We start from the raw sequence: 56,280 nt of genomic DNA on the forward strand, positions 1-56,280 counted from the left end.
CTGCAGGCAGTACTTCGAATGTTGTCCGGTAAAGGGTTTCGCCGGCATAGGACGCTTCGATCTGCCAAAAGCCGGGCAAGAGTTCATAGTCAAAGTCGAACTGATAAAACGTCAGGGAAGGGTCAGTGCCGCGAATGGTTGACGCGAACGTCTGCACAGTTTGGCCTGTCGCGCCCATAGGCGGGTGGGTGACCGTCATCTGCACGCCGTTGATGCCATCAATATCAAGCGCCTGCGACTTGATCCCGAACCCGATCCCAAGCACCGCAGGCACCCGCCGCGTCGCTGCGACAAACGCAGGCTCTTCTTCAATAACATGGGTCGTGCCCGCGATCGTACCGGGGGCTTCCCGCACGCCAAGCGTATCTGGTGCGCAAATGACCCCGACTTCCATACTGGCAATCGCCGGCGCCTTTACATCGGGCTGCGGGGCTTGGGCAAAAGCCACAACGGGCATACAAATAAGCAAAGCGAGAACATGTTTCATAGCGTGTTCGTAACCCAATTCGGGTAAATGCGCCAAGCTTTGTTCAACTTAAACGTCTAGGTTGGCTGCGATCTGCCCTTTGATTTGGGCGAAATCGGCTAAAGATTGGGCCCATTGGTCAAGATGCCCTCCCGCGATCAAGGTCTGCGTGGCGGCATCGCCAATCATGCGGGACACGGCGTCGGGGTCGCTCATGTGGGTTAGGACTTCGGTGATCATATCCAAAAGGGCGCGGTTTGCCGGGACGCCATACGTCTTGCAAAGCAGTTTAAGACGACGGCTTTGGGCATCCAAATCGGCTTGCGTGGCGGCATCCATCGCGGTGTCCTCTCGACCAAGCGGGACGATCCACCACGCCAGATAGGCCAGATCCCTGTTCCGTGGCGCAGGCCCTGCTAGATCAAAATCGAAGACGCCAATCACCGCACCGTTCGTGTCGAACGTCATGTTGTAGGGGGCAAAATCGTTGTGGCAGATGACCTCATGCTGCAACGGGTCAGGGTGGCTGTAAGCCCAAGGCACCGTCGCATCCGTCAAGGACAGGGTGGCGTTATGAATGCGGCGTAGCAGGCGGGCTGCTGATAAAAGTGCTGTGTCTTCGGTCCATAAGTTTGTTGGAAAATCGGTATCGCCCGACACAAAGCGCAGCATCTGGCGGTTGTTGTCGTCGATCCCCAAAAACTGCGGAACGCCGTTCACACCCGCCGCCGCGAGTTTTGTCAGCAGCGCCTGTGTCGCGGGCGTATTTGCCGTGACGGGTTTGCGGATCGTGTCGCCAACGCGCGTGACGCCAGCGGCGACGTTGCCACCGGTCAGGGGAATTTCATCATCCATGGCGGGCAGGTGTTCCAAAGGAGTGCGAACAAAGAAAAAGGGTCAGGCGCATCGCCCGACCCTAATTGATCGTCTTCAAGGTGCAAGCAGGGCTTACCCGATTGAAGCTGCCTTTACGTCCGCGTCGATGAACGGCACGTACTTTTCAAAGTTGTCGCTGAACATGCCGACCAGCTTTGCGGCCTGTGCATCGTACGCGTCCTTGTCAGCCCACGTGGCGCGTGGGTCGAGCAATGTGGCGTCCACACCGTCGCATGTCATCGGGACTTCGAAGCCAAAGTTCTCGTCTTTGCGGAACTCGTTTTCGACCAGTGATCCGTCGAGCGCTGCGGACAGCAATGCGCGGGTCGCTTTGATCGGCATCCGTGATCCGGTACCATAAGCACCGCCGGTCCAACCTGTGTTCACCAGCCAGCATGTCGCACCATGTGTCGCGATCTTTTGCTGTAGCAACTTGCCGTAGGCCTCTGGGCGGCGTGGCATGAAAGGTGCACCAAAACAGGTCGAAAATGTTGGCTCTGGTTCGGTCACGCCGCGTTCTGTGCCCGCAACCTTTGAGGTGAAGCCGGACAAGAAGTGATACATCGCTTGCGCAGGTGTGAGGCGGCTGATTGGGGGCAGTACGCCGAACGCATCACATGTCAGCATGATGATGTTCTTCGGATGGCCACCCAAGGCGCTTTCGGACGCGTTGCCGATGTAGTTCAACGGGTAAGCGCAGCGCATGTTCGCGGTCAGGCTATCGTCGTTGAAGTCCAGTTCTTTGGTTTCTTCGTCGAACACCATGTTTTCGATAACCGTGTGTGGCATCGAACATGTGGCGTAGATTTCAGGTTCGGCCTCTGGGTCCAGACCGATGGTCTTCGCGTAGCAGCCGCCTTCAAAGTTGAAGGTGCCGCGATCTGACCAACCATGTTCGTCGTCGCCGATCAGAACGCGGGATGGGTCAGCGGACAGCGTTGTCTTGCCAGTACCGGACAGGCCGAAGAACACCGCCGTATCAACCGGATTGTTTGGCGCGTGGTTGGCAGAGCAGTGCATCGGCATGATGCCTTTTTCTGGCAACAGGTAGTTCAACAATGTGAAGACCGACTTCTTGTTCTCGCCAGCGTATTCGGTGCCGCCGATCAGGATGACCTTCTTTTCGAAGTTCAGCGCAATGACCGTTTCAGACCGGCAGCCGTGCTTTGCTGGGTCTGCTTTGAACGACGGGCAGTTGATGATGGTGAAGTCCGGTGTGAATGTCTCAAGCTCGGACGCCTCAGGGCGACGCAGCAGGTGACGAATGAACAGAGAATGCCATGTCAGCTCTGTGATCACGCGGACATCAAGGCGGTGCGCAGGGTCAGCGCCGCCGAACAAATCCTGCACGTCAACGCGGCCGCCTTGCATGTGGGACAGCATATCCGCGTAGAGAATGTCGAATTTGTCCATGTCCATCGGCGGGTTGTTTTCCCACCAGATCGTGTCTTCGACAGATGGCGTGCGGACAACGAATTTGTCCTTCGGGGACCGACCCGTGTGCTTGCCAGTGGTAACAAGGAATGTGCCACCTTTGCCTTCAACACCTTCACCAGCCGCGATTGCAGCGGCCTGTAATTCGGGTTCAGAGCGGTTATAATACACATAACCCAGCCCTTTGATGCCTTGATCCTCAAGCTTCATCTGCGGGTTGACCGTTCCTTGGTCCATGGGTTCGCTCCTTTTGGCGTTTGGGGTCTGTTTGACCTAAAACTGTCATATCAGTGGATTATGATCCGCCTAGCCCCCTTGCGCTAACGTTAGCGCTACCAATTTTATGTTAGCGCAAGCACGAAAAAGTTAGCGCTACCATCAATGGGCTGGCGTGCACGTTAAGGTGGCCGTAACGTTAATAGAGGCAAATAAGGCACGAATTTGGCACTGATTCGCTGAACGGCTTGATTCGCTACACCAAAAAGGTGAATGATTCCGCTCAGTAGTGGGCAGAAACCAACAAACAGAGCAATAAGGGGCAAATCCCAATGTCAAAAATCGCCTTGGTCGATGATGATCGCAACATCCTGACCTCCGTTTCCATGACGCTTGAAGCTGAAGGCTTCGAGGTGGAAACATATAACGACGGCCAATCCGCGCTGGAAGCGTTTAACAAACGTATGCCAGATATGGCTGTTCTCGATATTAAAATGCCGCGGATGGACGGGATGGACCTGCTCCAGCGTCTGCGCCAGAAAACATCAATGCCGGTCATTTTCCTGACCTCCAAAGATGATGAAATTGATGAAGTCCTTGGTCTGCGCATGGGCGCGGACGATTATGTCAAAAAGCCATTTTCGCAGCGTTTGTTGGTTGAGCGTATTCGCGCTTTGCTGCGTCGGCAGGATGCAATCTCAGGCGAAGAGATTGAAGAGACAGAAGACACCAAGGTTATGGTGCGGGGCGAATTGTCGATGGACCCACTGCGTCACGCGGTGACGTGGAAAGGTCAGGACGTATCTCTGACTGTCACGGAATTTCTGTTGCTGCAGGCATTGGCACAACGTCCGGGTTTCGTGAAATCACGTGATCAGTTGATGGACGTGGCTTACGATGATCAGGTGTATGTGGACGACCGGACGATCGACAGCCACATCAAACGCCTGCGCAAGAAGATGCGCAATACAGACGACACATTCTCGGCGATTGAGACGCTGTATGGTATCGGATACCGTTACAACGAAGAGTAAAGTTGTAAGTTATGACTGTGACCACCCAAGAGATTGATGTCAGAGACCTCGAGTCCGTGCGCAAAGCCGCGCGGGCCCCTGATCTTGTGATTGGTGATGATTGGGTGGCGCCTCAAGCGCTCGGCGAAAACGAACAGGGCGAACGGCGTCGGTCGCGCGGCCTGCTGTCGTTGCTGCGCAGTTCGCCGATTGCCCGAAAAATCATTACGATCAATCTGATCGCTGTCATGCTTTTGATCGCGGGCGTTCTGTATCTCAGTTCGTCACGCGACAGTCTTGTATTCCAACGCGTAAACAGCCTCGTCAAAGAGGCAGAGCTGGTCGCTGATGTTCTAGAAGCGAATTTACCCGAAACCGAAGCGGTCGATCTTGCGACGTCCGCAGGTATCGACGTGATTGCTGGTCTGGCCAAAATCACGTTGCGTGATCGTATTCAGGTGATGATCTTTGATCCCAATGCGAAATTTATTGGTGCGGCAGAAGGCACCGGCAAAATTTCAGACGTTTCAGGTCTAGATGAAATCGCTGGGAACACGCTGATTTTGGACATTTTATCCGGTGTATGGGATCGCATGTCCGGCGTTTTCGGCGGGTCTGAACCGCAAACCAGCAGCAATATTGAACTGGTCCAATTCACCAGCGCCCAAGTTGCAAGTGCGATGGAAACGGGAACCCAGTTTCACGCCTTTGGTGACGAAGGGAACACAACGTTCATCGTGACAACGCCGCTGAAACAGAACGGCCAAACCATCGGTGTCGCGGCACTGGCATCTGCAGCAGGCGAAATTGATCAGTTGGTTGCGCAGGAACGTGAACAGGTCCTGCGTTTGTTTATCGTAGGTATCGTCATTTCGATCGGTTTGAGCCTTGTTTTGGCGTCGACGATCGCGAACCCGCTCGCGGATCTGGCGGCAGCCGCCGAACTTGGACGCGATAAAAACGCGCGCAAAATGTCACCGACGAAAATTCGTATTCCTGATTTGACAGCGCGTCCCGATGAGATCGGCCGTCTGTCCGGTGCGTTGCGTGGCATGGTGCAGGCGCTGTACGAACGTATTGAAGGGAATGAACAATTCGCCGCTGACGTCGCGCATGAAATCAAAAACCCGCTCGCATCTTTACGGTCCGCAGTTGGGACCATGCGAGTCGCGAAACGCGATGATCAGCGCGAAAAGCTGTTGGAAGTGATCGAACATGACGTGCGGCGTCTGGATCGCCTTGTCAGTGACATTTCGAACGCGTCACGTCTTGATAGTGAATTGGTCAAGGAAGAAGAAGAAACCTTTGACCTGCTGAAAATGCTGAGCAATTTGAACGAATTCTTGGGCAAAGAAGCAGAAGACAAAGGGATCGATTACATCGACGATCTGCCTGATCAAGCCATCATGGTGCAGGGGCTGGAAGGCCGTCTCGCTCAGGTGTTTGTCAACCTGATCACCAACGCGATTTCGTTCTGTGAAGACGGCGATGCGATCCGTGTGTGGGCCAGACGCCGTGAAAATCGAATTCTGGTGGTTGTCGAAGATACCGGTCCGGGTATCCCGAATGAAGCGATCCATAAGGTGTTCCAGAGGTTCTATTCGGAACGTCCTGAAGGTCAGTTCGGGAACAACTCTGGTCTTGGGCTCGCGATTTCCAAACAAATCGTCGAAGCGCATGGTGGCGTGATCTGGGCTGAAAATATCCGCCCGACAGAGGCTGATCTGACGTCGGAACCGCTTGGTGCGCGCTTTGTTGTAGGTCTGCCGGTTTAGGGTAAAGTTGGCGTATGACCCTTACGCTTCATGCCACTGCTGTTGCCTTTGACGAAAAGGCGCTTGTGATCACCGGTCCATCGGGGTCCGGCAAATCCAGCCTTGCTTTGCAACTGATGGCATATGGTGCGGCGCTTATTGCGGATGACCGCGTGACGTTGATCACCGACCAACAGAATTTGGTTGCCACATGTCCTGCGACCATCGCTGGATTGATCGAAGCCCGACAAATTGGTGTTCTCAACGCTGAACCGGCCCCCCCGTCACCTGTTGTTCTTGCCGTCGATCTAGGGCAAACCGAAACAGAGCGGGTCCCGGAACACCGAACCGTGACATGGCTTGATCACAAAATCCCCTTGCTTTGGGGCGCAAAAAACCCACATTTTCCTGCATCACTGCTGCAAATGCTGAAAGCAGGCCGGAGCCTTCGATGACCACCACCGATGCACCTACCGCCCAATCACCTATTCCGGTCGTAATCGTCACCGGCCCGTCCGGTGCTGGCCGATCCACGGCCGTGCGGGCGTTAGAGGACCTCGGTTTCGAGGTGATTGATAACCTGCCGCTATCGCTGTTGCCTCGACTACTGGACGGTCCACAAGGTGGACGCCCGCTGGCACTAGGCGTTGACGTGCGAAACCGTGATTTCGGACCGAGGGTCCTGAAAGACATCATCGAAGACCTGCGCAGTCGTGATGACGTGAACGGGCAGGTTTTGTACCTTGATGCGTCGCAGGACGTTTTGGTGCGCCGGTATTCTGAAACCCGCCGCAGGCACCCATTGTCACCCGACGGGACGCCGCTGAACGGGATCGAAGAAGAAATCGAAAAACTGAAAGGGATCCGTGATCTGGCGGATATCCTGATCGAAACAACGGATCTGTCCCCGCACGATTTGAAGGCGGACATCGAACGGCAGTTTGCGGTGAACGGCGGGCCTTTCCTTGGTGTGACCTTGCATTCGTTTTCGTACAAACGGGGACTGCCACGCGGGTTGGATATCGTGATGGACTGCCGGTTCTTACGCAATCCGCACTGGGATCCAGCACTGCGGGCGAAAGATGGGCGCGATGCGGATGTGGACGCCTATGTCGCCGAAGACAAAAGATTCGATGACTTCTTTGCAAAGATGCAAGATTTGGTTGCTATGCTGCTCCCAGCCTACAAGGAAGAAGGTAAATCGCACCTTTCCATCGGCTTTGGGTGTACCGGCGGGCAACACCGTTCGGTCGCCGTTACGGAAAAGCTAGCCGCGGCACTTGAAATGGGTGGCTGGCCTGTATCTATACGTCACAGGGAATTGGAGCGGCGCGAAGGTGCGGCGCAAACTTTAACGTCAAGGCAGATTGCGTGATCGGAATTGTCATCGTAGCACATGGACGTCTGGCCGAAGAATATCGGTCTGCGATGGAACATGTCGTTGGCCATCAGGACGGTGTTCGCACGATTGCAATTGGCGCCGAAGATGACCGCAGCACGAAACAAACAGAGATTTGCGACGCTGCCGATGCTGTCGATTCCGGCAGCGGCGTTGTCGTTGTGGTGGATATGTTCGGCGGATCGCCGTCCAACCTGTCGATCAAAGCCTGCAATCCAGAGAATCGGCGCATCATGTATGGTGCAAATCTGCCGATGTTGATCAAATTGGCCAAGTCGCGCCATCGCCCAGTAGCCGATGCTGTTGACGCGTCCCTGACTGCCGCGCACAAGTATATCAATAGTATGAGCGTTGGGGCTTCCTAAATATGCCAACCCAGTCAATGGAAATTCTGAATATCAAAGGCTTACATGCGCGTGCATCTGCCAAGTTTGCCGAAGTGTGCGAAGCGCACGACGCCCAAGCGACCGTTAGAAAAGACGGCATGGACACTGGCGGCGATAGCATAATGGGCCTTTTAATGTTGGCAGCATCCATCGGAACCTTTATTGAGGTCGAGACCAGCGGATCGGATGCAGATGCCTTGATGGCAGCACTGCAGGATCTTGTTGCAGATAAGTTTGGCGAAGGCGATTAGTCTAGCCGAGGGTGATTGAAGGAACCCGCTTTGACCGAAACCACCCAAAAATTGGCGCAAGGCTCCGGCACGTCTTCTATCGTGAAGCCGCACTATGACCGGAGCGCGCTTAGCTATGCTGGGTCTTTTGACAGTCCGTGGCAGCGTGGTGTTATCCGGTCTATCGAAATGATGACGGGTAAGATCAAGATCGGTCGCCTCGTCCGCAAGTTTGAACAGCAGGGCGCCCCGCGCGGTCAGGAAGTGTTCACACGCGTTCTGGAAACGATGGGTATTGATCTGCAAACGCCTGCGGAAGAACTGGCCAATATTCCAAAGACCGGTCCTGTGATCCTTGTCGCGAACCATCCCCATGGTTTGGTCGATGGCATCGTATTTGCTGAACTGGTTGGCCGTGTCCGTCCGGATTACCGTATTTTGACGCGGTCGTTGCTGACAGGTCTGGACGAAGAAGCCACGAATTACCTCATTCCCGTACCATTTCCCCACCAACCTGACGCGCAGGAACAGATGGTCGAGATGCGCAAGAAGGCGATGAAATACCTGTCTGAAGACGGACTGATCGCTTTGTTTCCATCAGGCGTCGTCGCATCGTCTGACACGATGTTCGGTCCCGCAATCGAAGCTCCATGGAACGCCTTTACTGCAAAAATGATCCGCAAATCCGGCGCGACGGTTGTGCCTATGCACTTCTTGGGCAGCAATTCGCGAGCATATCAGATCGCAAACCAGGTGTCGGCGACATTGCGTCAGGGTCTGTTGATCCACGAAATTGCCCGCGCGGTGAACAAGCCGATGGCGCCAGTCGTGGGCAAGCCGTTCTCACGCGAAGAAATCGATGCGCGTATCGGCGATACGCGCAGCTTTATGGCGTGGTTGCGTCAAGAGACTTTGTCTCTAAGCCGTTGATTTAATTAACGCGTCGGAACTGGGGTTTCGCCGTTATAGTCATAAAAGCCGCGTTTTGTTTTGCGACCTAACCAGCCTGCTTCAACGTATTTCGTCAAAAGCGGGCAGGGGCGGTATTTGGTATCCGCAAGCCCATCGTGCAGGACGTTCATGATGGCAAGGCACGTATCCAAACCAATAAAATCAGCCAATTCCAGTGGCCCCATCGGGTGGTTTGCGCCCAATTTCAGGGACGTGTCGATGGATTTCACTGACCCGACACCTTCGTAAAGCGTGTAAATCGCTTCGTTGATCATCGGCATCAGAATGCGGTTCACGATGAAGGCGGGGAAATCTTCGGACGCCGTGGATGTTTTGCCAAGGCGTGCGACGACACCTTCGCAGGCTTTAAATGTCGCCTCATCAGTGGCGATTCCGCGGATCAATTCGACCAACTGCATCACTGGAACAGGGTTCATAAAGTGGAAACCCATGAACTTTTCGGGCCGATCTGTGCGGGCTGCAAGGCGGGTAATCGAAATAGATGACGTATTCGACGTCAGAATCGTATCCGGTTTCAGATGCGGGACGAGGTCTTCGAAAATCGCGGATTTGATCGTTTCGCGTTCTGTCGCGGCCTCGATAATCAGATCGGTTTGGCCCAGATCGGTCAGCGTTGTTGTCGTATCAATCAAACGCAGTGCTTCGGCCTTTGCATCGGCGGTGATCGCGTCGCGGCTGACCTGACGATCCATATTCTTATCAATACGTTGCACGGCAGCGGTCAACGCATCAGCGTTGATATCGTTCATGATAACTTCGTAGCCGGCAAGGGCAAAAACATGGGCAATCCCATTGCCCATTTGGCCTGCACCAATAATTCCAACGCGTTGAATCGTCATAGGATCGCCTCTCGCATGATTGTGGCCACCTTATGCTGCACTTGCACGCGGCTTCAAGCGGGGGCGGTACGTAAAAGGAATATCAATTTCTATCTTTAGCAATTTCCCAATGTTTTTCGGCGAATCTGTTCTTCTATCGAAGCTATGAAGTGTGGGAACCATGAAACATGACATCATCGAAGGCGGGGGCCTATCCTATGCGCCATGTCGCTATGGGATGTCGCGGATATTTTTCCGGGGCCCAAAACGTGATTTAGATTCGCCCTATTTGGCGTTTTTGGGCGGCACCGAAACCTTTGGGAAATTCATCGACCGACCGTTTCCGGCGTTGGTTGAAAAAGAACTGCGACGTACCTGTGTGAACTTTGGCTGCGTGAACGGCGGCGTGGATGCCTTTGTGAACGATCCAACGATTATGGCGGCCTGCCACGATGCCGACGTGACCGTCGTGCAAGTGATGGGGGCCAATTACCTGTCGAACCGGTTCTATTCCGTGCATCCACGGCGCAATGACCGCTTTTTGCGCGCCTCAACGGTGCTGCAAGCGATCTACAACGAGGTCGATTTTTCCGAATTCACCTTTACGCGCCACATGCTGGGCGCATTGTATGATCGGTCACCAGATCGGTTTGATATCGTGGTGTCGGAATTAAGAGCGGCTTGGTCTGCGCGTATGCGGAATATGTTGGGGCAGATCGGTAAGCGGACGATCCTTCTGTGGTTTTCGCGCGAAGAACTGACAGATCAGCCGTGGCAAGAACGTGATAAACCGCTGTCCGCTGATCCGCTGTTTATCACGAAGAGCATGGTCGATGGGCTAAGCGATCTTGTAATGAATACAGTTATCGCACGGCCGTCTGACATTGCATTGTCGCAAGGCACCACGGGTATGTATTTCCCAACGATGCAGGCAAAAGCTGCGGCCGATATGCTGAGCGTAAATTCACATATCGAAGCAAGCGCAAAATTGATCCCGAAAATCAAAGAAGGGCTCACTGTCTCAGGTAAGATTTGAAACGAAAAAGGCCCGCTGAAAACAGCGGGCCTTTCCAAATTCTTGCGATAGGGCTTAGCCCAGTTTCGCAGTCAATTCAGGAACAGCGTCGAACAAGTCGGCAACCAGACCGTAGTCTGCAACTTGGAAGATCGGTGCTTCTTCGTCTTTGTTGATCGCGACGATGATCTTGGAATCTTTCATACCAGCAAGGTGCTGGATGGCCCCTGAGATACCGACAGCAACGTACAGATCAGGTGCAACCACCTTACCTGTTTGACCAACCTGCCAGTCGTTCGGCGCGTAGCCGCTATCAACAGCAGCACGAGACGCACCCACAGCCGCGTTCAGCGTGTCAGCAAGTGTTTCGATCAGTTTGAAGTCTTCTTCAGACCCAACACCACGACCACCAGACACAACAACACCCGCAGATGTCAGTTCTGGACGATCAGATGCTGCAACTTTGTCTTCAACCCACTCGGACAGGCCGGAATTGCCAGCCGCGTCGATTTTTTCGACTGAGGCTGATCCACCATCGGCCGCCGCATCAAAACCAGCAGTCCGGATCGTCATGACCTTTTTCGCATCCGCAGACTTTACAGTCTGGATCGCGTTACCGGCGTAGATTGGACGTTCAAACGTGTCAGCATCAACAACGGCTGTCACTTCGGAAATCACCATCGCATCCAAAAGCGCTGCAACGCGCGGCAGGATGTTTTTGGACGCCGCGGTGGACGGGGCTGCGATGTGGTCATAGTCGCCAGCCAGCGACACGATCAGATCAGCAACAGGTTCCGCCAGATCGTGGCCATATGCGTCGTCCGAACAGCACAGAACCTTGGATACGCCAGCCAGTTTTGCAGCTTCGTCAGCAGCACCTTCGCAGCCGGAAGACGCGCAAAGAACTGTGACGTCGCCAAGCGACGTCACAGCGGACAATGCTTTTGCAGTCGCGTCGGCGTTCAATGTGCCGCCATTAACTTCAGCAATCAGAAGTACAGCCATCTTACACAGCCCCCGCTTCTTTAAGTTTCTCGACGAGTTCGTCCACAGACCCAACCATGATACCTGCTTTACGCGCTTCTGGTTCGGTTGTGCCGACAACAGTCAGACGTGGTGCCACGTCGACGCCATAGTCCGCAGGTGTCTTTTCATCCAAAGGCTTTTTCTTGGCCTTCATGATGTTTGGCAGGGACGCGTAACGTGGTTCGTTCAGGCGCAGGTCAACTGTGACGATTGTTGGCATCTTCACTTTGATCGTTTGCAGACCGCCGTCAACTTCGCGTGTCACAGTTGCTGTGTCGCCGTCGACGTCAACTTCAGACGCGAATGTCGCCTGTGACCAACCCAGCAGAGCAGACAGCATCTGACCCGTCGCGTTCATGTCGTTGTCGATCGCTTGTTTACCAGCCAGAACCAGACCTGGTTCTTCTTCTTTCACGACTGCAGCAAGCAGTTTGGCAACGGCCAATGGTTCGATATCCGTGTGAACATCGTCAGCCGCGTTGATCAAAATCGCACGGTCAGCACCCATTGCGAGTGCTGTGCGAAGCGTCTCTTGGGACTGCTTCACACCGATAGAAACGGCCACGACTTCAGTCGCTTTGCCAGCTTCACGCAGGCGGATCGCTTCTTCGACGGCAATTTCGTCGAACGGGTTCATGGACATTTTGACGTTGGCGAGATCGACACCTGAACCGTCCGCTTTGACGCGAACCTTCACATTGTAATCAATCACGCGTTTGACGGGTACGAGGACCTTCATCAGCGGTTATCTCCCATTAGAATCAAGCGCAATAAAATTGCTCTATGGGGTGTTACCGCGAAGCGAAACGCGAAAACAGTGCAAAATCGACGCGGCAAAGCTTCGTGACGCCATGTCTTAAAATGCGCTTCAGCATTTCTGACGGTTCAGCGTTTCGTCCCTCCTGTTGCTAAAGATCCGTGTTCACCGCCCTCAGCGGTTCGCGCCGGGAACCCACAACACGTCGTCCGCGCCGTTGTTATTCGCGATCCGGCCTGCTTGGAAAAACCAGTCAGACAAACGGTTTAGGTACTTTACGGCGGCTGGGTTCACCGATTCCATGGTCGCCAATTCAACAGTCAAACGTTCGGCGCGGCGCGATACGGTCCGGCACAGGTGCAGATGTGCCGCAAGCGCCGATCCACCCGGCAAGATAAAGCTTTTCAGAGGTTGCACAGATTTTGTCATGACGTCGATTTCGGCCTCAAGCCGTTCGACCTGCGCACTTGTGATGCGTAGCGGCGCGTATTCCGCGTCGGCATCCTTTTCCATATCCGGTCGGCAAAGATCGGCCCCAAGATCGAACAGGTCGTTCTGGATCATCGCCAGTTGACCGTCGATGTCACCAGTAGCGTGCAGGCGGGCCAAGCCGACTGTCGCATTGGTTTCGTCAACCGTGCCGTAGGACGTCACGCGCATCGAATGTTTCGCGACACGACTGCCGTTACCCAGTGCTGTTTCGCCAGCGTCACCAGTTTTCGTGTAGATTTTGTTAAGTGTGACCATGGTTTAGCCCCCCTGTCTGCGCAGATAAACGTAAAGTAGGATCAGAAGGATCGCGACGAATTGTGCCCCGATGCGCCAACGCATGATCTTGTTCGCGTATTTACGATTAAAATCGCCACCCTTGCCGAAGCTGCCAACGCCCACCAACAAAATGGCAAGTACGATCAGCACGGCGATGACGACGATGATAAAGAGCGGGTCGTTCAGCATGGTCGGTCCTTTTTGTATTCACTCAGGACTTAGCAGGGCGGGGCCAGAAGGAAAGGGGCCCGATTGCCGCGTCATCCCTTTTGGATCACCCAATCAAGTGCGCGTGTTGGCAGAATCCGCCGCAACGCCCCCATCAGATAGGTCGGGAATGTCACGTAGTAGCGCGGCTTGGGCCGTTTGCTTTCCAGCGCATGGATCAGCTTTTTGGTCGTGGCGGACGGCGGCAATTCGAATTTGTCGGGTCCACTGTCTTTATACAGGCGTTCGAGTAGTTCGACGTATTGCTCCGCACGGGCAGAATTTTCGTGGTCGATCCATTGTTCAAAATGGGGAATCGCGTTTTCGCGGATTTTCGATGTGATGGGGCCGGGTTCGATCAAGATTACTTTGATCGGGGTATCGGACATTTCGATCCGCAAGACGTCGGTCAGCCCTTCCAGCGCAAATTTTGTCGACACGTAGGCGCCGCGCCACTTCATCCCGACAAGCCCTAGTACAGAGGAACAATTCACAATCCGACCGTGTCCTTGGTTTCGCATGACCGGAATGACCGCTTGGGTTAGGTCGTGAACGCCAAATACATTGGTTTCATAGATTTCACGCAATGCGCCGCGCGGCAGGTCTTCAACGGCCCCCGGACAGGCAAAAGCCCCGTTGTTATATAGCGCATCAAGCGTTCCGCCCGTCGCCTCAAGCACTTCGGCAAGACCGTTATAGATCGAATTTGCGTCAGCGTAATCAATCAACGGGGCTTCGAACCCTTCGCTGATCAGTCGGTCGCAGTCATGTTGTTGGCGGCAAGACGCGAAAACGCGCCAACCGCGGGCGCGTAATCCATGTGCTGCGTCATAGCCAAGACCGCTAGAGCAGCCTGTGATCAGAATGGTTTTTTGTGTCATGACACTTTGTGCTGTCATGTGAGGCAGGGCGCAAGGCCCGACCCATTAGCCGTCGGTCAAAAGCCGCTCGGCCATCCAGCCGATTTGGCCTGTGTTCACAACTTCGATGCGCGCCCAACCGTCGGCGTTCACTTCAAGCACTTCGGTTTGTGTACCGCCATCAAGTGTGTCGAGCACGTTAAAGTTCGTGCCAGGACCCTGACGCATGTTCACACGTGATCCAGCGACAGCGCGAATATCAATAGGGTCCGCTTCAACGGCAGGTGCTGTTTCCTCAACTACGGCTTCGGTGACCGTCTCTGATACAGCGGGTGTCACCGCGACTGCGGGTTCTGCCACAAGTGTTGTGGTTTCCAGTGAAACGGTCGTTACAGCCGGGTTCAATGCGATCAGGGACGCTGCATTGTTACGTGAAACGGCAACATCGGTTGTTTGTCCCACACGAGTGTCTGACGCGATTGGGGCTTTTGCGACGACAACGCGTTCTTGCGGTACAAAGTCTGAACCGCCCGACATTTCATAGAATGCGAGGCCAAGTGCCAGAAAAGAAACAATGATAAACTTGCCCATAGGGTCCCCCGAAGAATCGTTACGCGTCCATACCCCCTCAACATACACAAGTCGGTGTCGTTTTCGCAGGGGGAAAACTTTCGATTGAGAGACCTAACCGTGCTTTACGCCAAAAGTTCCGCCCGCTAAACCAACGGGCATGAGTAATGATACATCCGACAACGATATTGATCCGCAAATGCCCGAAGTCGCAGAACCGCTGCGCCGTGCGCTGGGTGATCGCTATCTAACATACGCCCTTTCGACGATCATGAATCGGGCCTTGCCCGATGCGCGTGATGGTTTGAAACCTGTGCACCGTCGGATTCTTTACGCGATGCGTGAACTGAAGCTGAACTCCACAGGTGGGTTCCGGAAGTCCGCGAAGATCTCTGGCGACGTGATGGGGAACTACCACCCGCATGGTGACGCGGCGATCTACGATGCGATGGCGCGTCTCGCGCAGGACTTTAACGTCCGCTACCCGCTGGTCGATGGTCAGGGTAACTTCGGCAACATCGACGGTGATAACCCTGCGGCTGCACGGTACACAGAGGCGCGGATGACCGCTGCCGCTGAGGCTTTGATGGAAGGTCTGACCGAGAACGCCGTTGATTACCGTCCGAACTATGACGGCACGCTGGAAGAACCGGTCGTGTTTCCGGCTGCTTTCCCAAACTTGTTGGCCAACGGGTCGTCAGGGATCGCTGTGGGGATGGCGACAAACATCCCACCGCATAACCTGCACGAACTGATCGACGCCTGTTTGCATCTGATCAAGACGCCAGATGCCCGCGATGAAACCTTACTAAACTACATTCCCGGACCGGACTTCCCGACTGGTGGTGTAATCGTCGAGCCAAAAGAAAACATCGCCGAAGCGTATCGGACAGGTCGCGGATCTTTCCGCCTGCGGTCGAAATGGGAAATCGAAGACTTGGGTCGCGGTCAGTGGCAGATTGTTGTGACCGAAATTCCGTATCAGGTGCAGAAATCTAAGCTGATCGAAAAACTGGCCGAGATTATCCAGATCAAAAAGGTGCCATTGCTCGCGGACGTCCGCGACGAATCTGCTGACGACATTCGCGTGGTGCTGGAACCGCGGGCAAAGACCGTTGATCCAGAGGTTCTGATGGGGATGCTGTTCCGCAATTCCGATCTGGAAACGCGGTTTAGCCTGAACATGAACGTGTTGATCGACGGTCTGGTGCCGAAGGTCTGTTCGATTAAAGAAGTGCTGCGCGCCTTCCTTGATCACCGCAAAGAGGTGCTGATCCGCCGTACGCAACACCGCGTCGAAAAGATCGATCACCGATTGGAAGTCTTGGACGGCTTCATTATCGCGTTCCTGCATCTGGACCGCGTCATCGACATTATCCGCTACGACGACAGCCCAAAGCCTGCTTTGATCACCGAAGACTGGGCGCTGGACCATGTCCGTGCCACGTCTGACAAAGACTATGTGTCGCCGATTGGGGTGATCACGGACCCCGAAATCGCGCTGACCGAAGTACAGGCCGAAGCGATCCTCAACATGCGCCTGCGGTCCTTGCGCCGCTTGGAAGAACTGGAACTGATCGCTGAACGCGACGCTCTGCGTGCAGAACGCGCTGGGCTGATCGAATTGCTTGGGTCTGTTGATCTACAATGGAGCACAATCGCGGACCAACTGCGCGAAACACGAAAACAATTCGGGCGCACTAGCCCGGGTGGCGCACGCCGTACGCAATTCGCCGAAGCTGCCGAAATTGTCGAAGTCCCCCTTGAAGCGATGATCGAGAAAGAACCGATCACTGTTGTCTGTTCCAAAATGGGATGGGTGCGGGCGATGACAGGTCATATCGACCTGACACGTGAGCTGAAATTCAAAGACGGTGACGAGGCGCGGTTCATCTTCCACGCGGAAACCACAGACCGTCTGCTGGTCTTTGGCGCGAACGGGCGATTCTACACCGTGTCTGCCGCGAACCTACCCGGTGGTCGTGGCATGGGCGAACCGCTGCGCCTGATGATCGACCTCCCCAACGACGTCGAAATCATCGACATCCTGATCCATAAGCCAGGGATGCGGCTTTTTGTGGCGTCGACCGAAGGCAACGGTTTCGTCGTGCCCGAAGACGACGTTCTGGCGCAAACACGAACCGGGAAACAGGTGCTCAACGTGGCCTCTGCGAAGGCGTTGATTTGTAAGCGCGTGAACGGTGATACGGTTGCTGTCGTTGGTGAGAACCGCAAGGTGCTTGTGTTCTCTCTTGATGAGTTGCCTGAAATGGGTCGCGGTAAGGGTGTTCGTTTGCAGAAATACAAGGATGGCGGTCTATCCGATGCGACGACATTCCAACGTGCGGATGGTCTGACATGGCTTGATCCTGCGGGTCGTACGCGGACGGAAACCGAACTTGATGAATGGACAGGCAAACGCGCAAGCGCTGGCCGCATGGCCCCGCGTGGTTTCCCGCGCGACAACAAATTCACCTAAGTTCGCCGGTGTCATAAAACTGAAATGCTAACGTCACAAATCTGAAAATTACCGCTCCTAGGGTCGCCCCAAATTTAGCCACCACTTGGGGAGCCACGGTGATGAAAGATAATACAACATACGACCTGTCATGGGACGAATGGGACGAACTGCAACGGCCCGCTGCTGCAACAACTGAATTCGATGCCGTCGTTGAAAAAGCAATTTCACGCCGCGGTTTCCTAAGCGGTATCGTAGCGTTCGGGTCCGGTGCGGCAGTGATGGGCGCGGGCACAATGCTGTCCACCACATCCGTTGAAGCACAGGCGGCCAGCCGTTTTGGTTTCACGCCGATCCCGATCCAAACGGACAACACAGTGCATGTGCCGGATGGCTATTCATGGGCGCCTGTTGCGAAATGGGGCGAACCGCTTTTCTCTGATGCAGAAGAGCTAAGCCAAGATTTTGGCGTTGGTGTTGCCAGTTCTGATCGTGTGTTTGGCGAAAACACAGACGGCATGGAAGCCTTTGTAGTTGATGGCCGTCAGGTTCTGGTCGTGAACCATGAGTATGTGAACACAAAGATCAACTTGCCGCAAAACGCTGACGGTGCGGTTTTGAGCGCCGATGACGTGCTGACACTGCAAAACATGCAGGGTGTCACAGTTATGGAAGTTGCCGAAGGCGACGACGGTTGGGGCATTGTCGTAGACAGCGATTTGAACCGCCGCATCACGCAAAACACGCCGATGACCATCGCGGGTCCGGCTGCTGGCCATGACCTGATGAAGACAGAGGCGGATCCATTGGGTCGCGTCGTTTTGGGCACGATGAACAACTGCGGTGCAGGTAAAACGCCTTGGGGCACTTATCTGACCTGTGAAGAGAACTTCAACGGTTACTTCGGTTCCACCGACGAAGGTTTTGAAGCACCAGAAGACTACGCGCGATATGGAATCGGTGCTGAGGGTCGTTATTCATATGAGAAATACGATGCGCGTTTCGATACGTCTAAGAACCCGAACGAACCGCACCGCTTTGGTTATATCGTTGAAATCGATCCATCGGACCCAACATCCACACCGATCAAACACACTGCCCTTGGCCGTTTCAAACACGAAAATGCGGCTGCTGTAATTGCACCAGATGGCCGTGTTGTTGTCTATATGGGCGACGATGAGCGCGGCGAATTTATGTACAAATACGTGTCCAATGGCGTTTATACACCGGGTGGTCCGACGTCAGAATTGCTCGATGACGGTGTGCTTTATGCCGCCAAATTCGACACCAACATGACCGGTGAGTGGATTGCGTTGACACCAGAAGCGACTGGTATGGACGCTGCTGAAATCGCGATCTTCACCCGGAAAGCGGCCTCTGCAGTGGGTGCGACCACGATGGACCGCCCTGAATGGGTCGCCGTGAACCCTGTGGCTGTCGAAGGCTACTGCGCGCTGACCAACAACTCGCGCCGTGGTCCTGAGTTCACAAACGCAGGCGGCGATCCTGCCTTTGCGGTCGAAAACTCACCAAACCCGCGTGATGCAAACCGTTACGGTCAGATCGTGCGCTGGCGCCCTGAAAACGACGATCACGCCGCCATTGATTTCACATGGGATCTCTATGTGATGGCGGGCAACCCGACTGTGCATGACGACCTGAACGCCGGGTCTGACAACATCAACGAAGGCAACCTGTTTAACTCGCCTGACGGGATGATGTTCGACAGCACAGGTCTGCTGTGGATCCAGACTGATGGTGACGACAGCAACGAAGAAGGTTTTGCCGGAATGGGTAACAACCAAATGCTGGCAGGTGATCCTGTGACGGGTCAGATCGAACGCTTCATGACCGGTCCAAACGGGTCCGAAGTCACGGGCCTGACATGGTCTGCCGACAAACGCACGATGTTCGTGGGCATCCAACACCCTGACGCGCCTTTCCCGGACGGTGAAGGTATGCTGGCACGTTCTTCTATCATCGCGATCAAACGCGACGATAACGCTCTTGTTGGTTAATGAGTGATTGGGCGGGTCCGTAACGGCCCGCCCACTTCTTATCTGTGTTGGTCGATCAGGATGGCGTTGTCGTCTGGGTCCATCACCATGATATGCGCAGGACCACTGGTGTCCGGATCGCATGTTGCTTCTAACTTGATCCCCGCATCTTGCAGGCGTTTTTGAATGGCGCGGACGTCCTCGAACGGATCGACGTTCTGGGCGTTGTTGTCCCAGCCGGGGTTAAACGTCAGCGTATTTGCAGGGATATGCCCCTGAAACAGCCCAAGTAAAGTCTCGCCATTTTTAAGAATTGCGTAGTTATGTTCGCTATTGTCGTGAAACGTCTCGAACCCGAGCGTTTTGTAAAACGCAATTGATGCGGCAAGGTCTTTGACGTTGAGGCTCGTTGAAAATGCACCAAGTGACATGGTGGTCCTCCTTTATGTGAATGTCCTGACCCTAACGGGTGTTGCGGGCTTTACAAAATGCCGTCGCGCTTGGCCTGCAAAAACGCGCGCTCGGCTGCCTGTTCGGTCAGCGCTATAGCAGCATCATATGCGGGCAGGGCGTCGGGATGCCCCGACCTGTGCAGCAGGTCCGCCCACGCCGTCAGAAACGGTTGGTACCGCTGCATGTCGGGATCTTCGGTAACCGACGACAGCATCTCTAGCGCCGCATCGATCGACGTCGCATATGAAACAGCCATAGCCTGATTGATCCGCACAACGGGGGACGGCTGGATACGGTACAGCAAAGCATAAAGCGCCGCGATCTGAGGCCAGTCAGTGTCATCCCACGCGGGCGATTGCGCGTGCAGCGCGGAAATAGCGGCTTGCAGTTGGTACGGCCCGACACGTCCCTTGGGCAGCGTTGCCTGCAAGATTGCATCGCCTTCGCTGATCTTGGCGCGATCCCAGCGGTTGCGGTTTTGCTTTTCCAGCGGGATCATTTCGCCCGCGTCGGATTTTCGCGCAATCCGCCGTGCATCGTGCAACAGCATCAGCGCCAACAAACCAGCGACCTCGGTATCATCCGGCATCAGGGTGCGGATGATCCGCGCCAGCCTGATCGCTTCGTCACTCAACCCCCATTTGCCCGCATTGGCGCCCGTGTATCCCGCGTTGAATATCAAATAGAGAACAGACATCACGGCAGCTGTCCGCGCGGGCAGCATATCAGCGGATGGAATTTCATAAGGAATTCCAGCAGCGGCAATCTTACGTTTCGCGCGGACAAGGCGCTGGGCCATCGCGTCGGATTGATCCAGAAAAGCACGTGCAATTTCGTCGGTCGTTAAGCCACCCAAGGTACGCAGGGTCAACGCCACTTGGGTCTTTTCCTCAAGCGCGGGGTGGCAGCAGGTAAAGATCATCTCAAGACGTTTGTCAGGGATCACGCTGTCGTCGCTTTCATCAGGTGTGTTTTCAAGGTCCGCCAGATACGACAGTTCGGGCACTTTGGCTTGAAAACGGGCGGTGCGGCGCAGGCGGTCAATGGCCCGCCTGCGGGCCGTTGTGATCAGCCACGCGGCGGGTGCGCGCGGCAACCCGTCTCGGGCCCAGACCTCTATCGCCTTGGTAACGGCATCTTGCAGGCAATCCTCTGCAAGCTGCATGTCACCCAGCGATTTGGTTAAAGCAGCGAGGATGCGACCCCATTCTTCACGCGCACAGCGGTCGATGGCTTGGCGCAACGAATGGGGTGGCAACATTTTGGGTTATTCCCAGACCATCACTGGGCGAATCTCGATCCGGCCATAGGTGGACGTCGGGATTTTCGCGGCCTGCGCGATGGCGTCGTCAAGATCATCGCATTCCAACAGGTAATACCCGCCAAGCTGCTCTTTCGTCTCGGCAAATGGCCCGTCGGTCGTGATTGTTTTCCCATCACGGACGGTCACTGTTGTAGCAGTGGCAATCGGCTGCAACGCGTCGGCATGAACCATCTTTTTGCTGTTAGCCATTTCGTTCGTGAAATCGGTGTAGCCCTGCATAAAAGGGCCAAATTCGTCAGAACCGGGTTGTGGGCCAGTGCCCTCGGCGGAATAGATCAAACACATATATTGCATGGGGTCATCCTTCATTCTCTACACAGGCTTCATTGCCTTTGTACCATCCAGACGCCCAAGAAATGGCGAAATCGACACCTGCGACAAAATTTTTTTGCGAAGACGTTCCGGCAGTCAACCTGACGCTTGATTTCCGGCGCGATTCCCAATAGATCGCGTGCGAAGTTGAACCGGGCCAAATTGGCCCCTCGAATTTAAGGGCTTTGGCATATGGCTAAGGAAAAGTTTGAACGCACGAAACCGCACGTCAACATCGGTACAATCGGCCACGTTGACCACGGTAAAACGACGCTGACAGCGGCGATTACAAAGTACTTTGGCGACTTCCAAGACTACGACCAGATCGACGGCGCGCCAGAAGAAAAAGCACGTGGTATCACGATCTCTACAGCGCACGTGGAATACGAGACTGAAACACGTCACTACGCGCACGTTGACTGCCCAGGTCACGCCGACTACGTGAAAAACATGATCACTGGTGCGGCCCAAATGGACGGCGCGATCTTGGTTGTGAACGCAGCAGACGGCCCAATGCCACAGACACGCGAGCACATCCTGCTCGGCCGTCAGGTTGGCATCCCGTACATGGTTGTTTACATGAACAAAGTTGATCAGGTTGACGACGAAGAGTTGCTCGAACTGGTTGAAATGGAAATCCGTGAGTTGCTGTCTTCTTACGAATACCCAGGCGACGACATTCCAGTGGTTCCAGGCTCTGCTCTGGCAGCTATGGAAGAGCGTGACGACAACATCGGTAAAGACTCAATCGTTGCTCTGATGGCAGCTGTTGACGACTACATCCCGACACCTGCACGTGCGGTTGACATGCCGTTCCTGCTGCCAGTTGAGGACGTGTTCTCAATCTCTGGTCGTGGTACAGTTGTCACTGGCCGTGTTGAGCGTGGCGTTGTGAACGTTGGCGACGAACTGTCCATCGTTGGTATCCGTGAAACACAGAAAACAACATGTACTGGCGTTGAAATGTTCCGCAAGCTGCTTGATCGCGGTGAAGCAGGCGACAACGTTGGCGTTCTGCTGCGCGGCATCGACCGTGACGGCGTTGAGCGTGGTCAGGTTCTGTGTAAGCCAGGTTCCGTGAACCCGCACACAAAGTTCGAAGCAGAAGCCTATATTCTGACAAAAGAAGAAGGCGGTCGTCACACACCATTCTTCGCGAACTACCGTCCACAGTTCTACTTCCGTACAACTGACGTGACAGGCACTGTTGTTCTTCCAGAAGGCACAGAAATGGTCATGCCGGGCGACAACCTGAAGTTCAACGTTGAACTGATCGCCCCAATCGCCATGGAAGACGGTCTGCGCTTCGCGATCCGCGAAGGTGGCCGTACTGTTGGCGCGGGCGTTGTGTCCAAAATCGTTGAGTAATCAATGACACCTCGCAAGAGGTAACAAGTTTAGAAAAGGCCGCGCCAGAAATGACGCGGCCTTTTTGTTTGCCTATCGACATGCTAGCCCGTTCTCACGTGTAAACCTTGTTGTGAGATAAAGATGACAAAGACCCTTCCCATTGTATTTCTTGTTCTTTTAACCTCTGCTTGTTCCGGTGGCAGCGACCCTGATCGCCTGACGTCGGACCGTGAAGGCAACGTTGTTAGCGGCGTTGCAGGGGCCAATTGGGCCGACAATGAACTGAACGTTGTTTGCAACACACCAGAAGAGACATTGACCAATGTCACAGTGCGCCGCGACGCAAGCGGCACCGGCACATATTCCGGCGTTTGCGTACCCGCGTTGTAATCAATTTTGGGCCGTGCCGCCTGGCGCGGCCCTAGCTATCCCCATCGGCGGAATTCGCCACTACCTGTAGACGGGTGTGTGTTGCGCAGGTGCAGCCCGTCACATATGATTTCGATATGCGCCACCTTATCTTGCCCGCCCTGATCGCCGCGACTGTTCCGTCCACAATGGCGCAGGCCCATCCGCATATTTTTGTGTCGACAGAGGTGACGGTCATCTTTGAAAATGGCGTGCCTGCCGCCGTCGATCTCGCATGGATTTACGACGATTACTTCTCGCTATTGATCACATCCGACCTTGGTCTGGATCTGGACGGGGACATGCAGCTGACGGCTGAAGAAGAACAAATTCTGGCGGCGTCTGTCACCGAATGGCCCGTGGATTTCCAAGGTGATCTGGAGGTTAGTCAAGGCGGTGACATCATCCAGCTTGCGCCGCGCACGAACCACACCATGGTATTCGAGGACGGGATCGTGCGTGAAATGCATCGCAGGCCGATCCCTGCTTTGAACGATCCCACGGCACCGATCACAATCCGCGTCTATGATCCGTTCTACTATGTCGCCTACGACCTTGTCGGGGCCGTGCAGATCAAAGGGCGAGACGATTGCGAAACGTTGATTACCCCCGCCAATCTTGATGCGGCTTACACGTTGGTTGAAGAATTGCTTTATGGCCGCCCCGCTGCTGATGTCGGTGCAGACGAACAATTCCCCGAAGTCGGCGTCGCCTTTGCTGACACCATAGAGGTTACATGCGCACCATTGGGTTAATCTGCCTTATCGGGCTGATCGCGGTGATCATCGGCTTGTGGGGATATGGCGGCGCGGACGCGGTCAGCCGCTGGGCGACAGCAACGCAGCGCGATGTTCAAAACGCAATGGCGCGCAGTTTGCGTGCCTTGCAAGCCGGAGAAGCAGGCGCTTTGCTTGGCCTCTGGGGGCTTTGCCTGACCTACGGTTTCGTGCATGCCGCCGGACCCGGTCACGGCAAACTCGTCATCGGCGGTTACGGCATCGGGGCGCGTGTCGCTGCGGCGCGTCTTGTCGGGTTGGCTGTTCTGTCGTCACTGGCCCAAGCGCTCACGGCTGTCATTTTGGTCTATAGCGCGATTTGGGTGCTTGGCTGGGGGCGGACGCAGATGACCGACGCGGCCGACAAGTTTTTTGCACCTCTTAGTTACGCGCTGATTATTGGTGTCGGTCTCTGGCTGTTTGTGCGGGGCATTCGGCATTTTCTGCAAACGCGTCAGACCACCAAAGACCACCATCATCACGACCACGATCATGACCATGACCACGACGGCGTGTGCAGCAGTTGCGGCCACGCGCACGGCCCGACGCCTGATCAGGCGGCCAATGTTCGGTCTGTAAAAGATGCCGTTGCCGTCATTGCGGCGATTGCGATCAGACCCTGCACAGGTGCTGTTTTTCTGTTGATTCTGACGAATGCACTGGGTGTGGCTTGGGCAGGAATCGCGGGCGCCTTTGTGATGGGGGTCGGTACGGCAGCATTTACTGGCGCGGTTGCGCTTGCATCTGTTGGATTGCGGGAAAGTACGCTGGCGCAAGTCGCTGGTGGTACCGCGACAGCGCGTGTGCTGGCCATCGTCGAAATTTTGGCAGGGGCGATTATCGCGATCCTCGCCACCCAGCTTTTGCAGCGCGTCCTATAAACGCAAAAGACCGCCGCAGGGAGGATGCGACGGCCTTTCGGTGCCTTGGGAAGGCAGGGAGGAATCGGGCCGGTGTTACGCGGCTTTTGCGTTCACCTCACCAGTGGCGATATCGGTCATCGTCCGGTCGCCGTTGTATGTGTTGTCCAAACATTCCTGCAGGATCGCGGCCTCGCCGTCTTCACCAATGCGGTTCGCAAAGGCGACCAAACAGCCGTAGCCAGCCAACGCGTAATGCACCATCCGCTGGTACTGCGTGATGATCATTGCATCACGCACGTCGTCGTCACCAAAATCAGCCTCAAGAACATGGGCCTTCGCTTCTTTGACGAGACCTTCCATGCCTTTGCAATGTTCGCCTGTTGGCTTGATGTCGTGCTTGGCGCAAATCTCGGCTACTTTTTCGATACCGTCGCTGACACCGTTCGCACCAGCGATCAGAGCCTCGGACAGATGTTTGTTCTTCGCGGCACGGCCAAGTTCGGTAATAATCTCCAACGACTGCGTATTCGCGCTCCAGATGTCCTGAAGTTGGTCGTGGTACACGTCATGTAGGGTATTCATTGACATGATATTTCCTTTCCGTTGCGTTTCGATTGTCTGCACAACATGATGGGATCAAATTCGTTCCGCTAAACTTTGAGACTTTTCAAATGATGGGCGGATCGACGGACAAGAAAGCACGCAATGCCCCGCCCATTTCCAGCGCCTGATACGCTTCATCCGGTTATTTTGCCTGACGGGACGCCGCATGCCGGAACGGTCTTTCTCGCGCCTGCTGTAAGGGGTCATACGAAGTTCATCGTGGGCGATTACACATATGCCAGTGCGCATGTACCGCCGGATGATTGGGCGTTTCACCTCGCGCCATACCTCTATGACTTTTCGCCAGAGACGCTGCAGATCGGCAAATTCTGCCAGATCGCGGATGGCGTGACCTTTGTGACATCGTCGGCGAACCACCGGTATGACGGGTTTTCCAGTTTTCCGTTCATGATCTTTGGCGGTGGACCGGCGTCGATGCCGGAACCGGGACCAGACACAGTGATCGGGAATGACGTCTGGATCGGGCAGGGGGCGACGATTCTACCAGGGGCGACGATCGGCAATGGCGTGATCATTGGGGCGCAATCGGTCGTGCGGGGCCATGTCCCGGATTACGCCATCGTCGCAGGGAACCCCGCGACCGTGGTACGGCGGCGGTTTGACGATGCGACCATCGCAGAGCTTCTCGATATCGCGTGGTGGGATTGGCCCATTGAAAAAGTGCAAGACAATGAAGCGGCCATCGTCGGTGCGGATCTAGCCGCGCTGCGTGACGCCTGACATCTGATCTGCCGTTGCGGTCACGCGGTTCAACTCTGCCGTCATGACAGCGCGGCCCGCTTCAATTTCAGCATCGCTGGCCTTACGCGGAATCGCGACATCAAGCCGATCAAATACAATCGCGCCCCGCGTAAACGGCAATGGCACCATCATACTGTCCCACGTTTTCAGGATACGATGACGTTTCGTCGAAAAGGCGTAGCCGTAAATCGGGCGCTGCATGATACGCGCCCATTCCAGCGGGGCATCTTTCACGGCGAACCCCGGACCGGTTGGTCCGTCGGCTGTAATTCCGATGCTTACGCCTTCCTTTGCCCGTTTCATCACAATACGGGATTGCGCCACGTTAGACCGTTTCGCGGACATCTCTATCGGCTGAAGACCGAAATAGGCCTGCAAAGCACCCGCTGCCCGTCCAATCGGGGCGGTATCATGCAAGCAAGACAGCGATCCCGCGGTGCGCGGCCAATGTGGCGCGATCATCATCAATCGGCCGTGCCAAAGTGCGCAAAGAACCGGACCCTGTTCCAGATCGCGTCTCAGCGCATCCAGCCCCGATGTTTCCCATTTGGACGTCAGAATACACAGCCGCAAATACCATCCCACCAGCGTCGCGATAAAGCGGGCAAGAAAGGCGGAATTTTCCAAGCGGCGGCGAAACGGGGACATCTGAAGGCTCTGTCTGGATCGGTTTTTCTTTGATGCGCTTTTTTCTTGGACAATGACAAGGCGGGGCTTGAAAAAGAATTGGCATGGGGGTAGATCGACAGTCGGTCAGCGTAGGGGTGTAGCTCAGTTGGTAGAGCGCCGGTCTCCAAAACCGTAGGTCCACAGTTCGAGTCTGTGTACCCCTGCCAGACCTCTGATCCTTCCCGTGTGACAGAGGGGCCGCCAATCTCATGACATCGCAGGCTTTACCCAGCGCAATTGTGTTGCACCTTGGGGCGCATAAAACCGCAAGCACCCATTTGCAGCATGCAATCATGGCGGCTTTGCCGATTGAAGGCGTGGCATTTGCGGGGCCACAGACATTGCGCCAACCGGGGGCCAGTCTGCCGGAACGGTTTGGGTTTCCTTTCGATCCGGATAGCGCAGATGTATCGGCGTTGTCGCCGCACGATGCGCTCGCGGAATTGGCGGACGGGGCCGATAGGCTTGTGTTGTCCGAAGAAACCTTTGCCGGAAAACTCCAGCGGGGCTGGGGACGAATCCCGACCCCCCTCTATTTCACGGCCCCAGACCGGGTCAGCCAGTTTGCCCGTATCATCGCAGAAGCAGGCGGTCCGGCCATTGATCTGTGTCTGGGCATCAGAAACCCCACCGATTACTTGGGGTCCGCCTATAGTCAAATTCTGAACGGCAACCGCGTTGTAGAACCGGAAAAGTATCGCGAAAAGAACCCGTACACCGTGGTCGATTGGGCCGATTACATTGGTCGGCTACGAGCGATTTCAGGTGTAGGCGCGCTGACAGTTTGGCGGCAAGAAGATTACGCCGACCTGTTCCCGCAGGTTTGCGAGGCAATGGTCGGCACGCGTGATGTTGTGCCCCCGTCCGAACGGATCCATCCGCGGTTGTCCGAACAGGCTGTCGATGCGATTCTGTTGGCGAAACGGTTCACAGGTCCGGATTTCAAACGGATCGCCGCCGATGCCCTGCCCATCACGGCCGATAACCCGCCCTACGATCTATACGATGCGACGACACATGCAGCGTCGCGGTCCTTTTATGCCGATCAATGTGCAACGATTGCGGCCATGGCGGATGTGACGTTTTTGCAGGCCTGACGCGCAAACTGCGGACCTGCATCCTACCGCTTGAAAACCCAGTAAAGACTGCGTATGTGACGATCTACAGATGTAAAGGACCGCGACCAATGGCTAACCCAGTCAGATTTATTAACGAAACCCGCGCAGAAGTTGCAAAGGTTGTCTGGCCGACCCGTCGGGAAGTTGTGATGACCACAATCATGGTCTTCATCATGGCCACATTGACCGCGATCTTCTTTTTCCTCGTCGATCTTCTGATCCGTACAGGTCTGCAGGGCGTGCTGAACTACTTCGGCGGCTAAACCACTTTATCTAATTTTGTGTTCATCAACGCTCGCCGGAAGCATCCGACGCCGCGATTTGGTGCCGTTTTCGCGGTGGGCGAACCACAGCGACTGGTGCGGAAATCTGCCCTCACCCCCTTGAAAACATTGGTTCAGAACGGTACGACGCCTCAACTTTCGGGGAAGGCGTGCGGCGAATCAAGTTGCGCGCCGCTTTTTATTGCCCCGCGCAGATGATATAACCGTCTGTGATAATTGGAACTTTGCGGCGCAGTCCGCAATCGGCAAAGGTGCTCTTTGATATGGCCAAACGTTGGTATTCTGTAAGCGTCCTCTCGAACTTTGAGAAAAAGATCGCAGAGACCATTCGCCAAAAAGCGGAAGAGCAGGGTCTGGATGATCAGATCGAAGAAGTGCTGGTCCCGACCGAAGAAGTGATCGAAGTCCGCCGCAATAAAAAAGTGACAGCCGAACGTCGCTTTATGCCGGGTTACGTTCTGGTCCGCATGGACATGTCGGACGAAGGTTACCACCTGATCAACTCTATCAACCGCGTCACAGGTTTCTTGGGCCCGCAAGGTCGCCCAATGCCGATGCGCGATGCAGAGGTCAAAGCGATCCTCGGTCGTGTTGAAGAAGGTCAGGAAGCGCCACGTACGCTCATCAGCTTTGAAATTGGTGAGAAGGTTAAAGTGTCCGACGGTCCGTTCGAAGATTTCGACGGCATGGTGGAAGAAGTGGACGAAGAGAACCAGCGCCTGAAGGTGACTGTGTCTATCTTTGGTCGCGCGACCCCAGTCGAACTGGAGTACACGCAGGTTGTGAAGCAGGGTTAATCCCTGCGACCGCCTGATCCGTTAGGTCAGTGTAAGAACAATGCTATCTCCGACGCTCAGCGTGTAGTCGGGGATAGACAGGTATTCATCTTCGGATGCGCCAGACACCCCAAACCCCGATACATTGTAAACCGAACTGTGGCGGCTGCCGCGATCTGTGCAGGCAAATGGCGCCTCTGGATTGCCAGTGATTCCGATGGCTTTGCCTTTGTGGGTGCACAATAGGTTCACAACGAAATACGCAGGGTCCTGAATTGTGCCGTCACGATCGTCGGCGGCCGCAATCTGATCCTCGGTGCGGCGATGAACGGCGATGTACTGGATCATGCCGGTTGCCGTATACTTTTCATCCGTCGTGGGGCGGGCGATCACGGCAACTTCGCCGGGTTCCAATGCGCTAATCTCAATCTCGCTGGTGCCCGCGCCGACACTGATGGTCTGGCTTTGCCCAATCGGGGTGTCGTCTGGGATGTCAGCCCAGTCATCCAGTTCAAGTGTCGTCGTTTGCGCATTCAAGATCGCCGGACACAGTAAAACGGTGCTGCTGGTCAATGTTGCGATCACATGGCGTCGAGTCAGCTGGTGCATAGGGAAATCCTTATCTGGCTTTAAGTGACATATCAGTGAGGGTGGAATCGCGGTTCCAGAAATGGTGCTTCAGCGCCGCGGCGATATGACCGCCGACCAAAACAAGAAGCACCCATTTCAAGAGGTAATGAATTTCAAGCAGCCATTCACCGGTGTCGGACCTTGCAAAACTCAGGCTGGCAGGGGCGATCAGCGCATTATCCAGCTCGGCAGACGCGCCGATGTAGCCGGTTACGACGAAAGCAATCAGGGTAAGATATAGGGCGATGTGCATGGCGCTCGCTGCCAGCGTTACGATGCTGCGATGCGGGTTCGGCGCGGGACGCTTTGCGAGCTGACTGATGATCCGCACAACCAGCAGAACAATCAAAACTTGACCCGTCAGTTGATGGATCAACATCGCGCCGTCGTCGGCTAGCTCCAACCGGTAAGCCATGCCTGTCGCGGCCATAATCAAGATGAGCAAAACAGATGCCCAATGGTATCTGATTTGTGCTTTGGTGTATCTCATCTGAACGTCCTTGATCGGGGGCATCGTTACACTGCTTACGGTATTTAACGCAGCGGACGCGCAAATTGGTCGGATGGTGTGTAAATTCTCGGATCACCTTGCCGTGAACGGGAATGGGGAAGGCAGACGAATTACCTCTTGCATAACGCTTAGGCGCGATCTAAACGCACGACCTGTTGCCTCTACATGGGGTGGCATCGCTGTGGGAGGTCTTGGCGCGCGCGCGTGACCAGCCGAACCACACAACGTAAAGCCGGATGATCGCGATTGTCGGGCGTTGGAAAAGGAGAGGCCACATGGCCAAGAAAGTAGTAGGGACACTTAAGCTGCAAGTCCCAGCGGGCGCAGCAAACCCATCCCCACCCGTAGGCCCAGCATTGGGTCAACGCGGCATCAACATCATGGAATTCTGTAAAGCGTTTAACGCGAAAACACAGGAAATGGAAAACGGCGCGCCGTGCCCAACCGTGATCACATATTACGCGGACAAATCCTTCTCGATGGAAATCAAGACGCCACCTGCGTCCTACTACATCAAGAAAGCTGCGAAACTGAAGTCCGGCTCAACAGCGCCAGGCCGTACAGTAGCAGGTTCCATCACAGGTAAGCAGGTTCGTGAGATCGCTGAAGCCAAGATGAAAGATTTGAACGCGACTTCCATCGAAGGCGCAATGCTGATCATCGCGGGTTCTGCTCGCTCTATGGGCATCGAGGTGAAGTAATGGCTAAATTTGGTAAGCGTACAACTGCAGCTCGCGCAGCCTTCGAAGGCAAAGCAGACGTCACCGTTTCCGAAGCAGTTGCTTTGATGAAGGACAACGCAAAAGCGAAGTTCGACGAAACAATCGAAATCTCTCTCCAGTTGGGCGTTGACCCACGTCACGCAGACCAAATGGTTCGCGGGACAGTGGCGCTGCCAAACGGTACAGGCAAAACAGTACGCGTTGCTGTGTTTGCACGTGGCGAAAAAGCTGAAGAAGCAAAGGCAGCTGGCGCAGACATCGTTGGTGCAGAAGACCTGATGGAAACCGTTCAGGGCGGCACAATCGAATTTGATCGCTGCATCGCGACACCTGACATGATGGGTGTTGTTGGTCGTCTGGGTAAAGTTTTGGGTCCACGTAACCTGATGCCAAACCCACGCGTTGGTACTGTGACTATGGACGTTAAAGCGGCTGTTGAAGCTGCTAAAGGCGGCGAAGTTCAGTTCAAAGCGGAAAAAGCTGGCGTTGTTCACGCTGGTATCGGCAAAGCATCCTTCACCAACGAACAGCTGGAACAGAACGTTCTGGCATTTGTTGATGCGGTTCAAAAAGCACGCCCAACTGGCGCAAAAGGCACATATATGAAGAAGATCGCTGTATCTTCGACAATGGGCCCAGGCGTTACATTGTCCATCGCAAACGCGACTGGCAACTAAGACTTAACACTTCTTATCGAAGTGACACGCGGCAGGCCTTCGGGCCTGCCGTTTGCGTTTGTGGGGCATTGTTTTTGCAATGGAAACAATGGAGTACCGGCCGCAAATGTGGCGGAAGTATGGCGATTTCCGCTTGTAGGTCTCACCTCATGATTGTTAACGTCGCCCCAATTATTAAGACCAGCCAATAGATTTGTTGGCTTTAATTATTTCTCTTGGGGGAGAGCGACTATGCTGACAGGTGATTTTAACGGCGATGGCATTCAGGACATCATTGCAATTGACGAAAGCTTCAACGGTAACGAAGCACTGCAAAAAGAATATGCGCAGTTCTTTTTCGGCCGGGATCAATATTACGAACGCATTGAATTTGATGCAGTGCGCGTAGAATTTGGCGATGGATCCGAAGATCAAGTTGCGGTTCCTTTGGCCGACTGGGATTTTGTGACAGAGCTGGCTGATATTGGGTACAGTCAGCGTTGGGATGGCACAGCGTTCGGTCAATACTCTGTCAAGGGTGGGCCCGAATATCTTTACGAACATCTTTATGCTGAATTCGAAACCGTAACCAACCCGATCGGAATTGACGGAATTGCAATCGAATATGAATTTGAGGGTGAAGTCGTCTCTGAAGTTTATGAGGACTACGGGCCCGAAGACTATTACGATTACTTCTATGTTTATAGAACGGTCTATTTTTGGTACGATGGCGATACGTGGGTTGAAGGCGACGTAAACGGGATCGCTGGGACATTCACGCCGCCAGAAGGCCATGCCGATGACGCATTCATTGGCACCATTGAAAATGATGTTTTGAATGGAAACAACGGGTCGCATGAATTCTACGGTCTCGCTGGAGACGATGTTATTGATGCGCGTCGTGGCGATGATACCGTTTTTGGCGGTATAGGAGATGATATCATCAATGGCGGCAAGGGCGATGATGTTTTGCACGGTGATGCCGGTGATGATACCTTCCTGATCTCTGATGGGAATAACGCGTTCTATGGTGGTCGAGGGACTGATACGCTCGATCTGTCGGCCTTCAATCCACAACGCGGACTCAAGGTTTCGCTTAACTCCGGTCAGGTCGAAGACATTTACGGCAAGAATGCGGAGTTCTTTGAAATGACCGTGGGCGGTATCGAAAATGTTATCGGAAGTCGTGGCGATGATCGCATTCAAGGCAAAGACGGTGTGTCGCATGTTTTGGACGGGCACAGCGGTGATGACCGTCTCTTTGGCGCGGATCAGGTCGATCGGCTGATTGATGGCAGCGGCGTCGACGCCATGCGCGGTATGGGTGGCGCTGATACCTTCGTTTTCGTAGCCGATGCTCAGCGCGATACGATCCATGACTTCGAAATTGGCGTTGACCAGATCGACATCACGGAGTGGGGCGTCAGCGATGGCGCGGATCTGATCTTTGATGCGCACACCAAAAAGTCGGGCCGCGTGACCGTTAGCTTCGAAGACGAAACGTTGCTGATAAAAACCCAAGACCTTGCTGCTGACATCAGCGTGGATGATTTCATCTTTTGATCCAATCAATCGAAACGGCCCCATAGTGGTTGTGGGCCGTTTCGTGTCGCATGTTTCAGTATATCGTGGCCGCTACGTCGCTGGTCAGAACGATTTGAATAAGGGTTTTTGATGAAACGTATTCTACTTATGGCGATTGGCATTGCCGCCGTGATCGGTGTCTTGCTTTACGTCGTGCTATCAAAGGTCAGCGCAGGTGCGCGCGAAACGGTCCGCGAATTCACCATTGCGGTGTCGACAGAGGCCTACGATGACGCACTAGCATTGATGCACCCCGAATTTGCCAAAGAAGTCCCCGTTGAGCGGCTGCAAGACATGTTTGGCCAAGCCAAACCCTATATCACGGTCAAGATCACCAGTTTTCAGATTAATAACAGCCGCGCCGCCCTGAGCGGCACCGCAGAAACTGAAGACGGATGTGTCAGCGCGTTGGATTTCAATTTGCTGAGTGAGCAGGTCGTCGGGTTTTCGATTACGCCGCTGTGTGAAGTCGACTAGCGACACACGCCGCAACGCGCGCGCAAGGTTTGGATTTCTGCCAAGCCGCCCTTGGCAAATCCGTCATCTGCCCTTAAAGCATCACCAAGGTCTGAACGGTTGATTCGTGCGGACCTGTATTCGTCCGAGACGGTGGGTTGGCTGCAAAGTCATTAATTCCTGCCTGAGACGGGATAGACCAGAATTTGCGAGGCTCTCCTCGTTTGCTCTTGGCTCACCCCCGTACATATGGACTACGAAAGTCGCGTGCTGTCGCACGGGGCAAAATTGAGCCGGAGGGGAGACCCTCCAAACTTGGAGTGAAACTGTGGATAGAGCACAAAAAGAACAGCTGGTCGAAGAACTCGGCCAAGTCTTTGAAAGCTCTGGCGTCGTAGTGGTTGCCCACTACGAAGGCATGACAGTTGCCGAAATGCAGGACCTGCGCGCAAAAATGCGTGACGCAGAAGGGTCCGTACGCGTTGCCAAGAACAAGCTCGCCAAAATCGCCCTCGACGGTAAGCCATGCGCAAGCATCGCTGATTACCTGACAGGCATGACTGTTCTCGCCTATTCCGAAGACCCTGTCGCTGCGGCGAAGGTCATGGATGGCTACGCTAAAGAAAACGACAAGCTCGTTATCCTTGGCGGTGCTATGGGTGAGACTGCTCTGGACGTAGCTGGTGTGAAAGCCGTTGCCGCGATGCCATCCCGCGAGGAGCTTATCGCTTCTATCGTTGGTTGCATCGGTGCACCTGCAAGCAACATCGCTGGGGCCATTGGCGCGCCTGCTTCGAACATCGCAAGCATTCTCTCAACCATCGAAGAGAAAGCTGCATAAAGCAACTTGGATTGACTTAGGGGCATCTGCCCTGACGTTGGAACACACTATTTAGAAATGGAAAAGCAAATGGCTGATCTGAAGAAACTTGCTGAAGAGATCGTTGGTCTGACCCTTCTCGAAGCACAAGAACTGAAAACCATCCTCAAAGACGAGTATGGCATCGAACCAGCTGCCGGTGGCGCAGTGATGATGGCTGGCGGCGGCGACGCTGGCGGTGCAGCAGCAGAAGAGAAAACTGACTTTGACGTCGTTCTCAAGAACGCTGGCGCGTCCAAAATCAACGTCATCAAAGAAGTTCGCGGCATCACAGGTCTTGGCCTGAAAGAAGCTAAAGACCTCGTCGAAGCTGGCGGCAAAATCAAAGAAGGCGCTCCGAAAGCGGAAGCTGAAGAGATCAAAGCGAAGCTGGAAGCAGCAGGCGCAGAGGTTGAACTGGCCTAAGCCATTTTCAACTGATCGAAAGAAGCCCGGCACGCAGCAATGCGTGTCGGGTTTTTCGTTTTTGGGGGTGCGGCAGGTCGGTGAAGTCCTGAATTTTGGGAAAAGGTTCGTTTAATTTCCGTCAGCTGAAACTTGGGGGCGGCATTTTACGTGTCTTCAGTAATCCGGACGCTTCCGGTGACCTAACTCAAGGAACTTTACGATGTTTATGCGTACGACAGCACTTGCAACGATCACCATTCTTTCAGCAGGCACAGCCATTGCTGATGGCCACGCCGCTTTGTCAGGCTATGCGCTTGCTAATGACGGGATGACGCTGGTGACAATGGACAGCATCGCTGATCCGGCCGCCGCTATGACTTACGACCTGTCTGCACGTCTCGATGCGATTGCGTATCGTCCTGTGACAGGTGATCTGGTCGGGTTCTCACGCGATGGCATGGTTTTCACAATCGATAAGATGTCCGGTGCGTTGACTGATCTGGGTGCAACCTTTGCCGATGACGCGATGGTCACTGGTGCCGCCGTTGCGATGGACTTTAACAACGCGATTGATGCCGTGCGCATGGTGGGTGACGATGGTGCGAACCTTGTTTATTTCCCCGACGGTTTTGGCGACAACGATGAACGCGCCAATTCCGTGCTGCGTTTCACCGACACGGCCTACGCCGAAGGTGACGCGAATGAAGGCACAGAACCGCTGATCTATGCCAACGCCTACACAAACGCGATTGCTGGCATGACCGCCGAAAGCACGTTCCAGTACGCGCTCGACGCCCGCACAAACGCATTGGTCAGCCTCGCGAATAACGCGGGCACATTGGAAACTGTAGGCACGGTCATGGTTGACGGCGAGGTCGCTGATCTTGTGACCGCAGGTGGTTTTGACATCGTATCGCCAGAAGAGGGTGTCGATATGGGCTATGCAATCTTGCAAATGGACGGGGCTGACACGTCCGGTCTCTATGCGATCGACCTGACGACAGCCGAGGCGACGCTTTTGTCCGATCTGGGCAGCACCGGTTTCTCGGGCTTTGCTGTCGCGATGGGCATGTAAATAATACAACCGCCGCCCGGTTCGGATTGGGCCGGCCGGCGGTGCCTTGATGTGCGATTTTGTGGGTTTGATCTCGCGCACCGTGACGGGGAACTTGACGCGGGCCACGGTTTCCAACATGCTGGTGTGACAACGATGGGGGCACAAGAATGCCCTATTTGGTCTTGTGTTCTTCCCTCTCACATCATATCTGGGCGGTCTATGCGGGTTCGATTGATTCGAAGCCGCTTTTTCTGTCTTGCAATATGGAGCCTTCGATACACCCTCTGATTGATCAAATCACAGCAGGGGAAGGCAAACTATTGTGCGACGTCTGACTTGGAAAGCCCTTTTTTGTAAGGGTTTTCCAAGGCAGAGATATGGTCGAGTGCCGCGCAGTGGGTCGTGCGGCGAGAATGGACCATGTTTCACTGCTGTCTCGTATGGTTGCCCATGCTGTCGCCCAACTGCATGTGCCCCGTTGAGAATTTGAAAGGTGTCCAGACACATGGCGCAAAGTTTCCTCGGTCAGAAACGTCTCCGTAAGTATTACGGCAAAATTCGCGAAGTTCTAGAAATGCCGAACCTCATCGAGGTTCAGAAATCTTCCTATGACCTGTTCCTGCGTTCCGGCGACAGCGACACGCCGCTTGACGGCGAAGGCATCAAGGGTGTTTTCCAGTCGGTTTTCCCGATCAAGGATTTCAACGAAACTGCAGTTCTCGAGTTCGTAAAATACGAACTGGAAAAGCCAAAGTACGACGTTGAAGAATGTCAGCAGCGCGACATGACCTATTCAGCACCGCTGAAGGTGACACTGCGCCTGATCGTGTTTGATGTGGACGAAGACACAGGCGCGAAGTCTGTGAAAGACATTAAAGAACAAGACGTATTCATGGGCGACATGCCTTTGATGACGCCAAACGGCACATTCGTTGTCAACGGCACTGAGCGTGTGATCGTTTCCCAGATGCACCGTTCACCGGGCGTGTTCTTTGACCACGACAAGGGTAAAACCCATTCTTCTGGTAAGCTGTTGTTCGCATGCCGGATCATTCCTTACCGTGGTTCATGGCTCGACTTCGAATTCGACGCGAAGGACCTCGTGTTCTGCCGTATCGACCGTCGTCGTAAATTGCCTGTCACAACGCTGCTCTATGCGCTTGGTTACGACCAAGAAGGCATCATGGACGCGTACTATAACACCGTCGATTACAACCTCGACAAAAAGGGCCAGGCTTGGTCCACGAAGTTCTTCCCAGAGCGCGTGCGCGGCACCCGTCCTGCAGAAGATCTGGTCGATGCTGCAACTGGCGAAGTCATCGCAAAAGCGGGCGAAAAGGTTACTCCTCGTTCCGTGAAAAAGCTGATCGACGAAGGCAAAGTTACCGATCTGTTGGTCCCATTCAACAGCATCGTCGGCAAATTTGTAGCCCGCGACATCATCAACGAAGAAACTGGTGCGATCTACGTTGAAGCAGGTGACGAACTGACAGTTGAAGTCGATAAAGACGGCGACGTCATCGGCGGTACATTGAAAGACCTCGTCGACGCAGGGATCACATCCTTGCCGATCCTCGACATCGATAACGTCAATGTGGGCGCGTACATGCGCAACACAATGGCAGGCGATAAGAACATGAACCGCGAAACTGCGCTCATGGACATCTACCGCGTCATGCGTCCGGGTGAACCACCAACCGTTGATGCAGCATCCGCGCTGTTCGACACGTTGTTCTTCGATTCCGAACGCTATGACCTGTCAGCTGTTGGTCGTGTGAAAATGAACATGCGTCTTGATCTCGACGCAGAAGACACAATGCGCACGCTGCGCAAGGACGACATTGTTGCTTGTATCAAAGCGCTTGTTGAACTGCGTGATGGCAAAGGCGACGTGGACGACATCGACCACCTCGGCAACCGTCGTGTCCGTTCTGTCGGCGAATTGATGGAAAACCAGTACCGTGTTGGCCTGCTTCGTATGGAGCGCGCGATCAAGGAACGTATGTCTTCCGTCGAAATCGACACAGTCATGCCGCAAGACCTGATCAACGCAAAACCAGCTGCTGCAGCTGTGCGTGAATTCTTCGGCTCTTCCCAGCTGTCCCAGTTCATGGACCAAACGAACCCATTGTCGGAAGTCACGCACAAGCGTCGTCTGTCCGCGCTTGGGCCAGGTGGTTTGACACGTGAACGTGCAGGCTTTGAGGTACGTGACGTTCACGCCACGCACTACGGTCGTATGTGTCCGATTGAAACGCCGGAAGGGCCAAACATTGGTCTGATCAACTCACTCGCGACATTTGCGCGTGTGAACAAATATGGCTTCATCGAAACACCATACCGCAAGGTCATCGACGGCAAGGTCACGGACGATGTGTCCTACATGTCCGCGACCGAAGAAATGCGTCACACAGTGGCACAGGCCAACGCGGGTCTTTCTGAGGAAGGCGAGATCATCAATGAACTCGTGTCCACACGGAAAAATGGTGACTACACACTGTCCCCACGTGAAAACGTTGACCTGATCGACGTTTCACCAAAGCAGTTGGTGTCCGTTGCGGCGTCCTTGATCCCATTCCTTGAAAACGACGATGCGAACCGGGCCCTGATGGGATCCAACATGCAACGTCAGGCGGTTCCACTGCTTCAGGCAGAGGCACCACTTGTTGGTACGGGTATCGAAGAAGTTGTGGCACGGGATTCCGGCGCTGCGATCATGGCGAAACGTGCGGGTATCATCGACCAAGTTGATGCGCAGCGTATCGTTATCCGCGCGACTGAAGACCTCGGTCTGGGCGACGCAGGCGTAGATATCTACCGCATGCGTAAGTTCCAACGCTCTAACCAAAACACCTGCATCAACCAGCGTCCGCTGGTGAAGGTGGGCGATAAGGTCACGAAGGGTCAGGTTGTTGCTGACGGTCCATCCACTGACATGGGTGAATTGGCGCTTGGTAAGAACGTGGTCGTCGCGTTTATGCCTTGGAACGGCTACAACTACGAAGACTCCATCCTGATTTCCGAGCGTGTGACACGCGACGACGTCTTCACTTCGATCCACATCGAAGAATTCGAAGTCGCCGCCCGTGATACAAAGCTTGGGCCTGAAGAAATCACCCGCGATATTCCAAACGTTGGTGAAGAAGCGCTGCGTAACCTCGATGAAGCCGGTATCGTCTACATCGGTGCGGAAGTTGGGCCTGCAGACATTCTGGTGGGTAAGATCACACCAAAAGGCGAAAGCCCGATGACACCGGAAGAAAAGCTTCTGCGCGCCATCTTTGGTGAAAAAGCATCCGATGTGCGTGACACGTCCTTGCGCCTGCCACCGGGTGACTTCGGTACCATCGTTGAGGTCCGTGTGTTTAACCGCCACGGTATCGAAAAAGACGAACGTGCCCTGCAGATCGAGCGTGAAGAAGTTGAACGTCTTGCACGTGACCGTGACGATGAATTGGTCATTCTTGACCGGAACATCTACGCGCGTCTGCACGACATGATCCTCGGCAAGAAAGCTGTCAAAGGTCCAAAAGGGTTCAAAGCGAATTCCGAAGTGACTGAAGAAGCAATGGCTGAATTCGGTCGTGGTGCATGGTGGCAGTTCGCTCTCGAAGACGAAGGTGACGCACAGATCGTTGAAGCGCTGAACGAGCAATACGAAGCGCAAAAGCGCATGATGGATGCCCGTTTTGAAGACAAGGTCGAAAAAGTCCGTCGTGGGGATGACCTGCCGCCGGGCGTAATGAAGATGGTTAAGGTCTTCGTTGCGGTGAAGCGTAAGCTGCAGCCGGGCGATAAGATGGCCGGTCGTCACGGGAACAAAGGTGTTATTTCCAAGGTCGTACCTATGGAAGACATGCCGTTCCTCGCAGACGGTACACCAGTTGACTTCTGTCTGAACCCGCTTGGCGTTCCTTCACGTATGAACGTTGGTCAGATCCTTGAAACACACATGGGTTGGGCCGCGCGCGGTCTGGGTATCCAAGTGGACGAAGCATTGGACGAATACCGCCGCTCTGGCGATATGACGCCTGTGCGCGACGCGATGAAGATCGTTTACGGTGACAACGTCTATGACGAAGGCATCGCTGATCTCGATCAGGACGATCTGCTCGAAATCGCCGGTAACGTCAAAAAGGGTGTGCCAATTGCGACGCCAGTCTTCGATGGTGCCAAAGAAGCAGACGTCAACGACGCCCTGACACGCGCTGGTTTCAGCACATCAGGTCAGTCGGTTCTGTTCGATGGCCGCACAGGTGAGCAGTTTAGCCGTAAGGTCACAGTCGGTGTGAAATACCTGCTGAAACTGCACCACTTGGTCGACGACAAGATCCACGCACGGTCCACAGGGCCATACTCCTTGGTCACGCAACAGCCGCTGGGTGGTAAAGCCCAGTTCGGTGGTCAGCGTTTCGGGGAAATGGAAGTCTGGGCACTGGAAGCATACGGCGCGGCATACACGCTGCAGGAGATGCTCACAGTCAAGTCGGATGACGTTGCAGGCCGTACGAAGGTCTACGAAAGTATCGTCAAAGGCGAAGATAACTTCGAAGCCGGCGTGCCAGAGTCGTTCAACGTGCTCGTGAAAGAAGTCCGGGGCCTCGGCCTCAACATGGAACTCCTGGATGCGGAGGATGAGGAGTAAGGCCCCGGCCTTACTTCCCCTCACCCTAACGCGCCCTATTCAAGGAATTGAAAATGAACCAGGAACTGACAAACAACCCGTTTAACCCGCTCACACCGGCGAAAACGTTTGACGAAATCAAGGTCTCTTTGGCCTCACCAGAACGGATCCTGTCGTGGTCCTTTGGTGAGATCAAGAAGCCGGAAACCATCAACTACCGGACGTTCAAGCCCGAGCGTGACGGTCTGTTCTGTGCGCGTATCTTTGGCCCGATCAAGGATTACGAATGCCTGTGCGGTAAATATAAGCGCATGAAATATCGCGGCGTTGTCTGCGAGAAATGTGGTGTTGAAGTAACGCTTCAAAAAGTACGTCGCGAACGGATGGGCCACATCGAACTGGCCGCACCAGTGGCACACATCTGGTTCCTCAAGTCGCTTCCGTCCCGGATCGGCCTGATGCTGGACATGACACTGCGTGATCTTGAGCGTATCTTGTACTTCGAAAACTACGTTGTGATCGAACCGGGCCTCACAGACCTCACTTATGGTCAGCTGATGACCGAAGAAGAGTTCAACGACGCGCAAGACGTCTACGGCATGGATGCATTCCAAGCCAACATCGGCGCCGAAGCGATCCGCGAAATGCTGTCCCAGATCGACCTTGAAGGCGAAGCAGAACAGCTGCGTGCTGACCTGAAAGAAGCCACAGGTGAATTGAAGCCGAAGAAGATCATCAAGCGTTTGAAGATCGTTGAAAGCTTCATCGAATCCGGCAACCGTCCGGAATGGATGGTTCTGACCGTGATCCCTGTGATCCCGCCAGAATTGCGTCCGTTGGTGCCACTGGATGGCGGCCGTTTCGCGACGTCTGACCTGAACGATCTTTACCGTCGTGTGATCAACCGGAACAACCGTTTGAAGCGCCTGATCGAATTGCGTGCGCCTGACATCATCGTTCGTAACGAAAAACGGATGTTGCAGGAATCTGTCGATGCGTTGTTCGACAACGGTCGTCGCGGTCGTGTCATCACAGGTGCAAACAAACGTCCATTGAAATCCCTCAGCGACATGCTGAAGGGTAAGCAAGGTCGTTTCCGTCAAAACCTTTTGGGTAAGCGCGTCGACTTCTCTGGCCGTTCGGTCATTGTGACGGGTCCGGAACTGAAACTGCACCAGTGTGGTCTTCCTAAGAAGATGGCGCTCGAGCTGTTCAAACCGTTCATCTATTCGCGCCTTGAAGCCAAAGGTCTGTCTTCCACAGTGAAACAAGCCAAGAAATTGGTCGAAAAAGAACGCCCAGAAGTGTGGGATATCCTCGACGAGGTCATCCGCGAACACCCTGTCATGCTGAACCGTGCGCCTACATTGCACCGTCTTGGTATTCAGGCGTTCGAACCGGTTCTGATCGAAGGTAAAGCGATCCAGCTGCACCCGCTCGTTTGTTCTGCGTTTAACGCTGACTTCGACGGCGACCAGATGGCGGTTCACGTTCCATTGTCTTTGGAAGCACAGCTTGAAGCACGTGTTCTGATGATGTCCACGAACAACGTTCTGTCACCGTCCAACGGTGCACCGATCATCGTGCCATCACAGGATATGATCTTGGGCCTGTACTACACTACAATCATGCGTGAAGGCATGGTCGGTGAAGGAATGGTGTTCTCTGACATCGAAGAAGTAGAGCACGCGTTGACGGCTGGTGAAGTTCACCTGCACGCCAAAATCCACGCACGTATGCCGCAGATCGACAACGAAGGTAACGAAGTCATGGAGCGGTTCGAAACCACTCCGGGTCGTCTGCGCCTTGGTGCCTTGCTGCCACTGAACGCGAAAGCACCATTTGCTCTCGTAAACCGTCTTCTGCGGAAGAAAGAAGTGCAGCAGATCATTGATACGGTCTACCGCTACTGTGGTCAGAAAGAATCCGTGATCTTCTGTGACCACATCATGACGATGGGTTTCCGCGAAGCGTTTAAGGCTGGTATTTCGTTCGGTAAGGACGACATGGTTGTGCCTGACACGAAATGGGAACTGGTTGGCGAAACACGTGACCTCGTAAAAGACTTCGAACAGCAGTACATGGACGGCCTGATCACTCAGGGTGAAAAGTACAACAAAGTTGTCGATGCTTGGTCAAAAGCCAACGACAAAGTCACTGACGCGATGATGGACACGATTGGTACAACACCAATCATGGAAAATGGATCAGAAGGTGAACCAAACTCGGTTTACATGATGGCCCACTCCGGTGCTCGTGGTTCGGTTACACAGATGAAACAGCTGGGCGGGATGCGCGGCTTGATGGCAAAGCCGAACGGCGAAATCATCGAGACACCAATCATCTCGAACTTTAAAGAAGGTCTGACCGTTCTCGAGTACTTTAACTCGACACACGGTGCTCGTAAGGGTCTGTCAGATACGGCTTTGAAAACAGCGAACTCTGGTTACCTGACACGTCGTTTGGTTGACGTGGCGCAAGACTGTATCGTCCGTGAAATCGACTGTGGCACCGAAATGGCCATCACAGCCGAACCAGCGGTTAACGATGGTGAAGTGATTGCATCGCTTGCAGAACGCGTCCTTGGTCGTGTGTCTGCGGATGACGTGATCAAGCCGGGCACTGACGAAGTGATCGTTGCTGCCGGTGAACTCATCGACGAACGTACATCTGACCTGATCGACGTGGCTGGCATTTCCAAAATGCGCATCCGTTCACCACTGACATGTGAGGCCGAAGACGGCGTCTGTGCCATGTGTTACGGTCGTGACCTTGCCCGTGGTACACGCGTCAACATCGGTGAGGCCGTCGGCATCATCGCGGCGCAGTCCATTGGTGAACCTGGTACACAGCTGACGATGCGGACATTCCACATCGGCGGCGTTGCCCAAGGTGGTCAGCAGTCCTTCCAAGAGGCATCCCAGCCGGGTAAAATCCGTTTCGACAACGCAAGCTTGCTGGAAAACACAGCTGGTGAGATGGTCGTTATGGGCCGGAACATGGTTCTGTCGATTGAAGACAGCGAAGGCACTGAGTTGTCCAAGCACAAGGTTGGCTACGGTTCCAAGGTCTTCGTCAAAGAAGGTCAGGACATTCTGCGCGGCGACAAGCTGTTTGAATGGGATCCGTTCACACTGCCAATCATCGCTGAGAAATCAGGTACTGCGCGTCACGTTGACCTCGTTAACGGTATCGCAGTGCGTGAAGAAACCGATGACGCGACAGGTATGACACAGAAGATCGTGACAGACTGGCGTGCTGCTCCGAAAGGCAATGAACTTGCACCTAAGATCATTGTTGTCGGCGCTGACGGTGAACCTGCTCTGAAAGACGACGGTAACCCAGTATCTTACGGCATGTCCGTTGATGCGGTTCTGTCTGTCGAAGACGGTCAGGAAATCTCTGCTGGTGACGTTCTTGCGCGTATTCCGCGTGAAGGTGCGAAGACCAAGGACATTACCGGTGGTCTGCCACGGGTTGCGGAATTGTTCGAAGCACGTCGTCCGAAAGATCACGCGATCATCGCCGAAATCGATGGTTATGTGCGCTTTGGGAAAGACTACAAGAACAAGCGCCGCATCGCGATTGAATCAGCCGATGATGCGGACGTGAAGGTCGAATACATGGTGCCGAAGGGTAAGCACATTCCAGTTGTGGAAGGTGACTTTGTCCAGAAGGGCGATTACATCATGGACGGTAACCCTGCGCCGCACGATATTCTTGCGGTTATGGGCGTCGAAGCCTTGGCTGACTACATGATCGACGAAGTTCAGGACGTTTATCGTCTGCAGGGCGTTAAGATCAACGACAAGCATATCGAAGTCATCGTACGTCAGATGCTCCAGAAATGGGAAATCCAAGACAGCGGCGACACAGTTCTGCTCAAGGGCGAAACTGTCGATAAGGCTGAATTCGATGAAGCCAACGCCAAAGCACTGAAGCGTGGCGACCGCGTTGCAACGGGCGAACCGATCCTCTTGGGGATCACCAAAGCGTCCTTGCAGACACGTTCGTTCATCTCTGCGGCGTCGTTCCAGGAAACCACGCGGGTTCTGACAGAGTCTTCTGTTCAGGGTAAGCGCGACAAACTGGTCGGCCTCAAAGAGAACGTCATCGTGGGTCGTCTGATCCCTGCGGGTACAGGTGGGGCAACCCAGCGCGTCCGCAAGATCGCGACTGATCGTGATAACGTAGTGATCGAAGCGCGTCGTGACGAAGCTGAACAAGCCGCTGCATTGGCTGCACCGTCCGCAATGGACGTCGCTGATGATGTTGTCGGTGGTGATGTCTTCGATACGATCATCGAGGAAACACCGGATAGCCGCGATTAATCTGACCTGTCAGACGAAATGATTGAAAAGGCCCCCGCAGGACACTGCGGGGGCCTTTTTCTTTGATCGCAGCTTGCTGCACTGCATCTGGACGAGCTGGCTCTTTGGCGGCGTATCACACGCAACAGCCTAAAATTTAACCAGTTGGTCAGGTTCTCCCGACTTGATTGGTTAATGCACGTGTCCTAGCGTCAATCTCACGCGACATTATCGCAAAATTTGACACGCCGATTTGAAAGAAAACATATGTCCATTCGAAAAATGGCACACCCTTTTGCCGCTCCGCAGGACGGTGTTGCACTGATGCATTTGATCATCACAACCATCATGTACTTTGGTTCAATCGTTCTGGGGACCGTCTATTTTGGCAATTTCCCGATCATGGCGCTTGCAATCATCCTATTCACGGGCGGCGGCATCCGCTTCTTTGGCGCCCAACATGACTGTGGGCACGCGGCGCATTTCAGCAACCGTACGGTTAACACGGTTGTTGGTGTCATCCTTGGGGCGTTCACGGCGCATCCATTTTTCGCGATGCGGCATAACCATAACCTCCACCACCGCCATATCGGCAATCTTGATGAACGCGACGCGCACGAGGTTCTAACATGGACGGTGGCAGAATATCAGGCCGCCGGTTTTTGGGGAAAACTGTATTACCGGACGTACCGGTCCGCTCCAGTGATCTATTTCATCGGTCCCGTATTCATCTTTTTCATCCGCTACCGTATTCCGAAGAACGTCACGAAGACTGGCTGGACCGACGTCGTGACCCAAAATGCCCTGATGTGTGGGCTGTGGGCGGTCGTCTACTTTGTCGGTGGTGAAACGGCGTTCTTGTTCTTCGTGATCGCGAACGTGTTTGCATGCTGCTTCGGGACCTTCATGGTTTACGCAGGGCACAATTTCGAAGACGCGTATTGGGAACATGAAGGCGGCGTTGATTTTGAAGAAGCATCGCTGACAGGATCAAGCGTGCTCGATTTTGGCCCGATCTTTCACTTTCTCACCTACAACTTTGCCTTCCACGACTTACACCATCTGTACGTGAAAATTCCGGCCTATCGATTGAAGACCTGCCACGAAGCTTTGGCGGATGTCTTGCAGCCAACCCGCATGGGCTGGGGCGAAGCAATCGCCTGCGTAAAGTGGAAATTGTGGGACGAGGACAGCAAACGCATGGTCCGTTTTTCGGACGTCAAAGAACCGGTCGCCCTGCAACCTGCTGAATAATCTGGCGCAGTGAAACGGACGCTGTTACGGCTGATCCATGGCCATTTTGACAGACAACATGCGCGGCGCACTTTTCATGATGGGGTCCATGACGGCCTTCACCGTGAACGATGCCTTTATGAAATCAGTTTCGACTGACTTGCCTCTGATGCAGTCAATTTTCCTGCGCGGGGTGATTGTCCTGCCGCTACTGATCCTGCTGTGTAAATCCATGGGCCAGCTGCGTTTTGACCTAAGCCGTCGGGACTGGACCTTGGTTCTGATCCGCACCGTTGCGGAAATGGGCGGCGCGTTCTTGTTCATCAAGGCTCTGTTCAACATGCCTTTGGCGAACGTCAGCGCGATCCTGCAAGCCTTGCCGTTGACCGTCAGTTTGGCGGCGGCGCTATTCTTTCAGGAACCGCTTGGGTGGCGTCGGATTACTGCGATTGTTGTGGGCTTCGCGGGTGTTCTTTTGATCGTCAGGCCGGGTGGGGCGGATTTCAACGTCTATTCAATCTATGCCATCGCAGCCGTTCTGATCGTAACTGTCCGCGATTTGGCTGCGCGGCGCATGTCGCGCGACGTGCCTTCGACGCTCGCCGCCGTTGTGGCCGCGATCGGGGTGACCATGATGGCCGCGATCGGTTTGCTGACGGAAACATGGGTGCCCGTCACGGTCCCGCATGTCGGGTTTTTAACGGGTGCTGCGGTTTTCATCATCGGGGGCTACGTCTTTTCCGTCGCTGCAATGCGCGTCGGCGAAATCGGCTTCGTCGCACCGTTCCGATACACGAGCCTTCTGGTCGCGTTGATCCTAGGATTTCTAGTGTTCGGGGAAATCCCTAAGGCGCTGACGTTCCTTGGTGCAGGCATCGTCGTCGCGATGGGACTTTTCACGCTGTATCGCGAACAACGCGTCAAAAGGCGGCTGGCCCGCCAAATGGCAAGCCAGCCACGGTAGTTTACTGGCGTTCGCCGAAGAATTTACCAGTTCCTGTCAGCGTCACGTCATAGTCATCGGATGCGGACCCTGTTGTGCCACCGGAAACATCGCCGACAATTGTGTCACCGTCGTCAAAATCGGTGACAAAATCGCCGCGCAGATCAAGTGACCACGTGCTTGTCTGTTCCACCAAAACATCGTCCAGAACAGCATCCAAGACGCCTGTCGCGGTTGCCTCGATCCGGCCGTCCCGTGCGTCGCCGCGTACCGTCAATTCGCCACCGAATTCTTGGTCTTCGAAACCGTCGTCATTATCGTCGAACAGGTTAATCTGGGAAATCGTGCCATCGATCCCACCACTGCCTTCGCGTCCTGCCGTTGCCGAAATATCGACGCCCATCTCAAGGAGGCCAAGGATACTGTAATCGTCTTCACCATTGACGATTGCATCGCTGCGGACGTGCCCTTCGTATGTGGCGGACCCTGTGGGGATGTCCGTCGCTGCGGTGAAATCGAGCCTGCTTGCGCGAACATCATCGGCGCTTAGCGCGGTCAGGTCAGAACGGCTGAGCGTGTTTTCATTTGGTAGCTCGCAGGCGGCAAGCCCGGCGATGGCGAAAAACGGTAAGGCAAATTTATAAGTCATCTGTAATGGATCCTATGTTTTAAAATGGCAGCAGCGGACACCCTGCAAAGTGATTGTTGGGCTTATGATATTCAATATCAACGGGTCGGGACAGGTCGGGAAATGCTGACCATGCGAAATCCCGCCTGTCATCGTTCGACCCCAACGAAACGACCGTTGCCGGTCAGGTCCACGTTGTAATCATCCCGCGACCCGCCTGATGTGCCGCCTGACGCGGAACCGGCGATTGTGTCTGCGGTCGCGAAATCATCGCGGAACGACCCATCAAGATCAATCGACCATTCCGCTACTTCATCACGGGTGCCAGTGCGAGCACGTCTCAGGTCGCCAACTGCGGTGGCTTCGATTTCGCCGGATACACTGTCCCCGCGGATATCAAGCGTTCCGGAAAGAGGAATAAGACGATCATTGGATTCGCGATCAATCACGGTGACGTCTGTGATCGTGCCAGTGATCGGATTACGTCCCACAAAACTGCTGCGGCTATTGATATCAACGTCCAGTTCGAGATCGCCAATCACGTCGTACCCACTTTGGTTTTCGATGATGGCACCGCTGCGCACATGACCGTCGTACGTGGCGGTTCCATATGGCACGTGTGTCGACGACGTTTCGGGCAGGGTGGACCCGAACTTATCATCGGCGACTGCCGCGTTGAAATCTGACGCCGTGAACGCAGGTCTAATGACTGTGGGCGTGATCGTTGGCGTGGGGGCCGATACAACAGGTTTGTTCGTGACGGTTTGCGCACCGCAGGCGGCGGTGGTTGCAGTTGCGATGATGAGCAGGGCAGGGCGGATAGACATGGCAGCTCCTTTTCTGGATGGCTTGCCTTGATCAACACGACCGGCGTGCAGATATTCAATATCGGCGGCTGTCATCCGGGTTGTTATGCGATATCGCCCCGCATAACGGCGTCTGAAATCCTACGATGCGGGCGCCCTGTTGACACCTTTCCCGACTCTGCCTATACGCCCGTTCATCCGGGTAGGGGGCATTGCGTCTTTTGACCTGATATCAAGATAAAAGTGGTCAAGAACCGGTCTAATGCTGACTTGTTCCTCTGTAGCCCGCCGCACCAAACCTCCGGTAAGGGTTTGACTGCGGATTTTTTGTGCTGGTCTTAGCTGATTGGCGTTTGCCGACCTTAATCGTGCCTTCGGGTGCATAATTTGTGAATAGATGGGAACATCAAACGATGCCAACGATTCAGCAGCTGATCCGCAAACCGCGCCAGCCAAAAGTCACTAAGTCCAAGTCTCAGCACTTGGAATCATGCCCGCAGAAACGCGGCGTATGTACACGTGTTTATACAACAACACCTAAGAAACCGAACTCCGCGATGCGGAAAGTTGCCAAGGTTCGCCTGACCAACGGTTTCGAAGTCATTTCTTACATCCCAGGTGAAAGCCACAACCTTCAGGAACACTCTGTGGTTCTGATCCGTGGCGGTCGTGTAAAAGACCTTCCGGGTGTCCGTTACCACATCCTGCGCGGTGTGTTGGATACCCAAGGTGTTAAAGATCGTAAGCAGCGCCGCTCCAAATACGGTGCGAAGCGTCCTAAGTAATCGCGGAACGGCGGACCCATATTGGTCCGCCCTACCCACCATCCGTAGGGCGGGGACATCCCCCGCCGTTGCCCGAAACGAGAGAGAGACCGACACATGTCACGTCGTCACGCCGCTGAAAAACGCGAAGTCCTACCTGACGCCAAATACGGCGATAAGGTTCTGACAAAATTCATGAACAACCTGATGATCGACGGCAAAAAAGCCGTTGCTGAGCGGATTGTTTACAACGCATTCGACCGCGTTGAAGATAAACTGAAGAAATCACCAGTGGAAGTGTTCCACGAGTGCCTCGACAACATCAAACCAAACCTCGAAGTGCGTTCGCGCCGCGTTGGTGGTGCTACGTACCAGGTTCCTGTTGAAGTACGCCCAGAGCGCCGTGAAGCGCTTGCTATTCGTTGGTTGATCGCTGCTGCTCAAAAGCGCAACGAAAACACCATGGAAGAACGCCTTGCTGGCGAGCTGATGGATGCGATCAACGGTCGCGGCACAGCCGTTAAGAAACGCGAAGACACCCACAAAATGGCCGATGCGAACAAAGCATTCAGCCACTACCGCTGGTAATAGGAAACATCTGATATGGCACGCGAGTATCCACTCGAACTGTACCGGAACTTTGGTATCATTGCGCACATCGATGCGGGTAAAACCACATGTTCCGAACGTATCCTGTACTATACAGGTAAGTCCCACAACATCGGCGAAGTGCACGATGGTGCGGCGACAATGGACTGGATGGAGCAGGAGCAGGAACGGGGTATTACAATTACTTCCGCTGCGACCACGACATTCTGGGAACGCACAGAGAACGGCACAGAAGCTGACTCTCCTAAGCACCGCATGAACATCATCGACACACCAGGCCACGTTGACTTCACAATCGAAGTTGAACGTTCCTTGGCCGTTCTCGATGGTGCTGTTTGTGTTCTTGACGCCAACGCTGGTGTTGAACCACAGACCGAAACTGTTTGGCGTCAGGCTGACCGCTACAAAGTTCCGCGTATGGTTTTTGTCAACAAAATGGACAAAATCGGCGCTGACTTCTTTAACTGCGTCAACATGATCGAAGACCGGACTGGCGCGCGCGCTATTCCTATCGCATTCCCGATTGGTGCGGAAACAGAGCTGGAAGGCCTTGTTGACCTCGTCACTATGGAAGAATGGTTGTGGCAGGGTGAAGACCTTGGTGCATCATGGATCAAAGCACCGATCCGTGCCGATCTTGCTGACAAAGCTGCGGAATTCCGTGAGCGTCTTGTCGAAGCTGCTGTTGAGCAGGACGACGATGCGATGGAAGCGTACCTCGAAGGTAACGAACCAGACGTGCCAACACTGCGCAAACTGGTCCGTAAGGGTTGTCTGAACCTGTCTTTCGTTCCTGTTCTGGGCGGTTCTGCGTTCAAGAACAAAGGTGTTCAGCCTCTGTTGAACGCTGTTGTCGACTACCTGCCGAGCCCGCTCGACGTTGTTGACTACATGGGCTTTAAGCCAGGCGACGAAGAAGAAGTTCGTGACATCGCACGTCGTGCGGATGACGACATGGCGTTCTCTGGCCTCGCATTCAAAATCATGAACGACCCATTTGTGGGCTCTTTGACATTTACACGGATTTACTCCGGTACATTGTCTAAGGGTGACACCATGCTCAACTCTACCAAGGGTAACAAAGAGCGTGTTGGCCGTATGATGATGATGCACTCTAACGACCGTGAAGAAATCAACGAAGCATTCGCTGGTGACATCATTGCGTTGGGTGGTCTGAAGAACACAACAACAGGTGACACCATCTGTGCGCCAAACGATCCAGTTGTTCTTGAAACAATGACGTTCCCAGATCCTGTGATCGAGATCGCCGTTGAGCCAAAAACAAAAGGCGACCAAGAGAAGATGGGCCTCGCCCTTCAGCGCTTGTCAGCCGAGGATCCATCCTTCCGCGTGGAAACTGATCTTGAATCCGGTCAGACCATCATGAAGGGTATGGGCGAACTTCACCTCGACATTCTTGTTGACCGCATGAAGCGTGAATTCAAGGTTGAGGCGAACATCGGTGCGCCACAGGTTGCTTATCGTGAAACCATTGGTCACGAAGTTGAGCACACTTACACTCACAAGAAACAATCTGGTGGGTCTGGTCAGTTCGGCGAAGTGAAAATGATCATCACACCGACAGAGCCGGGCGAAGGCTATTCCTTCGAATCCCGCATCGTTGGTGGTTCCGTGCCAAAAGAATACATCCCAGGCGTCGAAAAAGGCATCCTGTCCGTAATGGACAACGGTCCTTTGGCTGGCTTCCCTGTGATCGACTTCAAAGTGGCGTTGATCGACGGTAAGTTCCACGACGTTGACTCTTCCATCATGGCGTTCGAAATCGCGGCTCGTATGTGTATGCGTGAAGGCATGCGCAAAGCGGGTGCGAAATTGCTCGAACCAATCATGAAGGTCGAAGTGATCACACCTGACGAATACACAGGTGGTATCATCGGCGATCTGACATCCCGTCGGGGTCAGGTTCAGGGTCAGGATACACGCGGTAACGCTATTGCAATCGACGCAATGGTGCCACTGGCGAACATGTTCGGCTACATCAACACATTGCGCTCCATGTCCTCTGGACGTGCGCAGTTCTCGATGCAGTTCGACCACTACGATCCAGTACCGTCGAACATCTCAGAAGAGATCCAAGCGAAATTTGCATAAACGGTTGGCGGGCCTAACAGCCCGCCGCCCAATCCAGACAATCGAATATCCCCAAGGTGGGATTATTTAAGGAGGCCATCATGGCTAAGGAAAAGTTTGAACGCACGAAACCGCACGTCAACATCGGTACAATCGGCCACGTTGACCACGGTAAAACGACGCTGACAGCGGCGATTACAAAGTACTTTGGCGACTTCCAAGACTACGACCAGATCGACGGCGCGCCAGAAGAAAAAGCACGTGGTATCACGATCTCTACAGCGCACGTGGAATACGAGACTGAAACACGTCACTACGCCCACGTTGACTGCCCAGGTCACGCCGACTACGTGAAAAACATGATCACTGGTGCTGCCCAAATGGACGGCGCGATCTTGGTTGTGAACGCAGCAGACGGCCCAATGCCACAGACACGCGAGCACATCCTGCTCGGCCGTCAGGTTGGCATCCCGTACATGGTTGTTTACATGAACAAAGTTGATCAGGTTGACGACGAAGAGTTGTTGGAACTGGTTGAAATGGAAATCCGTGAGTTGCTGTCTTCTTACGAATACCCAGGCGACGACATTCCAGTGGTTCCAGGCTCTGCTCTGGCAGCTATGGAAGAGCGTGACGACAACATCGGTAAAGACTCAATCGTTGCTCTGATGGCAGCTGTTGATGACTACATCCCGACACCTGCACGTGCGGTTGACATGCCGTTCTTGCTGCCAGTTGAGGACGTGTTCTCAATCTCTGGTCGTGGTACAGTTGTCACTGGCCGTGTTGAGCGTGGCGTTGTGAACGTTGGCGACGAACTGTCCATCGTTGGTATCCGTGAAACACAGAAAACAACATGTACTGGCGTTGAAATGTTCCGCAAGCTGCTTGATCGCGGTGAAGCAGGCGACAACGTTGGCGTTCTGCTGCGCGGCATCGACCGTGACGGCGTTGAGCGTGGTCAGGTTCTGTGTAAGCCAGGTTCCGTGAACCCGCACACAAAGTTCGAAGCAGAAGCCTATATTCTGACCAAAGAAGAAGGCGGTCGTCACACACCATTCTTCGCGAACTACCGTCCACAGTTCTACTTCCGTACAACTGACGTGACAGGCACTGTTGTTCTTCCAGAAGGCACAGAAATGGTCATGCCGGGCGACAACCTGAAGTTCAACGTTGAACTGATCGCTCCAATCGCCATGGAAGACGGCCTGCGCTTCGCGATCCGCGAAGGTGGCCGTACTGTTGGCGCGGGCGTTGTGTCCAAAATCGTTGAGTAATCAATGACGCCTCGCAAGAGGTGACGAGATTAGAAAAGGCCGCGCCAGAAATGACGCGGCCTTTTTGTTCGATGGCCGGATGGCAGCTATGTCTCTTCCCATCCGACATTCAAGTCAGGGTTTCGCAAAGCACTATGTTTGAGATCGCCTCTAAGGTTACTCAGGTGAGCTTCAACGTCTAGGTGAGGATACAATTCTCTCAAAAGGCTGATATGCATCCGGTCTATATTCTTTGAATTAACCTCGACTTTTTTCCGGAGAAGTCGCATTCGATCCATCAAGAAGAGCATGGTGTCGTTTGAGTGCATGTTTTTCTCCTCTTCCCTGAAAAAATGATGCGCGAAATAGTCACGTTGCTTCTTTAGCATTCTGAGTTCGCTTAAATGGTCACTGAAAGGCTCGAAACCTTCGATCATTCTCAGGAGAGACCCGAAAGTGGCTAATCTTGCTTTGCTTTCCAATTTGTCATGAGTGGCTACCCACTCATGCTTGCTTCTTATCGTTCCAGCACGACGCCTTGCCTTCAAGCTTAGCGAGACATAGCGCAATTGGACACCACGTTCTAAGACGGCATAGCATGAAAACAACAGTCCAAAGTGAGCAAGAACCTCTTTTTCAAATATCATGCTGACTTCTGTTAATTCTGGGAATTCTTCAAAAAGTTCTGGATAGTCGATGTTGTTTGTTTCCTCTTTTGTCATCGGGGCCGCCAATCAATCGCTTTTCTGAAGGAGTAGGTCTTTGGGTGGGTTTCAACGGCAAATATATCTCTGATAGCGGGTGAAATGAAAACCGCGCGCTGCGCCATCCCTCGGTTCGGCGCTGTCTGGTGGTCAAGATAACCCGGGACTACACAAAAAATGTTGCGCTACGTCCCGACTCCCCCTATACGGCCCAAATCCAATACAGGGTGCCCCACGGGCGCCCTTTTCCGTTGGACTAAAAGACGCGATGAGGGCCTGCGATGGGCGTAAGTCTTCCTCTCCGTTCTAGACCCTAAATTTAGGGGTGATGTCACATGGCCGCACAAAGCCAAAACATCCGTATTCGCCTGAAGGCGTTTGATTACCGGGTGCTTGATGCAAGCACACAGGAAATCGTTTCCACAGCAAAACGTACAGGGGCGTCCGTTCGCGGTCCTATCCCGCTTCCGAACAAGATCGAGAAGTTCACCGTTCTGCGTGGCCCGCACATCGACAAGAAATCCCGCGATCAGTTTGAGATCCGTACGCACAAGCGTCTTCTCGACATCGTAGACCCAACACCACAGACAGTAGACGCGCTGATGAAGCTCGACCTGGCTGCCGGCGTTGACGTCCAGATTTCCGTATAAGGAGTAGAATATTATGCTCCGTTCCGGAATTATCGCAAAGAAACTGGGGATGACCCGGTTGTTTATGGAAGACGGCAAGCAGATCCCTGTAACTGTGCTTTCCCTCGAAAACCTGCAAGTTGTTGCACAGCGTACAACGGACAAAGACGGTTACGTCGCTGTTCAGTTGGGTGCCGGTGCTGCCAAAGCAAAGCGTACGTCTCAGGCGATGCGCGGTCACTTCGCTGCGGCGAAGGTTGAGCCTAAGCGCAAGCTGGCTGAATTCCGTGTTGCTGAAGAGAACATGATCGCTGTTGGCGAAGAAATCGCTGCAAACCACTACTTCGACGGCCAGTTCGTTGACGTATCCGGTACATCTATCGGTAAAGGTTTTGCCGGTGCGATGAAGCGTCACAACTTCGGCGGTTTGCGTGCGACACACGGTGTATCCATCTCTCACCGTTCGCACGGTTCAACAGGTCAGTGTCAGGATCCAGGTCGCGTTTTCAAAGGTAAGAAAATGGCGGGCCACATGGGTGCTGCAAAAGTCACAACGCAGAACCTGCAAGTTGTGCGCACTGACGTTGAGCGTGGCTTGGTCATGATCAAAGGCGCTGTTCCCGGCTCCAAAGGTGGTTGGGTGACTGTTAAGGATGCGGTGAAAAAGCCGACTCCTGAAAACACAGTATACCCTGCTGGTTTGAAATCTGCGGCTGCTCCTGCGGCTGCTGCTGAAGTGGAGGCCGAGAACAATGAAGGCTGATGCAATCAATCTTGACGGTGGCAAAGCCGGGTCTGTTGACCTGAACGAAGCCATCTTCGGTCTGGAACCACGCAAGGATATCTTGCACCGTGTGGTTCGCTGGCAGCGTAACAAGGCAATGGCAGGCACACACGACGTGCTTGGTCGTTCCGAAGTGTCCTTCTCCACAAAGAAGATCTATCGCCAAAAAGGTACCGGTGGCGCACGTCACGGTTCCCGTGGTGCACCGATCTTCCGCGGTGGTGGTACGTACAAAGGGCCAACACCACGGTCCCACGCACACGACCTGCCAAAGAAGTTCCGCAAGCTGGGTCTCAAGCACGCGCTGTCCGCTAAGGTCGCTGCTGGTGAACTCGTCGTTGTTGAAAACATCGACGTCAAAGACGCGAAAACATCCGCTGTTGCCAAGCAAGTTGGCGCATTGGGCTGGAAACGTGCCTTGATCATTGACGGTGCAACTGTGAACACCGCGTTCGCACAAGCTGCGCGTAACATCGAAACACTGGACATCCTGCCATCGCAGGGCGCTAACGTGTATGACATCCTGAAGTCTGATACTTTGGTCATCACAAAAGCGGGTCTGGAAGCACTGGAGGCTCGTTTGTCATGAGCGCTAAGGCAGAACATTACGACGTGATCCGCAAGCCGATCATCACCGAGAAAGCAACAACAGCGTCTGAAAACAACGCCGTGGTTTTCGAAGTGGCAATCGACAGCAACAAACCACAGATCAAAGAAGCTGTTGAAGCTCTCTTTGGTGTGAAGGTCAAAGCGGTCAACACAACGATCACTAAAGGTAAAGTAAAGCGTTTCCGTGGCCAGCTTGGTACACGTAAAGACGTGAAAAAAGCCTATGTGACGCTGGTTGAAGGCAACACAATCGACGTATCCACTGGTCTGTAAGACTAGGCGTCGTTGAAATTGAGGAGGCCCTCGCAGTGATGCGGGGGCCTCTTTCCGTTGAAAGGGCTACCATGCCCTTTCAACGCGTGCGCAAGGTCACATTGCCCGCAATGTGACAGCGTCACTCAGTGGTTATTGCTCTTACTATCTTCGCCTAGTCATGGTCTCATCTTTGCCCCGATGGGACGTTAGCGTGACTGTACCCTACCGCAAT

The 56,280-nt window shown here is 54.2% G+C and carries 57 protein-coding genes and 1 tRNA gene (1 of these 58 only partly in view); 38 read left to right on the plus strand and 20 right to left on the minus strand.

The genetic code is table 11. The features are described 5' to 3' along the window. The 3 genes from AC0L7R_RS04090 to AC0L7R_RS04100 form a co-directional block, all read right to left on the minus strand. Positions 1-487: the 5' portion of a DUF3859 domain-containing protein gene (locus AC0L7R_RS04090; RefSeq protein ID WP_348106668.1), read on the minus strand. Its footprint begins 53 nt before the window's first position; 487 of the gene's 540 nt are visible here — the first part of the coding sequence; it begins with the start codon at positions 485-487; its stop codon lies beyond the left edge, outside the window. Positions 488-535: 48 nt separating this feature from the next. Then, positions 536-1,321: a phosphotransferase gene (locus tag AC0L7R_RS04095; protein WP_473659002.1), complete on the minus strand. Its 786-nt coding sequence runs from the start codon at positions 1,319-1,321 to the stop codon at positions 536-538. Between the two features lie 93 nt (positions 1,322-1,414). Further along, a complete protein-coding gene (locus tag AC0L7R_RS04100; protein ID WP_473659004.1) occupies positions 1,415-3,013 on the minus strand; it encodes a phosphoenolpyruvate carboxykinase in 1,599 nt (532 codons plus the stop codon). Positions 3,014-3,324: 311 nt separating this feature from the next. Between AC0L7R_RS04100 and AC0L7R_RS04105 the strand changes: the two genes are divergently transcribed. From AC0L7R_RS04105 to AC0L7R_RS04135, 7 genes are read left to right on the plus strand one after another with little or no spacing between them, the layout of a single operon-like run. Further along, positions 3,325-4,026 carry a response regulator transcription factor gene (locus AC0L7R_RS04105; protein ID WP_247129327.1) on the plus strand — a complete coding sequence of 234 codons (702 nt, stop codon included), beginning with the start codon at positions 3,325-3,327 and terminating at the stop codon, positions 4,024-4,026. An 11-nt stretch (positions 4,027-4,037) separates the two neighbouring features. Next, entirely contained in the window at positions 4,038-5,780 is a 1,743-nt protein-coding gene (locus AC0L7R_RS04110; protein ID WP_473659006.1) for an ATP-binding protein, read from the plus strand. Positions 5,781-5,794: 14 nt separating this feature from the next. After that, positions 5,795-6,214 carry an HPr kinase/phosphorylase gene (locus AC0L7R_RS04115; RefSeq protein ID WP_473659008.1) on the plus strand — a complete coding sequence of 140 codons (420 nt, stop codon included), beginning with the start codon at positions 5,795-5,797 and terminating at the stop codon, positions 6,212-6,214. Then, positions 6,211-7,134, plus strand: coding sequence for an RNase adapter RapZ (gene rapZ / locus AC0L7R_RS04120; protein WP_473659010.1), 924 nt, complete (start codon positions 6,211-6,213; stop codon positions 7,132-7,134). The genes AC0L7R_RS04115 and rapZ overlap by 4 nt, the downstream gene beginning before the upstream one ends. Then, entirely contained in the window at positions 7,131-7,523 is a 393-nt protein-coding gene (locus tag AC0L7R_RS04125; protein WP_348108660.1) for a PTS sugar transporter subunit IIA, read from the plus strand. Before rapZ ends, AC0L7R_RS04125 begins: the two co-directional genes overlap by 4 nt. A gap of 2 nt (positions 7,524-7,525) precedes the next feature. Further along, positions 7,526-7,795, plus strand: coding sequence for an HPr family phosphocarrier protein (locus tag AC0L7R_RS04130; RefSeq protein ID WP_247129333.1), 270 nt, complete (start codon positions 7,526-7,528; stop codon positions 7,793-7,795). A 30-nt stretch (positions 7,796-7,825) separates the two neighbouring features. Continuing rightward, positions 7,826-8,704: a 1-acyl-sn-glycerol-3-phosphate acyltransferase gene (locus AC0L7R_RS04135; protein ID WP_473659013.1), complete on the plus strand. Its 879-nt coding sequence runs from the start codon at positions 7,826-7,828 to the stop codon at positions 8,702-8,704. 5 nt (positions 8,705-8,709) lie between these two features. On the opposite strand, the gene AC0L7R_RS04140 is transcribed toward AC0L7R_RS04135, so the two are convergent. Beyond that, positions 8,710-9,585, minus strand: a complete 876-nt coding sequence (locus AC0L7R_RS04140; RefSeq protein ID WP_348108662.1) for a 3-hydroxybutyryl-CoA dehydrogenase — start codon at positions 9,583-9,585, stop codon at positions 8,710-8,712. A gap of 160 nt (positions 9,586-9,745) precedes the next feature. On the opposite strand from AC0L7R_RS04140, the gene AC0L7R_RS04145 reads away from it, so the two are divergent. Further along, a complete protein-coding gene (locus AC0L7R_RS04145; protein WP_473659015.1) occupies positions 9,746-10,600 on the plus strand; it encodes a DUF6473 family protein in 855 nt (284 codons plus the stop codon). A gap of 54 nt (positions 10,601-10,654) precedes the next feature. On the opposite strand, the gene AC0L7R_RS04150 is transcribed toward AC0L7R_RS04145, so the two are convergent. From AC0L7R_RS04150 to AC0L7R_RS04175, 6 genes are all read right to left on the minus strand, one after another. Further along, a complete protein-coding gene (locus AC0L7R_RS04150; RefSeq protein ID WP_348108664.1) occupies positions 10,655-11,584 on the minus strand; it encodes an electron transfer flavoprotein subunit alpha/FixB family protein in 930 nt (309 codons plus the stop codon). Position 11,585: 1 nt separating this feature from the next. Then, a complete protein-coding gene (locus tag AC0L7R_RS04155) occupies positions 11,586-12,344 on the minus strand; it encodes an electron transfer flavoprotein subunit beta/FixA family protein (protein WP_473659017.1) in 759 nt (252 codons plus the stop codon). A gap of 192 nt (positions 12,345-12,536) precedes the next feature. Continuing rightward, entirely contained in the window at positions 12,537-13,109 is a 573-nt protein-coding gene (locus tag AC0L7R_RS04160; protein ID WP_473659019.1) for a cob(I)yrinic acid a,c-diamide adenosyltransferase, read from the minus strand. Between the two features lie 3 nt (positions 13,110-13,112). After that, positions 13,113-13,319 carry a twin transmembrane helix small protein gene (locus AC0L7R_RS04165; protein ID WP_247129341.1) on the minus strand — a complete coding sequence of 69 codons (207 nt, stop codon included), beginning with the start codon at positions 13,317-13,319 and terminating at the stop codon, positions 13,113-13,115. Between the two features lie 71 nt (positions 13,320-13,390). After that, positions 13,391-14,218, minus strand: a complete 828-nt coding sequence (locus AC0L7R_RS04170) for an SDR family NAD(P)-dependent oxidoreductase (protein ID WP_473659021.1) — start codon at positions 14,216-14,218, stop codon at positions 13,391-13,393. A 45-nt stretch (positions 14,219-14,263) separates the two neighbouring features. Continuing rightward, positions 14,264-14,788, minus strand: coding sequence for an SH3 domain-containing protein (locus tag AC0L7R_RS04175; RefSeq protein WP_473659023.1), 525 nt, complete (start codon positions 14,786-14,788; stop codon positions 14,264-14,266). A 139-nt stretch (positions 14,789-14,927) separates the two neighbouring features. Between AC0L7R_RS04175 and AC0L7R_RS04180 the strand changes: the two genes are divergently transcribed. Together AC0L7R_RS04180 and AC0L7R_RS04185 are read left to right on the plus strand one after the other, a co-directional pair. After that, positions 14,928-17,246 (plus strand): DNA topoisomerase (ATP-hydrolyzing), encoded by a 2,319-nt coding sequence (locus AC0L7R_RS04180; protein ID WP_473659025.1) that lies wholly within the window; start codon positions 14,928-14,930, stop codon positions 17,244-17,246. Between the two features lie 101 nt (positions 17,247-17,347). Further along, complete coding sequence (locus AC0L7R_RS04185; RefSeq protein ID WP_473659027.1) at positions 17,348-19,243, plus strand: alkaline phosphatase PhoX; 1,896 nt, start codon at positions 17,348-17,350, stop codon at positions 19,241-19,243. Positions 19,244-19,281: 38 nt separating this feature from the next. Here the strand turns inward: AC0L7R_RS04185 and AC0L7R_RS04190 are convergent, their stop codons facing one another. Genes AC0L7R_RS04190 through AC0L7R_RS04200 form a run of 3 tightly spaced genes read right to left on the minus strand, consistent with a single transcriptional unit; the run spans position 19,282 to position 21,293 of the window. After that, a complete protein-coding gene (locus AC0L7R_RS04190; protein WP_247129346.1) occupies positions 19,282-19,653 on the minus strand; it encodes a VOC family protein in 372 nt (123 codons plus the stop codon). Between the two features lie 50 nt (positions 19,654-19,703). Beyond that, positions 19,704-20,936 (minus strand): sigma-70 family RNA polymerase sigma factor, encoded by a 1,233-nt coding sequence (locus AC0L7R_RS04195; RefSeq protein ID WP_473659029.1) that lies wholly within the window; start codon positions 20,934-20,936, stop codon positions 19,704-19,706. 6 nt (positions 20,937-20,942) lie between these two features. After that, positions 20,943-21,293: a YciI family protein gene (locus tag AC0L7R_RS04200; RefSeq protein WP_247129350.1), complete on the minus strand. Its 351-nt coding sequence runs from the start codon at positions 21,291-21,293 to the stop codon at positions 20,943-20,945. Between the two features lie 210 nt (positions 21,294-21,503). Between AC0L7R_RS04200 and tuf (AC0L7R_RS04205) the strand changes: the two genes are divergently transcribed. The 4 genes from tuf (AC0L7R_RS04205) (at position 21,504) to AC0L7R_RS04220 (ending at position 24,726) form a co-directional block, all read left to right on the plus strand. Continuing rightward, positions 21,504-22,679: an elongation factor Tu gene (tuf, locus tag AC0L7R_RS04205; RefSeq protein ID WP_348107787.1), complete on the plus strand. Its 1,176-nt coding sequence runs from the start codon at positions 21,504-21,506 to the stop codon at positions 22,677-22,679. A 123-nt stretch (positions 22,680-22,802) separates the two neighbouring features. Further along, on the plus strand, positions 22,803-23,051 hold the full coding sequence (locus tag AC0L7R_RS04210; RefSeq protein WP_473659032.1) for a hypothetical protein: 249 nt from the start codon (positions 22,803-22,805) through the stop codon (positions 23,049-23,051). Positions 23,052-23,167: 116 nt separating this feature from the next. Further along, on the plus strand, positions 23,168-23,824 hold the full coding sequence (locus tag AC0L7R_RS04215; protein ID WP_473659034.1) for a DUF1007 family protein: 657 nt from the start codon (positions 23,168-23,170) through the stop codon (positions 23,822-23,824). Next, positions 23,806-24,726 carry a HoxN/HupN/NixA family nickel/cobalt transporter gene (locus tag AC0L7R_RS04220; RefSeq protein WP_473659036.1) on the plus strand — a complete coding sequence of 307 codons (921 nt, stop codon included), beginning with the start codon at positions 23,806-23,808 and terminating at the stop codon, positions 24,724-24,726. The genes AC0L7R_RS04215 and AC0L7R_RS04220 overlap by 19 nt, the downstream gene beginning before the upstream one ends. Positions 24,727-24,801: 75 nt before the next feature. Here AC0L7R_RS04220 and AC0L7R_RS04225 read toward each other — a convergent pair whose 3' ends face one another. Then, on the minus strand, positions 24,802-25,296 hold the full coding sequence (locus tag AC0L7R_RS04225) for a DUF892 family protein (RefSeq protein ID WP_473659038.1): 495 nt from the start codon (positions 25,294-25,296) through the stop codon (positions 24,802-24,804). Positions 25,297-25,413: 117 nt separating this feature from the next. On the opposite strand from AC0L7R_RS04225, the gene AC0L7R_RS04230 reads away from it, so the two are divergent. Continuing rightward, positions 25,414-26,052 (plus strand): CatB-related O-acetyltransferase, encoded by a 639-nt coding sequence (locus AC0L7R_RS04230; RefSeq protein ID WP_473659040.1) that lies wholly within the window; start codon positions 25,414-25,416, stop codon positions 26,050-26,052. Here AC0L7R_RS04230 and AC0L7R_RS04235 read toward each other — a convergent pair. Beyond that, the gene (locus AC0L7R_RS04235; protein ID WP_473659042.1) at positions 26,029-26,721 is read right to left on the minus strand and encodes a lysophospholipid acyltransferase family protein; all 693 of its coding nucleotides are present in this window, start codon (positions 26,719-26,721) and stop codon (positions 26,029-26,031) included. The two genes, AC0L7R_RS04230 and AC0L7R_RS04235, sit on opposite strands and share 24 nt — an antisense overlap. A gap of 112 nt (positions 26,722-26,833) precedes the next feature. Between AC0L7R_RS04235 and AC0L7R_RS04240 the strand changes: the two genes are divergently transcribed. The 4 genes from AC0L7R_RS04240 to nusG all read left to right on the plus strand — a co-directional run bounded on the left by AC0L7R_RS04240 (position 26,834) and on the right by nusG (position 28,941). Continuing rightward, positions 26,834-26,909: transfer RNA gene (locus AC0L7R_RS04240), tRNA-Trp, on the plus strand. Between the two features lie 42 nt (positions 26,910-26,951). Further along, positions 26,952-27,839: a hypothetical protein gene (locus AC0L7R_RS04245; RefSeq protein ID WP_473659044.1), complete on the plus strand. Its 888-nt coding sequence runs from the start codon at positions 26,952-26,954 to the stop codon at positions 27,837-27,839. Between the two features lie 89 nt (positions 27,840-27,928). Further along, positions 27,929-28,123: a preprotein translocase subunit SecE gene (gene secE / locus AC0L7R_RS04250; protein ID WP_247129979.1), complete on the plus strand. Its 195-nt coding sequence runs from the start codon at positions 27,929-27,931 to the stop codon at positions 28,121-28,123. Between the two features lie 284 nt (positions 28,124-28,407). Then, the gene (gene nusG / locus AC0L7R_RS04255; protein WP_247129978.1) at positions 28,408-28,941 is read left to right on the plus strand and encodes a transcription termination/antitermination protein NusG; all 534 of its coding nucleotides are present in this window, start codon (positions 28,408-28,410) and stop codon (positions 28,939-28,941) included. Between the two features lie 21 nt (positions 28,942-28,962). Here nusG and AC0L7R_RS04260 read toward each other — a convergent pair whose 3' ends face one another. Beyond that, positions 28,963-29,529, minus strand: a complete 567-nt coding sequence (locus AC0L7R_RS04260; protein ID WP_473659046.1) for a Rieske (2Fe-2S) protein — start codon at positions 29,527-29,529, stop codon at positions 28,963-28,965. A 10-nt stretch (positions 29,530-29,539) separates the two neighbouring features. After that, positions 29,540-30,040 carry a cytochrome b/b6 domain-containing protein gene (locus tag AC0L7R_RS04265; RefSeq protein ID WP_473659048.1) on the minus strand — a complete coding sequence of 167 codons (501 nt, stop codon included), beginning with the start codon at positions 30,038-30,040 and terminating at the stop codon, positions 29,540-29,542. 296 nt (positions 30,041-30,336) lie between these two features. On the opposite strand from AC0L7R_RS04265, the gene rplK reads away from it, so the two are divergent. The 11 genes from rplK to AC0L7R_RS04320 all read left to right on the plus strand — a co-directional run bounded on the left by rplK (position 30,337) and on the right by AC0L7R_RS04320 (position 46,934). Then, on the plus strand, positions 30,337-30,762 hold the full coding sequence (rplK, locus tag AC0L7R_RS04270) for a 50S ribosomal protein L11 (protein ID WP_247129975.1): 426 nt from the start codon (positions 30,337-30,339) through the stop codon (positions 30,760-30,762). After that, positions 30,762-31,460, plus strand: coding sequence for a 50S ribosomal protein L1 (rplA, locus tag AC0L7R_RS04275; RefSeq protein WP_247129974.1), 699 nt, complete (start codon positions 30,762-30,764; stop codon positions 31,458-31,460). The genes rplK and rplA overlap by 1 nt, the downstream gene beginning before the upstream one ends. Positions 31,461-31,691: 231 nt before the next feature. Further along, positions 31,692-33,002, plus strand: coding sequence for a M10 family metallopeptidase C-terminal domain-containing protein (locus AC0L7R_RS04280; protein WP_473659051.1), 1,311 nt, complete (start codon positions 31,692-31,694; stop codon positions 33,000-33,002). A gap of 111 nt (positions 33,003-33,113) precedes the next feature. After that, positions 33,114-33,500: a hypothetical protein gene (locus tag AC0L7R_RS04285; protein ID WP_473659053.1), complete on the plus strand. Its 387-nt coding sequence runs from the start codon at positions 33,114-33,116 to the stop codon at positions 33,498-33,500. 307 nt (positions 33,501-33,807) lie between these two features. Beyond that, the gene (gene rplJ / locus AC0L7R_RS04290) at positions 33,808-34,320 is read left to right on the plus strand and encodes a 50S ribosomal protein L10 (RefSeq protein WP_348108214.1); all 513 of its coding nucleotides are present in this window, start codon (positions 33,808-33,810) and stop codon (positions 34,318-34,320) included. Between the two features lie 69 nt (positions 34,321-34,389). Then, positions 34,390-34,764 carry a 50S ribosomal protein L7/L12 gene (gene rplL / locus AC0L7R_RS04295; protein WP_247129969.1) on the plus strand — a complete coding sequence of 125 codons (375 nt, stop codon included), beginning with the start codon at positions 34,390-34,392 and terminating at the stop codon, positions 34,762-34,764. A 202-nt stretch (positions 34,765-34,966) separates the two neighbouring features. Then, positions 34,967-35,821 (plus strand): DUF4394 domain-containing protein, encoded by an 855-nt coding sequence (locus AC0L7R_RS04300; protein WP_473659055.1) that lies wholly within the window; start codon positions 34,967-34,969, stop codon positions 35,819-35,821. Between the two features lie 487 nt (positions 35,822-36,308). Then, positions 36,309-40,448 carry a DNA-directed RNA polymerase subunit beta gene (rpoB, locus tag AC0L7R_RS04305; protein WP_473659057.1) on the plus strand — a complete coding sequence of 1,380 codons (4,140 nt, stop codon included), beginning with the start codon at positions 36,309-36,311 and terminating at the stop codon, positions 40,446-40,448. A 53-nt stretch (positions 40,449-40,501) separates the two neighbouring features. Continuing rightward, positions 40,502-44,758 carry a DNA-directed RNA polymerase subunit beta' gene (gene rpoC / locus AC0L7R_RS04310; protein ID WP_348408867.1) on the plus strand — a complete coding sequence of 1,419 codons (4,257 nt, stop codon included), beginning with the start codon at positions 40,502-40,504 and terminating at the stop codon, positions 44,756-44,758. Positions 44,759-45,004: 246 nt separating this feature from the next. Further along, complete coding sequence (locus AC0L7R_RS04315) at positions 45,005-45,991, plus strand: fatty acid desaturase (RefSeq protein ID WP_473659060.1); 987 nt, start codon at positions 45,005-45,007, stop codon at positions 45,989-45,991. 37 nt (positions 45,992-46,028) lie between these two features. Beyond that, on the plus strand, positions 46,029-46,934 hold the full coding sequence (locus AC0L7R_RS04320; protein ID WP_473659062.1) for an EamA family transporter: 906 nt from the start codon (positions 46,029-46,031) through the stop codon (positions 46,932-46,934). A 1-nt stretch (position 46,935) separates the two neighbouring features. Here the strand turns inward: AC0L7R_RS04320 and AC0L7R_RS04325 are convergent, their stop codons facing one another. Both AC0L7R_RS04325 and AC0L7R_RS04330 read right to left on the minus strand, forming a co-directional pair. Further along, positions 46,936-47,562, minus strand: coding sequence for a hypothetical protein (locus AC0L7R_RS04325; protein ID WP_473659064.1), 627 nt, complete (start codon positions 47,560-47,562; stop codon positions 46,936-46,938). 128 nt (positions 47,563-47,690) lie between these two features. After that, entirely contained in the window at positions 47,691-48,368 is a 678-nt protein-coding gene (locus AC0L7R_RS04330) for a hypothetical protein (RefSeq protein WP_473659066.1), read from the minus strand. A 392-nt stretch (positions 48,369-48,760) separates the two neighbouring features. Here AC0L7R_RS04330 and rpsL point away from each other — a divergent pair, with 392 nt between their 5' ends. The 4 genes from rpsL (at position 48,761) to tuf (AC0L7R_RS04350) (ending at position 53,088) form a co-directional block, all read left to right on the plus strand. Then, positions 48,761-49,132 (plus strand): 30S ribosomal protein S12, encoded by a 372-nt coding sequence (gene rpsL, locus AC0L7R_RS04335; protein WP_247129961.1) that lies wholly within the window; start codon positions 48,761-48,763, stop codon positions 49,130-49,132. Positions 49,133-49,228: 96 nt separating this feature from the next. Beyond that, positions 49,229-49,699, plus strand: a complete 471-nt coding sequence (rpsG, locus tag AC0L7R_RS04340; protein WP_183524551.1) for a 30S ribosomal protein S7 — start codon at positions 49,229-49,231, stop codon at positions 49,697-49,699. Positions 49,700-49,714: 15 nt separating this feature from the next. Then, positions 49,715-51,832 carry an elongation factor G gene (gene fusA / locus AC0L7R_RS04345; RefSeq protein ID WP_348107786.1) on the plus strand — a complete coding sequence of 706 codons (2,118 nt, stop codon included), beginning with the start codon at positions 49,715-49,717 and terminating at the stop codon, positions 51,830-51,832. A gap of 80 nt (positions 51,833-51,912) precedes the next feature. Further along, positions 51,913-53,088 (plus strand): elongation factor Tu, encoded by a 1,176-nt coding sequence (tuf, locus tag AC0L7R_RS04350; protein WP_348107787.1) that lies wholly within the window; start codon positions 51,913-51,915, stop codon positions 53,086-53,088. 86 nt (positions 53,089-53,174) lie between these two features. Here the strand turns inward: tuf (AC0L7R_RS04350) and AC0L7R_RS04355 are convergent, their stop codons facing one another. Continuing rightward, a complete protein-coding gene (locus AC0L7R_RS04355) occupies positions 53,175-53,789 on the minus strand; it encodes a hypothetical protein (RefSeq protein ID WP_473659069.1) in 615 nt (204 codons plus the stop codon). 317 nt (positions 53,790-54,106) lie between these two features. On the opposite strand from AC0L7R_RS04355, the gene rpsJ reads away from it, so the two are divergent. The 4 genes from rpsJ to AC0L7R_RS04375 are packed head-to-tail and all read left to right on the plus strand — an operon-like array spanning position 54,107 to position 56,066. Beyond that, positions 54,107-54,421, plus strand: coding sequence for a 30S ribosomal protein S10 (rpsJ, locus tag AC0L7R_RS04360; protein ID WP_089997330.1), 315 nt, complete (start codon positions 54,107-54,109; stop codon positions 54,419-54,421). A 13-nt stretch (positions 54,422-54,434) separates the two neighbouring features. Continuing rightward, complete coding sequence (gene rplC / locus AC0L7R_RS04365; RefSeq protein WP_247130152.1) at positions 54,435-55,163, plus strand: 50S ribosomal protein L3; 729 nt, start codon at positions 54,435-54,437, stop codon at positions 55,161-55,163. Continuing rightward, positions 55,153-55,773 (plus strand): 50S ribosomal protein L4, encoded by a 621-nt coding sequence (gene rplD, locus AC0L7R_RS04370; protein ID WP_473659072.1) that lies wholly within the window; start codon positions 55,153-55,155, stop codon positions 55,771-55,773. The genes rplC and rplD overlap by 11 nt, the downstream gene beginning before the upstream one ends. After that, on the plus strand, positions 55,770-56,066 hold the full coding sequence (locus tag AC0L7R_RS04375; RefSeq protein ID WP_247130154.1) for a 50S ribosomal protein L23: 297 nt from the start codon (positions 55,770-55,772) through the stop codon (positions 56,064-56,066). Before rplD ends, AC0L7R_RS04375 begins: the two co-directional genes overlap by 4 nt. Positions 56,067-56,280: the final 214 nt, after the last annotated feature.

Source organism: Yoonia sp. D2-7, assembly GCF_055809435.1.

Bases quoted from the DNA above. Each gene is read 5' to 3' on its own strand.
- AC0L7R_RS04095 (WP_473659002.1), bottom strand. From the start codon at position 1,321: ATGGATGATGAAATTCCCCTGACCGGTGGCAACGTCGCCGCTGGCGTC.
- AC0L7R_RS04100 (WP_473659004.1), bottom strand. From the start codon at position 3,013: ATGGACCAAGGAACGGTCAACCCGCAGATGAAGCTTGAGGATCAAGGC.
- AC0L7R_RS04105 (WP_247129327.1), top strand. From the start codon at position 3,325: ATGTCAAAAATCGCCTTGGTCGATGATGATCGCAACATCCTGACCTCC.
- AC0L7R_RS04110 (WP_473659006.1), top strand. From the start codon at position 4,038: ATGACTGTGACCACCCAAGAGATTGATGTCAGAGACCTCGAGTCCGTG.
- AC0L7R_RS04115 (WP_473659008.1), top strand. From the start codon at position 5,795: ATGACCCTTACGCTTCATGCCACTGCTGTTGCCTTTGACGAAAAGGCG.
- rapZ (WP_473659010.1), top strand. From the start codon at position 6,211: ATGACCACCACCGATGCACCTACCGCCCAATCACCTATTCCGGTCGTA.
- AC0L7R_RS04130 (WP_247129333.1), top strand. From the start codon at position 7,526: ATGCCAACCCAGTCAATGGAAATTCTGAATATCAAAGGCTTACATGCG.
- AC0L7R_RS04140 (WP_348108662.1), bottom strand. From the start codon at position 9,585: ATGACGATTCAACGCGTTGGAATTATTGGTGCAGGCCAAATGGGCAAT.
- AC0L7R_RS04145 (WP_473659015.1), top strand. From the start codon at position 9,746: ATGAAACATGACATCATCGAAGGCGGGGGCCTATCCTATGCGCCATGT.
- AC0L7R_RS04150 (WP_348108664.1), bottom strand. From the start codon at position 11,584: ATGGCTGTACTTCTGATTGCTGAAGTTAATGGCGGCACATTGAACGCC.
- AC0L7R_RS04155 (WP_473659017.1), bottom strand. From the start codon at position 12,344: ATGAAGGTCCTCGTACCCGTCAAACGCGTGATTGATTACAATGTGAAG.
- AC0L7R_RS04160 (WP_473659019.1), bottom strand. From the start codon at position 13,109: ATGGTCACACTTAACAAAATCTACACGAAAACTGGTGACGCTGGCGAA.
- AC0L7R_RS04165 (WP_247129341.1), bottom strand. From the start codon at position 13,319: ATGCTGAACGACCCGCTCTTTATCATCGTCGTCATCGCCGTGCTGATC.
- AC0L7R_RS04170 (WP_473659021.1), bottom strand. From the start codon at position 14,218: ATGACACAAAAAACCATTCTGATCACAGGCTGCTCTAGCGGTCTTGGC.
- AC0L7R_RS04175 (WP_473659023.1), bottom strand. From the start codon at position 14,788: ATGGGCAAGTTTATCATTGTTTCTTTTCTGGCACTTGGCCTCGCATTC.
- AC0L7R_RS04180 (WP_473659025.1), top strand. From the start codon at position 14,928: ATGAGTAATGATACATCCGACAACGATATTGATCCGCAAATGCCCGAA.
- AC0L7R_RS04185 (WP_473659027.1), top strand. From the start codon at position 17,348: ATGAAAGATAATACAACATACGACCTGTCATGGGACGAATGGGACGAA.
- AC0L7R_RS04190 (WP_247129346.1), bottom strand. From the start codon at position 19,653: ATGTCACTTGGTGCATTTTCAACGAGCCTCAACGTCAAAGACCTTGCC.
- AC0L7R_RS04195 (WP_473659029.1), bottom strand. From the start codon at position 20,936: ATGTTGCCACCCCATTCGTTGCGCCAAGCCATCGACCGCTGTGCGCGT.
- AC0L7R_RS04200 (WP_247129350.1), bottom strand. From the start codon at position 21,293: ATGCAATATATGTGTTTGATCTATTCCGCCGAGGGCACTGGCCCACAA.
- tuf (WP_348107787.1), top strand. From the start codon at position 21,504: ATGGCTAAGGAAAAGTTTGAACGCACGAAACCGCACGTCAACATCGGT.
- AC0L7R_RS04210 (WP_473659032.1), top strand. From the start codon at position 22,803: ATGACAAAGACCCTTCCCATTGTATTTCTTGTTCTTTTAACCTCTGCT.
- AC0L7R_RS04215 (WP_473659034.1), top strand. From the start codon at position 23,168: ATGCGCCACCTTATCTTGCCCGCCCTGATCGCCGCGACTGTTCCGTCC.
- AC0L7R_RS04220 (WP_473659036.1), top strand. From the start codon at position 23,806: ATGCGCACCATTGGGTTAATCTGCCTTATCGGGCTGATCGCGGTGATC.
- AC0L7R_RS04225 (WP_473659038.1), bottom strand. From the start codon at position 25,296: ATGTCAATGAATACCCTACATGACGTGTACCACGACCAACTTCAGGAC.
- AC0L7R_RS04230 (WP_473659040.1), top strand. From the start codon at position 25,414: ATGCCCCGCCCATTTCCAGCGCCTGATACGCTTCATCCGGTTATTTTG.
- AC0L7R_RS04235 (WP_473659042.1), bottom strand. From the start codon at position 26,721: ATGTCCCCGTTTCGCCGCCGCTTGGAAAATTCCGCCTTTCTTGCCCGC.
- AC0L7R_RS04245 (WP_473659044.1), top strand. From the start codon at position 26,952: ATGACATCGCAGGCTTTACCCAGCGCAATTGTGTTGCACCTTGGGGCG.
- secE (WP_247129979.1), top strand. From the start codon at position 27,929: ATGGCTAACCCAGTCAGATTTATTAACGAAACCCGCGCAGAAGTTGCA.
- nusG (WP_247129978.1), top strand. From the start codon at position 28,408: ATGGCCAAACGTTGGTATTCTGTAAGCGTCCTCTCGAACTTTGAGAAA.
- AC0L7R_RS04260 (WP_473659046.1), bottom strand. From the start codon at position 29,529: ATGCACCAGCTGACTCGACGCCATGTGATCGCAACATTGACCAGCAGC.
- AC0L7R_RS04265 (WP_473659048.1), bottom strand. From the start codon at position 30,040: ATGAGATACACCAAAGCACAAATCAGATACCATTGGGCATCTGTTTTG.
- rplK (WP_247129975.1), top strand. From the start codon at position 30,337: ATGGCCAAGAAAGTAGTAGGGACACTTAAGCTGCAAGTCCCAGCGGGC.
- rplA (WP_247129974.1), top strand. From the start codon at position 30,762: ATGGCTAAATTTGGTAAGCGTACAACTGCAGCTCGCGCAGCCTTCGAA.
- AC0L7R_RS04280 (WP_473659051.1), top strand. From the start codon at position 31,692: ATGCTGACAGGTGATTTTAACGGCGATGGCATTCAGGACATCATTGCA.
- AC0L7R_RS04285 (WP_473659053.1), top strand. From the start codon at position 33,114: ATGAAACGTATTCTACTTATGGCGATTGGCATTGCCGCCGTGATCGGT.
- rplL (WP_247129969.1), top strand. From the start codon at position 34,390: ATGGCTGATCTGAAGAAACTTGCTGAAGAGATCGTTGGTCTGACCCTT.
- AC0L7R_RS04300 (WP_473659055.1), top strand. From the start codon at position 34,967: ATGTTTATGCGTACGACAGCACTTGCAACGATCACCATTCTTTCAGCA.
- rpoB (WP_473659057.1), top strand. From the start codon at position 36,309: ATGGCGCAAAGTTTCCTCGGTCAGAAACGTCTCCGTAAGTATTACGGC.
- rpoC (WP_348408867.1), top strand. From the start codon at position 40,502: ATGAACCAGGAACTGACAAACAACCCGTTTAACCCGCTCACACCGGCG.
- AC0L7R_RS04315 (WP_473659060.1), top strand. From the start codon at position 45,005: ATGTCCATTCGAAAAATGGCACACCCTTTTGCCGCTCCGCAGGACGGT.
- AC0L7R_RS04320 (WP_473659062.1), top strand. From the start codon at position 46,029: ATGGCCATTTTGACAGACAACATGCGCGGCGCACTTTTCATGATGGGG.
- AC0L7R_RS04325 (WP_473659064.1), bottom strand. From the start codon at position 47,562: ATGACTTATAAATTTGCCTTACCGTTTTTCGCCATCGCCGGGCTTGCC.
- AC0L7R_RS04330 (WP_473659066.1), bottom strand. From the start codon at position 48,368: ATGTCTATCCGCCCTGCCCTGCTCATCATCGCAACTGCAACCACCGCC.
- rpsL (WP_247129961.1), top strand. From the start codon at position 48,761: ATGCCAACGATTCAGCAGCTGATCCGCAAACCGCGCCAGCCAAAAGTC.
- rpsG (WP_183524551.1), top strand. From the start codon at position 49,229: ATGTCACGTCGTCACGCCGCTGAAAAACGCGAAGTCCTACCTGACGCC.
- fusA (WP_348107786.1), top strand. From the start codon at position 49,715: ATGGCACGCGAGTATCCACTCGAACTGTACCGGAACTTTGGTATCATT.
- tuf (WP_348107787.1), top strand. From the start codon at position 51,913: ATGGCTAAGGAAAAGTTTGAACGCACGAAACCGCACGTCAACATCGGT.
- AC0L7R_RS04355 (WP_473659069.1), bottom strand. From the start codon at position 53,789: ATGACAAAAGAGGAAACAAACAACATCGACTATCCAGAACTTTTTGAA.
- rpsJ (WP_089997330.1), top strand. From the start codon at position 54,107: ATGGCCGCACAAAGCCAAAACATCCGTATTCGCCTGAAGGCGTTTGAT.
- rplC (WP_247130152.1), top strand. From the start codon at position 54,435: ATGCTCCGTTCCGGAATTATCGCAAAGAAACTGGGGATGACCCGGTTG.
- rplD (WP_473659072.1), top strand. From the start codon at position 55,153: ATGAAGGCTGATGCAATCAATCTTGACGGTGGCAAAGCCGGGTCTGTT.
- AC0L7R_RS04375 (WP_247130154.1), top strand. From the start codon at position 55,770: ATGAGCGCTAAGGCAGAACATTACGACGTGATCCGCAAGCCGATCATC.